A 57,671-nucleotide genomic window follows, 5' to 3' on the forward strand; every position below is an offset into this window, starting at 1 on the left:
CGCACAAGGCCGTGCATACGCAACTGGTAAGCGTAAAGACGCTATCGCTCGTGTATGGATCAAGCCAGGCACCGGTAAAATCGTTGTAAACGGCAAAGAGTACTCTGAGTATTTCGCTCGTCCAGTACTTCAGCTGATCCTGCGTCAGCCAATCATGCTCACCGAGCGTGATGGCCAGTACGACATCAACGTTACTGTTGCTGGTGGTGGTCTTTCCGGCCAGGCTGGTGCTGTTCGTCACGGTATCTCTAAAGCACTTACTTTCTACGAGCCAGCACTGCGTCCGGTTCTGAAGAAAGAAGGCTTCCTTACTCGTGATAGCCGTGTTGTTGAACGTAAGAAGTACGGTAAGCGTAAAGCTCGTCGTTCCTTCCAGTTCTCCAAGCGCTAATACGCGATACTGGAAACAGTTTTACGGAAAGGGCTGCCATTTGGCGGCCCTTTTTGTGTTTGAGCTCTCTGTCTTGCCATGGGTGAAATTGCAGAGTTGTTGCGCCACGGGATACCTGCCACGTTTGTGCGAAATTGTGGTGGGGATGTGCATTGATCCAGTGGTTGCGAAAGTTTTTGTCGGCATTTTTAATGGCGCTTGTTCCGCACAGGCGAAGTGGGACGCTGGCTCGTCTTGCGTTGCGGTTGGATAAGAAAAACTTGGGCGCTTCGAGGGTGCTTTACCTGAAAGAGCATAAGGGCTTTTCTAATATGAGGCGGTTGGAAGAGTTTTTGCGAGTTGGTTTGGTTGATGAGCAGCTTGCGCGATTGAGTGAGCGGTATTTCTATTATTGCCGTGCACAACGTTTTCAGGAGCTGCATTTCCTGAAGCAGTTTCCATTCTACGAGAAGCAAAAGGGCTTTTTTGTAGAAATAGGCGTTGGAGATGGAACGCATCTTTCCAACAGCTTCCTTTTTGAAAAGGCATTGGGCTGGTCTGGTTTGCTTGTGGAGCCGAATCCAGATTGCTGGGAGCAGATTTCCTCGGGGCGTGATGCTGATCTGGATAAGAGGGCGGCTTGGAGTTGGGGTGGTGGGGCGCTTCGTTTCTTTTGTGCTGATACTTTCGAGTACTCTGGAATGCTCTCAGTCGTAGGGCAGGGGACAAAGCCGGGGCGTGAGATTGAGGTTCCGATTGCTCGGACTGAGGATATTCTGGTTCAACACAGCGTTCCTGATCATATTCCCTTCATATCCATTGATACGGAGGGAACTGAGCTGGAGGTCCTCAAAGGAATAGATTTTTCGCGCAGAACCTTTGACTTCTTATGCATTGAGCACAATCATAATTCAAAGCAGCAAGATGCCTTAATCACCTTTATGAAATCGCAGGGGTATGTAATCGTCCAGCCCGAATGCTCCGGAGCAGATTACTGGTTTGTTTCAGAACAGAGGCGTGTTTCGTCTGTTTCTGCAAAGCAAGGCAGTTGTAGTGCGCCCTTGTTGACTGACTAAGACTCAGCTCGCTTTTGCTTTCAGGCTGTTGTCGTTGACTGGAATGTTGCGCCAGCTTTTGTAGAGCGGATGGGCATTTTTCATATGCTCGAAGACTTTCACCATCACAAATAGTGAGGCGAACTTTGCGAGGTAAGCGAGGATGCCACCCGTAAGCATAAGCGGAAGATTGTTGGTGGTTGCTGCCCAGATTGCTGTGCCAACTGCGATTAGTCCGATGACAAGAAGAGCGAGTGCTTTTTGATGATAAGGGGCTGGAACTGGAACAAACATCCGGTTCAGCCACATTCGCTCACCCAATATCGCCTTTTGCAGCCAGGTTTGAGCGCCAATTGCTTTTTTGCCAAAAGGTGGAATGACCCAAACCCATGCAGCAGCTGCAAGTGATAAGGCTAATGCCCAAAACCAACCGAGTACTGGTTGATACCACAAGGGCGCAAGCAGTGCAGGAAGCACAAGGCATCTAACCAAGAGGTTCTTAGGCTTATTCATGCGCGTAAGGGCTGCGCTTTGGGTGTTCAGGTGCCGAACATGTCGAGGATCCCAGCCGCCGATCTTTCGCGGTTGCATTTGTGATAGCTTAGGATCTCCTGCCACGTTGTCCTCCATTCATTCCGTGAGAACAAGCGTGGCGTCGAGCAGACTCACTGCGTGTTCTCTTTATATGCGCACCTTAACATAACTGCCTGGTGCGTCTTCCAAAATTTTTGTGCGGCGTGCGCCCGGTTTGCGTGCTTTTACCTGATTATCATCCTGAGATGTAATCCATTTTTGCCAGTGTGGCCACCATGATCCCGGTGTTTCAGATGCATCTTGCATCCAGTTTTCCAGAGCGCCCTCTGGCTTACTTCCTGTCCAGTACTGGTATTTCTCTTTGGATGGCGGGTTGACGACGCCAGCAATGTGGCCTGAGCCACTCAGAACGTACTCTACGGGACCACCAAAGCATCCGCAGCCTTTAAATACGGATTTTGCAGGTGCAATGTGGTCTTCTTTTGTTGCCAGATTATAGATCGGGATTTGGACATCGCTCAGATCGAGGTTTTGCCCGGCCAGTTCCATTTCGCCTTTCGCAAGTGCATTCTTCTGATAGCAATTGCGCAGGTAGTAGGAGTGGTTGGCTGCCGGCATGCGCGTGCTGTCCGCGTTCCAATAGAGCAGGTCAAACGGGAATGGATCTTTACCGCGCAGGTAATTGTTGACCACATAAGGCCAAATCAAGTCGTTCGAGCGCAGCATGTTAAACGCCGTCGCCATTTTGGAGCCGTCCAGATATCCTTTCTCACCCATGCGATGTTCAAGAATTTCGATCTGCTCTTCGTCCACAAACACCTTCAGGTCGCCTGCATAGGTGAAATCAACCTGAGTGGTCAGGAAGGTCGCAGATGCAATGCGATCTTGCTCTCCGATTTTGGCAAGGTAGGCTAAGGTGGCGGCCAGCAAAGTACCGCCGACGCAGTAGCCAATGGCGTTGACGGTCGTCTGCTGGGTGGTTTTGCGAATTCGTTCCAGAGAGTTGAGAATGCCGTCGCGCATATAGTGCTCAAAGCTTTTTTGAGCTTGTGTTTCATCCGGATTGATCCATGAAACAACAAAGACGGTATGGCCCTGATCGACAGCCCATCTGATGAAGGATTTTTCTTTGTTAAGATCGAGAATGTAGTACTTGTTGATCCAAGGCGGAACAATGAGTAGCGGACGTTTGAGAACTGTTTCTGTCGTTGGTGTGTATTGGATCAGCTGGCAGACATCGTTCTGCTCTACGATCTTCCCGGGAGTGACGGCGACGTTCACGCCAACTTCAAACTTATCGGGGTCAGTCTGGCGGATGCGCAGGTCTCCGTGACCGGCCTTGATGTCTTCAGCGAGTAGCTTCATGCCCTTCACCAGATTGCCGGCGTTGGACGACATGGTCTCGCGCAGTAGCTCCGGGTTGGTGAGGATGAAGTTGGACGGCGACATGGCATTGGAGATTTGCTTTATGTAAAAGCCTGCCTTGTGGCGCGTGTGGTCATCCAGTTCATCGGCGCCTTCTGCAAGCTCTTCAGCCCAGTTGCTCGTCTGCAAGTACATCTGCTTGATGAAGTCGAAGAAGTTATTGTCGTCCCACTGGCTGTCTTTAAAACGCTTGTCAGTGTTGGTGGGGACGACGATTGGATCTCTTTCCTCTCCAGCCATGCGCTGAAGTGTCGAGTTCCAGATATTCATATATCCGGACCAGAGCTTGGTTTGAGCTTCAATGGCGCGGGAAGGGTCCTTCATCCAATAATTGCCGACCTCGGCGAGTGTTTTCACCACTGCGTTGAGTTCTTCGGTACCTCCGGATGCTGCTTCGCCTTTTTCGCGAGGCTCCAGATAGGCTGCCAGAGCCTTGCCGCCGTTTTCGGCGATCTCGGAGAGGTTCTTGGCAAACTCCTCAGGATTATTGAGGATGTACTGCAACATTGGATTGGTGTCTTCACCGGTCATTTGCCTGCTCAGTCCTCGTATCTGGTGTCTGCTTAATACTCGCCAGACCCAATAGTATTTGGTGTGCGTGATTGTTGCTCAAAAATATGCCACATACACTCAAGCGTAATGGGGCAGTGTCGTAGCCTACAAAAACGGCATAATGAGTATATCCCTAAGAATTTTGACAGGCACGTGAAAATCCATGCTGACTGTCTTAGTCCTTAGGTGGATTCTTAGTAGGTATTTAGCAAGTAAAGTGATCTTGCGGAACTGTGAGAAGTTTTGGGTTATTCTTAAGTTTTATGGATGTGTTTAACTCTTGAGGAAAACTCGGAATACTCCGAATTCTAATAGTATTTCTTCTTAATATTTATCGGTTATGGTTTGAGTATATCGTGTTCTGTGTTCAGTAAATAAGATCTGCCCTAGAGTAATAAACTATGTGTTGTTAACAGGGTAATATATGTGGACTACGGATGACGCAACTGCTAAGTGCATTTTTAATAAAGTCATGTGTACTGCTTTTGTGTAGTCGTCAAATCAAACGCGAGGTTCCAGATGTTGCTTAAGTTTCAACGAGTTTGCTGTGCTGTTGTGCTGGCAGGTTTTGTTGGCGGTTGTGCATTTGGCGAATCTTTGACGGTTTACGAGGCAATCGAAAAAGGCAACGGCACAAGGCAGACTGGTGTGGCTGAACTGCCACCAGAAGTTTCCAGCGATTTGCTTTCCCCGGAACAGCGTGCAGCTTCTGAAGCCAATCTGCTGGCGATCTCCTCTGAGAGTAAGCGCAGGGCTGGTCTTGGTGAGAGCTTTGAGTCCAGTACAGAGCAGCTGAAAACGATTGCTGGTGAGCAGGCTGGGCAATCTCAGGATGTGCAGGCGCAATAATCTTTCGCGGCATTTCTCATGTGGCGAGTGCACCTTTAGTTGTGCATTTTGTGTGAAAGCCGTCTAATTTCTCAAGTTGAAATTGTAGATCCCGTTGTTAGCCGCAGAATTCTGCGGCTTTTTCTTTGGATTTAAAGTTTTACATCTTCTTTGAAAACTTTAAAAAAATGTCGGTTTTATCCCTCATGAATGATGCGAAAAATGTTCGCACCTGCTAAAAGGCCGTGGAAACTTGGCTGAAATGAATCGGGACCAAGTTTGAACAGAAATCAAAATATAGCTTGAAACGCTAAACTGAAGAAAGTGAGGCTCGCGTCATGGACGACTTTCACAAGACACGCCGGCTCCCGCCATATGTCTTTGAACAGGTCAATCGTCTGAAAGCCAAAGCGCGAGCGGCAGGCGCCGATATTATCGACATGGGTATGGGCAACCCTGATTTGCCTACTCCGCAACATATTGTCGATAAGCTGGTGGAGACTGTTCAGAACCCGCGCACACATCGCTATTCCGCATCCAAAGGGATTCCGGGATTGCGTAAGGCACAGGCTGGCTATTATGAGCGTCGCTTTGGTGTAAAGCTAAACCCAGATACGCAAGTTGTTGCGACACTGGGGTCCAAGGAAGGGTTTGCCAACATGGCCCAGGCGATTACCGCGCCGGGCGATGTGGTGCTTGTCCCTAATCCATCCTATCCAATTCATGCATTTGGCTTCCTGATGGCAGGTGGTTCACTGCGGTCTATCCCGGCAACTCCGGGTCCTGAGCTGTTTGAAGCTCTGGAGCGGGCCGTTGTTCATTCCATTCCGAAGCCAATTGCAATTATTCTCTGCTTCCCTGCGAACCCAACAGCAAGTGTTGCTGATCTGGACTTCTATCGGGATGTGGTTGCGTTCGCGCGTAAGCACGAAATTTATGTGCTCTCCGATCTGGCGTACTCTGAAATCTACTTTGGTGATGTTCCTCCTCCGAGCATCCTGCAGGTAGAGGGGGCAATGGATATTGCTGTTGAGTTTACCTCTTTGTCCAAAACCTTCTCCATGCCGGGGTGGCGCATGGGCTTTGCAGTTGGTAATGAACGTCTGATTGCGGCTCTTGCTCGCGTGAAGTCCTATCTGGATTATGGTGCGTTCACTCCAATTCAGGTAGCTGCTGCATCTGCGCTGAACGGATCAGACGATTGTATTCGTGAAACACGCGAGATCTATAAGAAGCGCCGTGATGTGTTGATCGATTCTTTTGGACGCGCTGGTTGGGATATTCCTGCACCGGAAGCATCCATGTTTGCCTGGGCTCCAATTCCAGACCAGTTCAAGCATCTAGGGTCTTTGGAGTTCTCCAAGCTGCTTATTGAAAAGGCAGATGTGGCGGTTGCTCCGGGAATCGGCTTTGGTGAACACGGTGAAGGTTTTGTGCGTATCGGTCTGGTTGAAAACGAGCAACGTATCAGGCAGGCCGCACGTGGCATTCGGAAGTTTTTTGAAGACGCGGGCAGCAATTCTGAGGAATTGAGCAAATCGGGCGCTTAGGCGCCCGCCCACCTACAGATACTGGGTATTTATGACTGATATTTTGAAAGTTGGCGTTGCTGGTCTAGGAACCGTCGGTGCTTCGTTGGTGCGTATCCTCGAGGCCAAGGCGAATGTTCTTGCCAATCGATGTGGCCGACCTATCAAAGTAGTGGCTGTGAGTGCTCGCAGCCGCTCTAAAGATCGTGGTGTTAATCTAGATGGATTGACCTGGTTTGAAGATCCCGTTGAACTTGCCAAGTTTGACGGGATTGATGTTTTTGTGGAGTTGATTGGCGGTGAAGACGGTCCTGCTGAGGTGAGTGTTCGCACTGCGCTGGAGACTGGGAAACACGTCGTCACAGCCAACAAAGCGCTCTTGGCGAAACATGCGGTTGCGTTCTCACACCTTGCAGAAGCCAAAGGTGTGAGCCTCAACTATGAGGCCGCTGCTGCTGGTGGTATTCCAATTATCAAGACCATGCGTGAGAGCCTTGCGGGCAATGATGTGTCCCGTGTTTACGGCATCATGAATGGCACTTGTAACTACATCCTCACGCGTATGGAGCAGGAAGGCTTGTCGTTTGCTGAGTGCCTTGCTGATGCGCAGCGCCTTGGTTATGCCGAAGCTGATCCGACCTTTGACATTGAAGGTTTTGATACCGCGCACAAGCTTGCTCTGCTGACCAGCCTTGCGTTTGGCTGTGAAGTGAATGCCGATGCGATCTATGTGGAAGGGATCACTTCCATCACAACAGCTGATATTCGCGCTGCGGATGAGCTGGGTTACCGGATCAAACTGCTGGGTGTTGCTCAGCGTACTGATACAGGGATCGAACAGCGCGTGCATCCAACTATGGTGCCGAAGTCTTCTGCGATTGCCCGTATTGATGGTGTGCTGAACGCTGTTGCTGTTGATGGTGATGCGGTTGGCGAAGTGGTGCTGGTTGGACCGGGTGCAGGTGGTGATGCAACAGCATCCTCTGTGATCTCCGATCTTGTCGATATTGCACGTGATGTTTCTCTGCCGGTGTTTAGTCAGTCTGCGACAACACTTGCAGATTATGTTCCAGCGCGTATGCGAGCGCATGAAGGTGGTTATTACATTCGTCTGGCTGTGTTGGACGTAGCCGGTACTTTCGCCACAATTGCGCGCTGTATGGCGGACAAAGGGATCTCACTTGAGTCTATTGTCCAACGTGGACCGCATTCCAGAAATGATAAGGATGGTGTAAGCGATCCTGCAGCACCGCGAAGTGTTATCCTTATCACGCATGAGACCACTGAACTGGCTGTGCGCGACGCTCTGGATGCGATTGCTGCTGAAAAAGTAACTTCTGGTAAGCCTCAGATGTTACGAATTGAGAACCTGAAATAATACTTCCTCACGTTTAACGTGAAAACAGGACACCCGAGAGGTTTAAATGGCGGATAGTCATCAGGACGCAACTGACGTTCTTGACCGTATTCTGACACTGGAACTTGCACGCGTTACGGAACGTGCTGCTGTATCTGCAGCACGTCTTCGTGGACGGGGCGATGAAAAGGCAGCTGATCAGGCTGCTGTGGACGCAATGCGCCGCGAACTGAACCAGCTGCCAATCGACGGTACTGTCGTGATTGGTGAAGGGGAACGTGATGAAGCGCCAATGCTCTACATTGGCGAAAAGGTCGGCACCAAAGACGGGCCAAAGGTTGATATCGCGCTGGATCCGCTGGAAGGTACCACGATCTGCGCGAAGAACATGCCAAACTCCATCGCTGTTATCGCGCTGGCACCGGAAGGTGGTTTGCTGAACGCACCTGACAGTTACATGGATAAGATCGCGATTGGTCCGGGGTATCCTGAGGGTACTATCGATCTGGATCGTCCAATTCAGGAAAACCTTGCAGCTGTTGCGAAAGCAAAAGGCTGTGACGTTAAAGACGTGACCGTCTGTGTGCTGGACCGTCCGCGTCATGCCAAGCTGATTGACGACATTCGTGCAACCGGTGCTTCCATCTACCTGATTGGTGATGGTGACGTTGCTGGCATCATCTACACCACTGATCCTGAAGAGACCGGTATCGATCTTTATGTTGGTATTGGTGGTGCTCCTGAAGGTGTTCTGGCTGCTGCAGCTCTGCGCTGTATTGGTGGTCAGATGCAGGGCCGTCTTGTGATCACCCGCGAAGAGCAGGTTGAGCGTGCAGGTCGCATGGGTATTGATGATATCAATCGCAAATACACCATGGAAGAAATGGCTGGCGGAGACGTTCTGTTTGCTGCGACCGGTGTGACTACTGGTAACTTCCTGAAGGGTGTGAAGCTAGGCCGTGACAACATCACCACCCACACTGTTGTGATGCGCTCCACGACCGGTACGGTTCGTTTCATTGAAGCGAAGCATACGCAGTTGGAAAAGTTCCATCTGGATTGATTTCGGTCTTTCACCGAGCTAATTGATGAAAGCGGGCGGGTGTAACAAACACTCGTCCGCTTTTGCATTTCTATGAGATATCGGGCAGTTTCTTTCTATGGTTATGACATTGGATGCAACCAGTGCTGAGCGACGTGTCGTTCTTGGTGTCAAAAAGTCCTTGAGCGCACGTGTGTGGCGTGAACGGCTGGATGATCAGGGGCTTTCACAGGCGCTTGCCATTGCACAGAGAACGGAACTGCCTGAAGTGGTGGGACGCGTGCTTGCCGGGCGCAGTGTTCCGCTGGAGGACGCCTCCGGTTTCCTAAACCCTTCCATTAAAGACCTGATGCCTGATCCATCCAAACTGGTGGATATGGACAAAGCCTGCGCGCGCGTTGCCGATGCTTTGCAGGCTGGTGTGAAGATTGCCGTCTTTGGTGACTATGACGTGGATGGGGCCACTTCTTCCGCACTGCTCAAACGTTATCTGATGCTGCTGGGTGTGGAGCCGGACGTCTACATTCCCGATCGTATTATTGATGGTTACGGACCGAACCCGACAGCCATCAATCAGCTGCATGCAGGTGGTGCGCGGCTGCTGATTACCGTGGACTGTGGTTCCACCTCGTTCGAGGCATTTGAAGAAGCCAAGCGGCTTGGGCTTGAGGTGGTGGTTCTGGATCACCACCAGGTGGATGAGAATTTTCCGGAAGTCCATGCGCTGGTGAATGCCAACCGGCAGGATGACTTGTCCGGGCAGGGGCATCTGGCTGCTGTTGGTGTGACTTTCCTGTTTCTGGTCGGGCTCAATCGAGAGCTGCGCCGCCGTGGGGCCTTTGCCCAACGGGCTGAGCCGCGTCTTATGGACCTGCTCGACCTTGTAGCGCTTGGTACCGTCTGTGATGTGGTGCCGTTGAAGGGCCTGAACCGCGCTTATGTGGTGCAGGGGCTTAAAGTGATGGCGCGACGTGAGAACATTGGACTTTCCTGCCTTGCTGACATTTCGCGGTTGAGCGGTAAGCCAACACCGTATCATCTGGGCTACATGCTCGGACCGCGCATCAACGCCGGTGGTCGTATTGGCGATTCTGCTCTTGGCATGAAGCTGCTGTCTTCTGATGACCGGGCTGAAGGGGAGCGTATTGCTGCCACGCTGGAACGGCTCAATCAAGAACGTCAGGCCATGGAAGCTGTGATGCTGGAAGAGGGCGAGGGGCAGGCGTTCCAGAAAATGGAAGGAACTGTTCCTCCTGCCGTGCTTTTGACGGGAGCAGACGGCTGGCATCCGGGTGTTGTTGGGCTCATCGCTTCGCGGTTGAAGGAGCGTTACCGCCGGCCTGCTTTTGCAATGGCGTTTAATGAAAAGGGCTTGGGGACTGGCTCAGGCCGTTCAATCATTGGTGTTGATCTGGGCTCTGCGGTTCGTGCAGCTGTTGAGGCGGGTTTGCTCGTCAAAGGCGGTGGACACGCGATGGCGGCAGGGCTTACCATTGAAAAAGAAAAAGTGCCTGAGTTTGAGGCTTTCCTGACGGAGCAACTGAGTGAAGATGTGGAGCAGGCCTCTGCTGATCATGAACTCACTATTGATGGTGTGCTGACACCTGCTGGCGCGAACCTGAGCCTGCTGGATATACTGGAACAGGCAGGGCCTTATGGGGCCTCGCACGCAGAACCTGTTTTTGCGTTGCCATCTGTGCCGATCAAATTTTCAAAGGTGGTCGGGCAAGGGCATGTGAGTGTGACACTTGGCGGTAATGAGGGAACAAACCTGAAGGCGATTGCTTTTAAAGCGGAAGACCAGCCTCATGGAAAGGCGCTCTTACAAGCACGTGGCAAACCCCTCCATATTGCTGGTAGTTTGAGTGTTGATACGTGGCAGGGGCAGGCGAAACCGTCCTTACGCATTATTGATGTGGCAGACCCAACCAGAGGGCAATACGGCGCATAGGTCCGGGCTTTTTGGATTGCTTCAGCCTGTGTGAGGCGTTTTGTCTTTCCCATCAAAGAGGGCGTGTGCGTGAATATCATCAAGGCGAGTAAACAGCATATTTCGGAAATGAATGAGGTGATCCTCGCAGCGAAAGGCCATTGGGGCTATTCGCAGGAGATGATGGATGTCTGGCTGCCTGATTTGATTGTTGATGAGGTTGTTCTGGTAAGCAGGCATTTCTGGGTCTTGGAAGCTGAAGGCCGGATTGTTGGTGTGTTTTCTATTTCCGTTGATGCAGAGCAACGCTGTGAGCTTGAAGACTTCTGGGTCTCGCCGCAACTGATGGGTAGGGGCGCAGGGCGGATTATGTTTGGCTTCATTCAAAACTGGCTGCAAGATCAGCAGCTTCCAGAGCTGGTGATTGTCTCTGATCCTCATGCCAAAGGGTTTTATGAGCGTATGGGAGCGGAGGAAATTGGGTTTCAGCCTTCCCTTCCAGCAGGGCGGAAATTGCCGGTGATGCGATACGTTTTGGAACCAAGGCCACTAAGGAATGTATGATGGATTTTCGTAGGTATCAAACCGCTGACTATGACGCATGCCTTGAGATCTTTAAGGGAAACGTCCCTAAGTTTTTCATGGAGGCTGAACAGGCGGAATATAGTTTGGACCTGAAAAATCTGGATGATCCGTACTATGTGGCCGAGCAAGATGGGTTGATTGTTGCTGCTGGTGGGTATTGCCTGAATGCCAAAGGAGTGGGGCTTACTTGGGGTATGGTGCGCCGTGAACTACACGGTCAGGGGATTGGCAGGGCACTTGTGCAGTTCAGGCTTGCGCGTATTGCAGAAGACTATCCAGATCAGGCGGTTTACATCGATACCTCGCAGCACACGCGTCCCTTCTATGAGAGAATGGGATTTACCGCTGAATCTGTTGAGACCGATGGTTACGGTCCGGGACTGCACAAGGTGCTGATGAAACGGCCACCTGTTTCACCTTAGCTGTTTGCGGATAATGTCTACTCCGCTGACATTATCTTCGATGCATGAATGGTTTTGAACGTTCTTTGTTGCGGCTATAAGTGGTTTAAAATTCAGAGTTTAAGCTCTTGCTAAGCCTCGCTTCAATCTGAGATAGGCGTTATATATTTTTTGGAAAACACTGGTGACGATGCACATGCAAAAGCAAAAAAAGGAGCTTAGCATGCCCTCGTTATTTTCAAGACTACAGCGCGTTGTGCTGACTGGATTGTGTTCGACTGCCCTTTTCATTTCACCTGTTGTCAGTTCATCTGCTTGCACCAGTTTTGTCGTGACGGCCAAAGATGATGGCCGTGTGTATGGGCGGACGATGGAGTTCGGTTTTGAAACTGAATCGACCGTTTCTCTCATCCCACGTAACTACAAAATCACTAGTGCCGGTACTCTGGAGGATGGCAAAGAGTGGGAAGGGACGAGTTGGACAAGCAAGTATGCCGTAATCGGTATGGATATAAGAGGAGAGCAGACTGCGATTGTTGATGGTGTAAATGAAGCCGGACTTGCAGCTGGCGCTCTCTATTTTCCAGGTTTTGCGAAGTACTCTGAGGCAACGTCAGGTGGAGCAGATGGAGAGCTTGCGCCGATTAACTTCCTGGTTTGGGTGCTATCGCAGTTTGAGACTGTTGAAGAGGTGAAAGAGGCCGTCAAATCAGTCAAGCTGGTCGACATTGAGTTTAAGGCTCTGGGACAGATACCCCCACTCCATTTCACTATTCATGACCGTTCAGGGAAATCTATCGTGATTGAGCCAGTTGATGATGGCTTGAAGATCTATGACAATGAACTGGGTGTCATGACCAACTCACCGCAGTTTGATTGGCACATGACTAACCTGCGCAATTATGTGAACTTAACACCCATCAATACGGCCGCGAAAAAGTTCCCTGAAGGGGAGCTGTCTCCATTGGGTCAAGGTTCGGGGATGCTGGGTGTGCCGGGTGATGTAACTCCGCCATCACGTTTTGTGAGAGTGACCACTTATGTCAACAGTGCCGAGGTCAAAGACACCTCAAAAGAAAACCTGAATGTTGCAGGTCATATTCTGAATAACTTCGATATCCCTAAGGGCTTTGCACGGAACAGCGATAGTGATGCGGACGCAGGAGCTGATGATGGTCCAGACTATACTCAGTGGTCCGTTATGGCTGATCTGAATGAAGCCACATATTACGTGCGTGCATTGAATGCTATGAACTTCAACTCCGTGAGCTTTGATGACTTTGATGTGAATGGCACAGAGGCAACCAGTTTGAAGCCGATGGTGTCAGATCCATTTAGCAATCTGGCAGACTTAGCGAAGTAACCTACGGAGGCTGTTGAGGCAGGTCCTCTGCAGCCTTCTTTCATATTGTGACTTACTTCTGTTTGCTGAAGGTTTTGCAATTTTTGATGGTTATCTTATATGCAGTTGATGCGTGTTTGTGTTTCGCGCAGAATGTGATTTGGAATTGAGATTTAAGGAGCAGCTATGCCGGACAGTGCAAGTGAAGCAGCGCCCGTTGACCAGCCTCGGATTAGACTTGGTCAAGGGCTTGGTCTTGGATTAGCGCTTGGCGGGTTTTGCGGTGTTATCGCCATTTTGACTTCAGCGGCAAGCTCGCATGCGGTCGATAACCAGTATCTTGGTATTATCTCTCAAATCACGATGATGCATGCAGCGGCTTTCGTCGGCTTGGGGGTTGCTCACGGGATTACAGGCTCAAAGGGCATTGCATTTGCCATGCTGTTACTGTTTGCCGGTGTTGGTTTGTTCTGTGGTGATTTGGCTCAGCGCTTGTTTGTCGGTGAGAAGCTGTTTGACTTTGCTGCGCCTACGGGCGGCATGCTGATGATCCTTGGCTGGCTGTTTGTTTTCTTAAGTGGTCTCAATCGGATGATGAGAGGCTAACCTTCTCCTTTTGAGTTCTCATAATAAAGGGCGAACCAACTGGTCCGCCCTTTTTGGTATCTGACTTGGATCTCTGATATTTAATTGACCAGTCCGCGGCCCTTAAGAAGCGGCTCAATGGATGGCAGTTTACCGCGGAAATCCATGTAAGCTTTTGCCGGGTCCTGAGACCCGCCTGCCGCGTAGATGAATTTCTCCAGTTTGGCTGCTGTGTCAGTGTCAAACGCATCGCCTGTTTCTTCAAAAGCTTCAAACGCGTCGGCATCCATCACTTCTGACCAAAGGTAGCTGTAGTAACCCGCAGAGTATCCGTCTCCCGCGAAAGCGTGGAGGAGATGCGGAATGCGGTGACGCATGATGATCTCTTTTGGCATACCTATGCCATTGAGGATCTTCTTTTCCATCTGAGCGGGATCGAGATCGTCAAGCTTATCTTCTTTATGGATCGCCATATCGACAAGGGCAGTGGCGAGGTACTCGACTGTCGCAAAGCCCTGGTTGAAGTTTGCAGCAGCCAGCAGACGTTCCAGCAGTTCTTCCGGAATGACTTCACCGCTCTGGTAGTGGCGGGCATACTTTTTCAAGATTTCCGGTTGATCCAGCCAATGTTCAAAAAGCTGGGATGGCAGCTCCACAAAGTCCCGCGCCACGCTGGTGCCGGAGACAAGTGGGTGCGTTACGTTGGACATGAGGCCGTGCAGGCCGTGGCCAAATTCGTGGAATAGAGTGCGGGCATCATCAAAGGTAAGCAGGGTTGGCTCACCCTCAGGTGCTTTTGAGAAGTTCATCACATTGACGATGATTGGGCGGACGTCACCTTTCAGCTTCTGCTGTGAGCGGAAGGCGCTCATCCATGCGCCGGAGCGTTTTGACGCGCGGGCAAAGTAATCGCCAATGAAGATGCCGAGATGGTTGCCGGTTTTGTCAAAGACTTCAAATACACGCACATCTGGATGATATACGTCTTGCCCCTTCAGCTCTTTGAAGGTGAGGCCGAACAAACGGGTTGCGGTATAAAAGGCCGCTTCGATCATCTGATCCAGCTGGAAGTACGGCTTGATCTCAGCTTCATCAAGATCATGCTTGGCGCTGCGGACCTTCTCTGAGTAATAACGCCAGTCCCACGGAGCAATCTCGATGTTGTCGCCCTCAGATTGCGCCATATCCTGCAGGTCAGCAGCTTCTTCCAGTGCGCGTGCTTTGGCTGGTCCCCAGACATTGGAGAGCAGGTCATCCACTGCACCAGTGTTTTTTGCCATGACATCATCCAGCTTGAATGCTGCAAAGCTCTCGAAGCCAAGGAGTTTGGCTTTCTCATTGCGGAGCTGCACTGTCTCACGGACGATGGCTGAGTTGTTTGTTTCACCGGGATTATCACCGCGGCTTGCCCAGGCATTGAAGGCTTCCTCACGCAAATCGCGGCGTTTGGAGAACTGCAGGAACGGTTCAATAGAAGAGCGGGAGAGGGTGATGGCGTATTTGCCCGGTTCTCCGCGTTCGTCAGCGGCAGCACTTGCGGCTTTTACAAGGAACTCTGGCAAACCTTCCAGATCGCTTTCGTTTTCCAATACAAGTTTGTAGGAGGCTTCATCGGCCAGAACGTTCTGCGCGAAGTTGGTGCCCAGAGTTGCGAGGCGCTCATTGATTTCTGCGATACGGGTTTTGCCATTGGCGTCCAGACCGGCACCAGCACGATGGAAAATTGCGTAATAACGCTCCAGCACACGGTCCTGTTCAGATGTCAGGTTCAGCGTGTCTTTCTTCGCCATCAGCGTTTCAATACGCTTGAAGAGGGTAGGGTTCAAATACTTCTTAGTGCTGTAGGCCGCTAGTTTTGGCGAAACATTGCGCTCAACTTGCTGCAGGGTCTCATTGGTATCTGCAGAGGAAAGGTTAAAGAATACGCTTGCAACCTGCTCCAGAGCGTCTTCGGCCAGCTCCAATGCTGCGATGGTGTTTTTAAAAGTTGGTTCTTCAGAATTTTGAGCAATGCGATTGATGTTGTCTTCGCCTGCCTTAAAGGCCTCTTCAAATGCGCCCTCAAAGTCTTCCGGCTTGATCTGTGCGAACGGGGGAAGTCCAAACGGGGTTTTCCAGTCTTGCAGAAGAACCTTTGCGGTCTCGCTCATATTAAATCTCCGATGAAATTCAAAACACAGGCTGGGCTCGGGTCTGTTTAGGAGGAGAGCCAGACTGCTTTCAATCAAATTGTGGACGCGTATTCCCTCAAGGAGGCAATGCCTCTTCATGGGAATGCGCGCTGGAGATTTGAATATGGGTGTTAATTGCAACTGCGTAAAGGAAGCGGGTTGAAAATTCCCCTAATCAATTATCGACGCAAGGGAAGTTACTGGACTGGGAAGGGCAGCGAGACAGTTGTGAAACCTGTTGCTGTCACTGGTTTTTGAGGGGCAGCGAGTGTCATGACCCAGAAATTCCGGTAGGTGCCGTCTGCTCGGTTTGTGCGCGCTATGCCCATATGGGTGACGTTTTTGTTGAGCAGATTTTTGTTGTGATCGGGAGAGTCTTTCCAGCCTGTCATTGCCGCAGAAATGTTTGCGTAGCCTGCGCCTAGATTTTCTGCGCCTGCAAAGGACTTGTAGCCGTCTGTCTGAGTGCGACTAATGAGGCTGGAGGAGGAATGGCGTCTGGTTTTGAGCGAATCCAGGCGGGCAATGTGATTGGCCATGTCCTGGGAGACTTCGCTGAGGTGCGGGTCCAGTTTGATCGGCGGCAGGGAATGCTTCGCACGCCATGCATTGGTCTGGCGCAATGCTTCGTTTTTGTTGATCGCAATCTGAGACAACTCAACCTTTGAAGTCTCCATACCCAAGCCAGCGCAGCCAGCAAGTGTTCCTGCTAGCAGCAAGGCTGCCGTCGCCTTTAATTCCAAACGCACGTGTGTAATCCCGAAATGCCCGATTAGTTCCTCTCATCTTAAGCGTGAAATTGGGCCGAAACTGTACCGCTCACGAATAATCCACGTAATTCCCAAGCTGATCTTTGATTTTGATTGTTCTTAGAAGGTGCGGTCTTGGTGCTTCAGGTGCTCTTCAGCTTTCCGACCAAGGGTACAGTTTATGGATTTAGGCCCACCGTGCATTTGAGTGGGGAGTTTTGGGGAATGTGTTCCAGATGGTCAGCTGCGTATTGTTCTCAGGGAGCAACAGGCTCTTAGTCTGTGTTTTTTCGGGAGTTTGGAGGGCCTTAGGGCGGTTATGTCTGCGCAAATGAATCTTGCAATGTTTGTGAGTGGCGACGAGGTTGAGAGGTCTGAGCAACAGGCTCTCTGGCTTCGTATGGCAGGGCGCGACTGGTTGGCTCCGATTATTCTTCCGCTTTTATGTTTGTGCTTGTACCTGCCCGGGTTGATGACTGTTCCTCCGCTTGATCGTGATGAACCGAGATTTGCTCAGGCCTCCAAACAAATGATGGAAACAGGCAACTATGTTTCCATTCACTATCAAGAGCTGGCGCGGAATAAAAAGCCGATCGGAATTTACTGGGCGCAAGTGGGTGTTGCCAAGCTATTGGGATATAGAGAGCGAGCGCCGATCTGGGTTTATCGGCTCCCTTCTGTCATTGGCGCAATTGCAGCTGTGTTGCTGACGTATTGGGCTGGGAGAGCATTTTTCCGGGAGCAAGAGGCCTTTTTAGGTGCACTGCTTGTTGGGTTAGCTCTCATTTTAAATGTTGAAGCGCATTTGGCAAAAACGGATGCGGTGCTTTTGGCTTGTGTGATGTTGTCTCAAGGAGCGCTGGCTCGTGTCTGGATGGCACAACAGAGTAAAGCGCTCTGGACATATGCCATGTTTTTTTGGTTTGGGTTGGCGCTGGGCACTCTTATCAAAGGGCCGATTATTCTAATGGTATGCGGCCTAACCATCCTGTCTTTATCGGTTTGGGAAAGGCGTGTTTCGTGGTTGGGGGGATTAGCTCCAATCTCCGGTTTTCTGCTGTTTCTTGCATTGATTACACCATGGCTGGTTGCTATTTACATTGAGACAAATGGTGCCTTCTTCCGGGACGCTCTGGGTGCAGATCTTTGGGGTAAAGTGGGAACAGGGCGAGAGTCCCACGGTGCTCCACCACTCACACACCTCTTAATCAGTTTCGTAATTTTCTGGCCAATCCCATCTTTTCTCCTTGTGATTTTTAAGGGTATTAGGCAAGAATTGAATCAAATTTGTTATAGATTCTTGTTGTGTTGGCTGATCCCGTCGTGGATCATATTTGAATTGGTTTCAACGAAACTGCCTCACTACACATTGCCGATGATGCCAGCACTGGCGTTGCTGGCGGCGGGTGTGTTGACGACTGACAGGGCAAAACAGGCCGGCATTTACTGGCGATACGCCTCTGCGTTTTTATTCCTGTTGGTTCCGCTGGGCATTTTTATTGCTGTTGTTGTTGGACCTTTACTGCTTGATCTCTGGCCGTCTCCTCCCGGTGTTGTGCTGTGTGGGTTGGCTGTCATTGCTGCGTTATCAGCCACTCGTAAACTGATTGCGGGAGAACTCGTCGGGGCATTGCCGACGGTGGGGGCTTCCGCATTGCTGATGTTTGTCGGCTTCTGGGCTTTTTCTGGCCCAGCCCTGTCGACCATCTGGATTTCCAGCCGTCTCGCCGAAGCTGTTGAGCAGCTGCCGGGATGTGAGCGGAAAGAAGTTGCAACAGCAGGTTTTTATGAGCCCAGCTTCGTATTTTTGCAGGGCACGCAAACAAAACTACTTGGCGCAGAAGCTGCAGCGCGTTTTCTGGCGGACGGAAGCCAGAGAACCGGAGTGTCTAAAGGGACCTGCAGAATTGTGCTGGTGGAAGGACGGCAGCTGGATCGGTTTGATGCGGAAGCTCTTCGGTTGGGGATGAAGACTTCGGAAGTATCAACTGTATCTGGCCTGAATATCAATGGCGGTAAAGCATTGCTGATACATATTTTTTCTGCGGGCGGGGCGACGCAATGACTGATAATGGCTCCATAGATACCTTAGAACGTCCAGCTCAGGACGAGGATCAAACAAAAGATAAATTCCGCGAAGCTCAGCCTTTCAAACAGGAAGCGGGTCGTGCAACGCCTTATGGGAAAAGCGATAAGGAAGATGCTCCGCGGGAAGAAGGTTTCACTCCATCAATTGGAGAGCGTCTGATTGAGGCCTTACGAGTTGCTGGCAACAATGCGAGACAGCATATTGGACAAACCTCAGCAATTTTGAAAAACCGAAGAGCGCGGAGCTCTGTTGCAGCCGCTGCTCTCCCTCCACTTTTGAAGCCACAAAATATTGCGGCCTTATTGATTGGGCTATGCGGTCTGGCAATGGTCTTTCTGGACCATAGTAGCCCGATTTGGGCCCGGAAACTGCCTGTTGCCTATCACGATATTTTCGAGGTCATTACAGATGTCGGCAAGTCCGACTGGATCCTGTTCCCGACTGGACTATGGATTCTAGCAATGATTTTTGGCGGCTGGCAGCGCCTCCCGTTTCGTAGAAAGATGGCAGTGTCGTATCTGACGATATACGGGAGTTATCTGTTCTTTGTTGTCGCTGTCAGCGGGTTGCTGGCCATTGTTCTGAAATGGAATATCGGGCGTGCCCGACCAACCTTATTTGATGAAATGGGGCCAATGTACTTCGATTTTTTCGCGTGGGAGGCAAAGCTTTCAAGCCTTCCAAGTGGGCATTCGACAACAGCTGGTGCTCTGATCGTTGCTTTAGCATTGATTGCCCCCAGACTTCGGTGGCTGCTTGCTGTTGTTGGGCTTTGGATTGCTGCCAGTAGAGTGATTGTAGGAGCGCATTATCCTAGTGATGTTGTCGCTGGCATTATCATAGGTGGGGCATTTTCTTATTGCTGTGCCCGTTGGATGGCTCGTCGGCGGATCGGGTTTTCATTTGATAATAAAGGCGGCGTGCAACCGATTATGAACAGTGTCTCTATGGCCTTGTGCTTGAGGTCATGGCGGGCAGCGCGATCTGACAGCTTTTCTCCCGTACAAAAACAATCGGAGACACTCCGGGCTGATTGAGGTTGTTGTCCCTTAGCCTGAACGGAGTTCCGTCTCAGGGTAGGGGTAGCTGGAATGACCAAGAGTGCCGGTGGGAACGAGATCGACGTCAGCGTTGTTATCCCTGCGAAGAATGAGAGAGATAATCTTCCTCCCTTGCTGGATGAGATTGCGGAAGCTCTGAAGGACTACAGATTTGAAGCCATTGTGGTTGATGATGGCTCTACTGACGATAGTCTTGAGGTGTTGCGGCGCTATGCGTTGGAGCACGGCTTTTTGCGGCTGATCCATCACAAACGGTCTGCTGGGCAGAGCTGTTCTGTGCGTACAGGATTATTGCATGCGCGGGGCACGTATGTCGCCACGATCGATGGCGATGGGCAGAATAATCCGATCTATTATCGTGAAATGCTTGAGGCGATGGAGAAGGGTGGTGCGCGTGTTGGTCTTGCTGCCGGGCAAAGACTGGGGCGAAAAGCCAGCCTCTTCAAACGTTATGCTTCTAAAGCGGCTAACAAGCTGCGTGGAGCAATTCTCAAAGACAATACGCGGGACAGCGGGTGTGGGCTCAAATTGTTACGGCGTGATGTGTTTTTGAAGCTGCCGTACTTTGACAGCTGGCATCGTTTTTTGCCGGCCCTTGTGATCCGTGAAGGATATGAGGTGGTCCACGTGGATGTGGTTGACCGTGAGCGTGAGCACGGTGTCTCGAAATATGGGATCTTTGACCGAGCGCTTGTCGGAGTTCTTGATCTGTTTGGTGTGTGGTGGTTGCGCCGACGTCGAAAAGTCATTCCCGAAGTGGTGATGGTGACAGATTCGGATGTGTCTCCTGCGAAGGAGGACCATTGATGTTCTCGGGTTTGTATGACTGGCTTTATGATGTTTTCGTCGCTCAATGGGACTTCTGGGTTCTTTGGGGATTTGTCGCGCAATTCATGTTCATGATGCGTTTTATGATCCAATGGATTGCCTCTGAGCGGGTGGGGCGATCCATTGTCCCAGTGGCTTTCTGGTTCTTCTCAATAGGGGGCGGATCGCTCCTTTTGACTTACGCTATCGTCAAGAAGGATCCGGTTTTTATTGCGGGACAGGGCCTCGGATTGATCATTTATTTCCGAAATCTATGGCTTATCTACAAGGAAAAACGCAAGGACCCGAATTTCTAGGCGATTTATCCGCAATAAATGCAATCTGAATACACGAGTATAGCTGAACGCTATTTGCCCATAGGGAAGATAGACTTCCTTGTGGGATTTTCGTAAAATTGCGTATTATTTGTGCAGTGGGATTGTAAAGGTTAGTGTGAAATACGTATTTTTGAAGAAAATTGCTCAGATTTTGCGGTCAGTTTTTAAGGTTAGTTTTTTCATTGCGCTTGTAGTCTAAGTAATATTTCCTCTCTATTTCAGTATTGTTTGGATTAATTTGTTTGCTGGTGTATAAAGAACTATATTTTGCGATTTTGATTAATGGTTAAAGCGCGTGCAACTGAGATATAAATTGCATAGAAACTTTGCAATCGTTGATGAATAGCACCTCGTAGACTAACTTATTAATAAAAACCTCTTGACGTTTTTAGAGAAATATCATCGAATGCTTAGCGAGGAGTGGTTGAAGCCAATAGGGGGGCTTTAAGGACATGCGCTGACATGTCTGTCTTGGGTGTTTTTCTTAGAGGAGGAAAATAGCCTGCTACTTCCGGTGATGAATTTTAAAATTGGACAAGAAAAAGAGGCTCCAATTCTATGAAAAAAATGATCCTTCCAGTTGCGCTGGGTGCAGCGTTCGCAGCGACTGCTCTGTCTGCAGCATCTGCCGGCACTCTCGAAGACGTGAAAGAGCGCGGTAAGCTGCGCTGCGCGGTTTCCACTGGTCTTGCAGGCTTTTCTTACACCGACGAAAACGGCAAATGGCAGGGCTTTGACGTTGACTATTGCCGTGCAGTAGCTGCTGCTGTTCTTGGTGACCCGGATGCAGTTGATTTCTCACCAACCACTGGTAAGACCCGCTTTACTGCGCTGGCTTCCGGTGAAGTAGACATCCTGTCCCGTAACACCACATGGACATTCTCCCGTGATGCAGACCTGAAGTTCACCTTCCTTGGTGTGAGCTACTACGATGGTCAGGGCTTCATGGTGAAGAAGTCTCTTGGCGTTGCTTCTGCTAAGGAACTGGACGGTGCAACCGTTTGTATCCAGACTGGTACAACGACTGAGCTGAACCTGTCTGACTACTTCTCAGCAAACAACATGTCTTACGAGCCGCTGTCCATTGAGACAAACACTGAAGGTCGTGCAAACTACCTTGCAGACGCTTGTGACGTGTACACCACCGATGCTTCCGGTCTGGCAGCTTCTCGCGCAACTTTCGAGAATGCAGACGACCACATCGTTCTTCCTGAAATCATCTCCAAAGAGCCTCTCGGTCCGCTCGTACGTCATGGCGACGATCAGTGGGCAGACATTGGCCGCTGGGTTCTGAATGCAATGAAGATTGCGGAAGAAAAAGGCATCACAGCTGCAAATGCTGACGATCAGGCTGCAAACTCCAAAGATCCAGAAGTTAAGCGTCTGCTTGGTTCTTCCGGTGAAATGGGTGCATCCCTTGGACTGGGCAATGACTTCGCTCTCGTAGCTATCAAAGCCGTTGGCAACTATGGCGAAATGTTTGAGCGTCACCTCGGCACACAGACCAAAGTTAACCTGGCTCGTGGTTTGAATGCGACATGGACCGAAGGTGGTCTGCAGTACGCACCTCCATTCCGTTGATCTGACCTTGATCTGACAAAAGGGGCGCTGTTGCACGATGACAGCGCCCTTTTTTCTAAGCATAATAAATAAGGCGGGCTACTTATGAGCACTTCAACCGTACCAGCCGATAATAGCTTCCAGTTGTCGCAACTGTGGCGAGATGCTCGATACAGGTCTTATACGATCCAGATTATCGCGCTTATCGTTGCTCTGTCAGTTGTGATGATGCTCATCGGCAATGCTGTCGAGAACCTCGAAGCACTTGGCAAAGATTTCAATTTCGGATTCCTATATGAGCCAGCAGGCTATGACATTGGTCAGATGCTGGTGGAGTATTCCTCCGCTTCAGGACACTGGAAAGCGGCGCTTGTTGGCTTGCTCAACACACTGCTGGTTGCTTTTCTGGCGTGTGTGACTGCAACAATCATCGGCGTTTTTGTCGGTGTTCTGCGTCTCTCCAATAACTGGGTCGTCTCCCGCTTGATGGCGGTTTACATTGAAGGCGTTCGTAACGTACCGCTGCTGCTGCAGATTCTGGCATGGTACGCTGTCTTCATTCATGTGTTTCCAACCCCCAAGCAGGCTGTTAAAGCACCAGTTATTGAAGGGGCGGTTTATGCAACGAACCGTGGTTTCTATGTTCCTGGACTGACCTTTGATGGTGGTTACCAGATTGTTGTTGCAGTTTTGCTCGCTTCCATCGGCGGCATTTTTGTATTCCGTCGTTGGGCGCGTCAGCGTCAGGAAGCAACTGGTCAGATTCTGCCTGTGGGCTACATCAGTCTTGGTATTTTGATTGTGCCAGCCGTTTTGGCTTACTTCGCTTCTGGTATGCCGATTGGTCTTGATTATCCTGTTGCCGGTCGCTTCAATCTGAAGGGCGGCCTCAAAGTTGGTACTCCACTTATCGCTCTGTGGTTTGCGCTTTCCATCTACTCTGCAGCTTTTGTTGCGGAAATTGTCCGCGCAGGCATCATGGCGATCAGTAAAGGGCAGACTGAAGCTGCATATGCTCTTGGCCTTCGTCCGCAACGGACTATGAGCCTTGTTGTTCTGCCGCAGTCTCTGCGCATTATCATTCCACCAATGATCTCCAACTACCTGAACATCACCAAGAACTCATCCTTGGCGATTGCAGTTGGTTACATGGATCTGACTGGCACACTGGGCGGTATTACGCTGAACCAGACGGGCCGTGAGATGGAATGCATGTTGCTTTTGATGGCGACATATTTGTTGATCTCGCTGTCTATTTCAGCCGTCATGAACTTTTATAATGAATCCGTAAAGCTGAAGGGGCGCTAACATGAGTGAAAATAATTTCGCCTTTGTCTCGACCTCTGAAAAGCCTCAGTTGCCACCTCCCCAGGGTACAACTGGTGCAATCGGCTGGGTTCGTGAAAATCTGTTCTCGTCTCCGCTCAACACTATTTTGACACTGCTTTCTATCTTTGCGGTGTATTCAACAGTGCCGGGTGTGGTCAACTGGGCGTTCGTGGACTCTGTCTGGAATGCGAACTCTCTGGATGAATGCCGGGCACTGACAGAAAATGGTGCTTGTTGGGCTGTTATTCGTGAGCGCTATCACCAGTTCCTGTTTGGTTTTTACCCGAGCGAGCTTTACTGGCGCCCTATTTTAGCTTTCGTACTGCTGTTCTTAGCTCTTGTGCCAGCCCTTTGGGATGGTATGCCAAAGCGCGGCACTGCGTTGATGGCTTCAATGGCATACCCATTTGTGGCGTTTTGGCTGATTTGGGGTGGTTTTGGTCTTGAGCCGGTTTCCTCCACCAAACTGGGTGGTTTGCTGCTGACCATGATTATCGGTGTCTCCGGTATTTCGTTCTCGCTTCCTATTGGTATCGTTCTTGCGCTGTCTCGCAGTTCTAACCTGCCTATTGTGAAGTCTCTGGCGGTTATCTTCATCGAGTTCATTCGCGGCGTGCCGTTGATCACCTTGTTGTTTGTTGCGCACGTTCTGCTCAACTACTTCCTGCCAAAGGGTGTGAACTTCGACATCGTGCTGCGTGTTGTCATCATGGTGACCTTCTTTGCCAGTGCTTATATGGCTGAGGTTATCCGTGGTGGTTTGGCTGCGTTGCCAAAGGGGCAGTATGAAGCTGCGGATGCACTGGGCTTGAGTTATTGGCAGAGCATGCGTCTGATTATTCTGCCGCAAGCGCTCAAGATTTCCATCCCAGGTATCGTGAACACCTTTATTGGTTTGTTCAAAGACACCACACTGGTTTTGATTATTGGCCTTATGGATCCTCTCGGATTGGTTGCGCCAACGCTCGCTGACCAACGTTGGAATGGTATTTTTGTGGAACTTTATGCGTTTATCGCGTTCATGTTCTTTATCTTCTGCTTTGCAATGTCCCGATATTCGATGTATTTGGAACGCAAACTGCATACCGGCCATCGCTAGTCGCCTGGCGCAAGCCAAGAGAAACTCGGAGAAATAAAAATGAGTGACGCAAATCTCGCTGATGTTCAGGCGGACCGCTCAAAAATGCAGATTTCGGATACCGATGTGGCTATCGAAATCACAGGCATGAATAAATGGTATGGTGACTTTCATGTTCTGCGCGACATTAACCTGAAGGTTATGCGCGGCGAGCGTATCGTTATCTGTGGTCCATCAGGTTCTGGTAAATCCACGATGATCCGCTGCATCAACCGTCTTGAAGAGCATCAGAAGGGCCAAATCGTCGTTGACGGTATTGAGCTGACGTCTGACCTCAAGAAGATTGATGAGATCCGCCGTGAAGTTGGTATGTGCTTCCAGCACTTCAATCTGTTTCCGCATCTGACCATTTTGGAGAACTGTACGCTGGCTCCAATCTGGGTTCGCAAGATGCCTAAGAAGCAGGCTGAAGAAATTGCGATGCACTACCTTGAGCGCGTGAAGATCCCTGAGCAGGCCAACAAATACCCAGGCCAGCTTTCCGGTGGTCAGCAGCAGCGTGTGGCAATTGCTCGTTCGCTCTGCATGAACCCGAAGGTTATGCTGTTTGATGAGCCGACATCTGCGCTTGACCCTGAGATGATCAAGGAAGTGCTGGACGTAATGATCGGTCTGGCGGAAGAGGGCATGACCATGCTCTGCGTGACCCACGAAATGGGCTTTGCCCGTAAAGTGGCTAACCGCGTGATCTTTATGGATCAGGGCCAGATTGTTGAGCAGAATGAGCCAGAGCCATTCTTCACCAATCCGCAGCATGAACGTACTCAGCTGTTCCTCTCCCAGATCCTCAATCACTGATCTGGACAGAGTTCCCAATTCAAAGCCTCGCTGTTTCAGCGGGGCTTTTTTCTTGTCTGCTATCTGACGTTTTCACAGTTTGACCGCTGCAACGTCTTTCCTTGCAGAGCATGGCTCTCAACAAGGAAAAACAAAATGGCAGACTTTGATCTTTATGCCGGTATCGTCCAGCATTCCCCCAAATCCTGTGGTGCTTATTGTGTGAATGCGGCTCTTGCGCAACTTGGCTTTATGCCCAAGGCAACCGACGTCAATACGCTGAATGCGGCTGATCTCACCAAAGGCTATGATGTCACAACCGATCCTGGACGCATCAATTTATGGCGGCTGAGTCACTTGATTTATCATCGCTTGCAGATTGCTGAGGTGGTGACGACGCAGACTTACAAAGTTTCAGGAAATCTGGAACTTGATCTTACAGCCTCACCAAACCCAACTGCACTTTATAAAGAGAATGATGGGACGCTTGATTTGGAGAACAGTCCCTCGGGCATGGTTGCTGTTGCTAAAACGATTGCCCCGGGTCTGGCAAAGAACATTACTTATTACACTGCATTCGGCAAAGCTCTGTTCAATAACTTCAAGGTTCTGAATGCAGCTGGTGGTTATCTTTTCAATCGTGAAGAAGACTTGATTCAGAACAAGCTTGGCCAGACTGTCACTCAGTCTACAGTGACCAGTATTCCGTTCCAGACCAATCAGGTGAACCTCATCCTGGTGCAGTATGCAGGTACTCATACGATGCACTGGGTTGCTGGTACGCGTCATCTGACGGACACGGACAAGGCCATGATTTATGATCCGGCGACAGGTGATGTTCTTGAAATTGCGACTACTGGCAACTTCAAGCCGCAGACCAGCTCTTCTGCAAAGCCTGCCACAAAGATTGGGCCAAACTCCTATGAGTTCCCCGGTATCTGGATTCGGCTGGGTGCGTAGTATGGTGAATTGACGACTTGGACATTGAGAGGCAAGGCTATTCTAGCCTCTCAATGTCCAAGAAGGTGTGCCTTGGTCTTTTCTCCAGAGACTTCAAGCCGACCGTAGTCTCGCAACAACTTCAGGTTTCTTAGGGTAACGATCCCACGACATTCTGATAAAACGCCCGGCGATATTGCTGGCCAGTTGATTGGCCAGCCGCCGTCATCTTGTTGTTGATTGATGAGAGCCTCCAGATGAAGCTGGAGTTCATCCTTTGTGAAGAATGAGGATGCGGGGCCATTGGGACTTGTGGCAAACCGCAGTGGGGAGAAGACATAGTCCTGTGCATTTGGATCAAAGCAGGTGACTTGTCTCACTAGCTCCCGAAATTCTCGCAAAGGACGTTCCGTCCGTTGAGTATCTGGATGAGCAGCAAGAAAAAACAGAGCATTTTGAATGGAATGAGGGCGTGTTGCGTCGAGTTTGTTCAGCGCATCCCAGCAGAAGCCTTCTGCATGTTTCATCCATTCATGAGAAATGCCATTTCTCCAAAGATAGGAAAGGATCACGGCAGTCGGGTTGATTGAGCTGGGTTGCGGCTCTTTGCACGACCACCAAGGCGCATGTGGAGCAGTTTCAACCGTTGGGTGCGAAAATGGTAAGCCGCCATCAGGGTTTGTGAGTTCAGGAAGCGCGTTGCATATGGACAGGAACTTGCTAGGGGCTGCCCTGACGGTATCTAAGAGTTCCATCGCAATAGCCTGATCAATGGGCTGTGGGTCAGATGTACGTTTGTCTGGTTCCAAACCATAGCCATAAAGGCCATTTTCATGCTGGTAGGCGGTTAATGCTTGCTCAGTCGGTTTTGTTGGCCCTGCTTCAAAGTGAAATGAAAATAGGTGCCTTTCGAGGAGTCTCGCACTGGAGAAAATATAGTCTCGGGCGCGTGCGAAATTTGGAGAAGCCATTATCATTCCAAGTCATTGGTAGGGACGCAGTTCAATATTGCCAAGTATCGTAGGCTATGGTTTGAGAGCACTCAAGACGTCAACAAGGAAGCATTTACAAAGCCTGTGCGCTTCTAACTGCGGCGCGCAGGCCTCTGCGTTGGGCGCCGGGGCTACTCCAGGATTTTAGGAGGAAGTCGCGGATGTCAGCGTGGTGGGCTTTGGTGAATTGGGCTGCTTCCAATGCATCTACGATACGAGAGGTACGGATGCCTTCGTTGGCGGAGTAGGCGATCTGGTCTGGGTGTCTGCGTGCGGTTGCCCGGGTGATGGGCTCGCCGTCCTTGCCCAGAATATCACCTGCTGTGTTGGTTTGCGGAATTGCCATGTGGTGCACGGCGACAACTTCCCAGCGGCTGTTAAAGACGGGGGAGCCAGAACTTCCTTTTTGCGTATCGCCGGAGTACCAGCAAAACATGTGTGCATCAGTTCCATTTTCAATATGCAGAAGGTGGTTGTTATGGACGACCACGGCTTTGTTGCGTCCAAGGGGATGCTGAATGATATTAATCGGATCTCCCTTCTTGATTTTGCCTTGCTTGCGGATGAGGGCGTGCCAGCCATAATGGTCCAGTGGAATGAAGCTTGGGTCTTCGTCCACGACAGCAACGATTGCGATGTCCAGTTCTTCACTTGCCCAGAAAAAGCGGTCTGGTTCTATGGAACAGATTTTTGAGGGCGTCTGGTTGCCGATGCGGTTTGCTTCTGCTCCCAGCTCAAAGAAGTGTTGGCGGGCTTCGTGCTCACTTGGCAAAACATGATGGTTTGTCATGATGAGACCATGGCCGACCAAAAAGCCGGTGCCGAACCTAAGCCCTTCAACATGCTCAATTCTGCCAACTGAACGAGCGGCATAAAGGCCGTATTCAAAGAACTCGATCGGGAGAAGATCGTTGCGCGTGCCGATCAAAGCTTCATTGCCCAGCCTCGAAAGATCTTGCGTATCATCCTCAAAGATTGAGGGCTGTGCGGAGATGGCATGGCCTTCTGACAAGGCAAGTGTTGCCTGTCGTTTTTGGTAGAGCTTCAGACGTTCCCGGCTATCTGTTTCTGCTTGCGTGCCTGCAAGAATTGCGCTGCGCGTCTTATTTAATTCCCCCAGGCGGGATTGCACTCGCTGTGTCGCTTTTTCAAGTAATACGTTGTTTAAACTTTGTAATTTAAGGGTCATGAAAAGTACCTTTAAATTGCTATCTGCATATGGCAAGCTTAATCATAAACTCACCTCTTGTGTAAAGTTTATCTGTAAATCTAGGAGGGGGAATACTATGAAAATTACATATGATGAGTTTTTGAAGCTTGCAAGGGATCCAAACGTTCCTGAGGAACAACTTCTGAAGTACTGTGATGTAGTTGAGCACTCTGGTGCGTTTGACATACAGTTTCGAATAAAGCCTGACATGGTGCAGATGACTGAGGCTGATCAGGAGTTTGAGAATGCTCTTCAGATCGGTAATTGGGCCTCTCGCATACGTCGGTACTGGCGGTTCAAGGATGCGCTCAGGGATCATCCGGAGCGGCCAATGCTGATTTCTGAGGGAGACAGCTGGTTCCAGTTTCCGATCCTGATTGATGACGTCATTGATCATCTCAGCGCACACTTCAACATTTACTCGCTAGACGCTGCTGGGGATACGGCGCAGAACATGGTGTATGGCGCGAACCGGGCGCGGCGGCGTGAGTATCTCTCCGCGCTGCTTGAATACAAAGATCAAGTGTCCGGGTTTCTGTTTTCTGCTGCCGGAAATGATGTCATTGGCGAGGATCCAGATACCGGTGTTGCGGTGCTCTTTGATGTCCTGAAGGACTTTAACGGTGATATCACTGATGTGGAGGGCCACATTGACCGTGCGGTGTTTGATGAGAAACTTGCTTTCCTCAAAGGAGCTTATGAGCGGGTGATCAGCGACATTCGCGGTGTTGCGGAACTGCAGGAGATGCCTGTCTTCGTGCATGGCTACGATTACGTGTTCCCTTACAGATGGGAGGGGGATACGCGCGACCCGCTGCATGCTGCGCAAGATGAGTGGCTGGGTGAACCGCTGTCAGATCGCAATATTCCAAGCGTGCTTGGCCGTAAGATCATCAGTGCAATGCTGGATGAGCTCTATAATATGCTTGATGGGTTGGCTGCGACGGATGAAAACGTCATCGTGGTTGACTGCCGCGGGGCTATGCCAAACCTGACGGACTGGGTGGATGAGATCCACGGCACGTCTGATGGATTTGCGAAGGTGGCGAGCCGGTTTAAGGCCGCTATTGATCAGGCCCTTGTTGCACAAGGTGCTATGACCTGATCAGTCTGGGTGAGTTGAAGCAAGAGCATCGGTTTAGAAGACCGGTGCTCTCTTTGTTTGCTGATGTGCGGTGTGGGTTGTTATGCTTGCGTGTAGGCATCATGCAAGGATTTGCTCGATACCTGCCTTTGCTGTGAGTTCCAGTTCGTCTCGTGAGGTGCCGGAGCGGGCGCGCAGGGACAGGCCGTTCAGCAGGCAACCCAGAAGGTTGCCGGTGATTTCAGCGGTTTGTTTTGGTTGGACTTTCTGATCTTTGATCGCTGTCTCTACGGTTTCGCGCATAGTCTGGTCGATCTTGTCGAGGACCATTTTCAGGACTTCTTTGATTTCTTCATCTGCGCCTGCTTCGGATGGGGCTGTGCAGGTGACGAAGCAGCCCATTGGGCCGCCATCACTCTTTGATGCTTTGGGTCGGTAGATCTCCATGGCCTGCATAAAGACCTTCTCCAGCCCACGTGAGATGTCTGTTTCCGACAGGATGGCTGCTTCGGTGCGTTTGCCCATCATCTCGGCAAAGTGCTCCAGGCACTTGATGTACATGTCTTTCTTGGAGCCGAAAGTTGCGTAGAGGCTCGGGCGATTGATTTTGGTCTCTGCGGAGATCTGATCCAGACTGGTGGCGGAGTAACCGTTTTCCCAGAAAATTCGCTGAATTGTGGTTAGTGCATCGTCTTTGTCAAAGAGGCGCGGGCGCCCTCGTGGTCGTGATGTACTCATTTATGTACTGCTTCGCATAAAAATATTGAGCTCAGAATATTGATGCAATACGGTACATAATTATTTTTGTCTTTGGAAGAGAGAGTGATGTCTGGAACAGCAAAGCAGTGCGGGGCCTCTGCGCAGGTGATGGGGAGCCTGAACTGGGGGATGCGTGAGGGAGCATACAGCAAGGGGCGATTGACGCCTTTGGAGCATCTCAAACTGGTTGGTAATCTGGTACGCACGCAGCTGGTTGAGCTGGGGGATGGCGTGAAAGACCGGATGGGCTTGTTAGCGCCGGTTTCTTCTGAGCTGGAGGCTTTGCTGCCTGCTAATACAGCATTGGTGCGTGATAGCCTGGATTTTGCTGTTGAGACGCATGATACGAGATTGTTGCACCACAGCTGGCGGACTTATCTGTTTGGTGTGTTGCTGGGAGAGTATGCGGGTGTGCCGTTTGATCGGGACCTCTTGTTCTCAGCAGCTATTTTGCATGACAGTGGGCTGATCAACAATCGTGAGATCCATGTGCATGAGTGCTGCTTTGCTATCTCCGGGGCGGAGGTAGCCTGCCATCATTTATCAGCTTGCGGACATGACAGTGATACGGTGCATAAGGTGGGGGATGCGATTGCGCTGCACCTGAATGCCTATGTGTCGGCGCGGGCGCATGGGGGCGAAGCGTATCTGGTCAATCGCGGGGCGATGTGTGATCTGTTTGGGGCAGGGCATCGCCGTCTTGCGAAGTCCAGCGTGGATGAAATCATGCAAAAGCATCCGCGAGAGGGTGTGATTGAGGCGCTGGAGTTTGAAACTGCGGACCATATGAAAGGCACCCGGCCTTATGTGCTGACCAAGCTGACAGGTGGCAAGACGCCGAAGACTGCGTTTGATATCTACGGCGTATAGCGCTGTTCAGAGCACCAGTGAGAGCAGCTTTTGAACTTCAGCGTGCTGCTCTTGCGTGTCTTTATACTCACCGCAGACGCGGCCAATGGCGACGTGGATCATGAACGCACGAACAGAAACTGCTCCCAGTTTTGGATCTATAGGCCGAATAGATTTGTCCTGCTGGCCTCTTTCCACAATACTTTGAAAGAGCGTATCAATGCTGATTGCGACATTGACGAAATTTTCTGCTCTGGTGCCCTTTTCCCAGCCTGCAACGTCAATAAAGATGCGCAGGAATTCTGGTTGATTTTCAAAGTATTCCAGAATTTCCATGAGAGATTGATTCAATAAATCGCGCCCGTTCAAAGGGCTGCTTTTTGCTGCTTCTTGGCACCTATCCACGCAGGTTTTCAGCTCTTTCAAACCGATCTCGGCAAACAGCCCAAGCTTGTCGCCGAAGTGGGCGAATAGTGTGCCCTTGGAAACGTTGGCTTGCTCCGCAATGCTCTCTGTGCTGACCGCATTGAAGTTGCCTTCATTGAACAGGTTCGTTGCTGCCACCAAAATGCGCTGGCGGGTTTCCTGTGCTCGTTTTTGTTTGCCCTGAAGCATGGTTCCCTCAATCTGAATAATATGACTATGGTCAAAAAATAAATTGACTCCAGTCATATTTTGAAAATAAGTTGACCGCAGTCAAATAAATGGAGTTCCCATGACAAACAGGATATTTGTGTTTAGCGGTCATCTCGGAGAGGATCGCTTTGGGCATGCACTTGCTGAAGCTTATGCCGAAGCTGCGCGTCAAGCGGGTGCGGAGGTTCGTGTGATGCACCTGAGCGCCATGACCTTTGAAAGTGCGTTGCTCTCAGGTGATTTCAAAGGAGATCAGGAGCTGGAGCCGGATGTGGCTGCTTTTCAGGAGAACCTGAAATGGTGCAGTCATTGGACGCCTGTTTATCCGTTGTGGTGGGGTGGTATGCCGGGCCAGATGAAAAGTCTGCTGGACCGTGCCTTGCTGCCGGGTGTTGCCTTCAAAATGGTGGAAGGGGAAGAGCTGCCCGTGAAGCTTTTCAAAGGCCGTAGCGCACGTGTGATTATCACCAGTGATACAGCAGCGCATTACTATGACGAGCTTTATGACTGTGCTCATGACAAGGTGATGGGGCGTCAGATACTGGACTTTATCGGGTTTGAAGAGCACAGCTTCAAGATGTTCTCGCCGACGTATCTGGCAAGTGAAGAGGAGCGCGCTGTTTGGATTAAGGAAGCTGCTGAACTTGGTAAGCAAGATGCGCTTGCTTTGCAAAGTGAGCTGGCAGTAGCCTAAAGAAAAGCCCTGTAAGTCAGTGACTTGCAGGGCTTTGTTGCGAATATGATTCTGGTTTAACTCAGGCCGGTTCGCTGATGACTTCAGTCTTAGAGCTTGAGCCCCATTCGGTCCATGAGCCATCGTAAAGCGCGTTTTTGGTGAAGCCCACTTGTTCCAGAGCCAAGGTGATGACAGCTGCTGTCACGCCTGAACCGCAAGAGGTGATCACCGGAGTGGAGGCGTCCACACCAACCTGCGCGAAGATGTTCTGCAGGTCTTCTTTGGAGCGCAGCTTGCCGTCGTTCAACAGCAGGCCAAATGGCAGGTTCAGGGCGCCTGGCATGTGGCCGGCACGTACGCCTTCGCGTGGCTCTGGTGCCAGTCCTTTGAAGCGCTCTGGTGCGCGTGCGTCGAGCACAAGGTGGCTGCTCGTGTCCAGGGCGTCCTGCACCTCATCGAGGTTGCGGACCATGTCGTTGTTCAACATGGCTGTGAAGTGGCGTTCCATGCGGGCAGGCACTTCGTCGGAGACTGGATATCCTTCTTCCTTCCACGCAGGCAAGCCACCGTCCAGCACGAAGACGCTCTTCACCCCAAAGGCACGGAACATCCACCAGACGCGTGCGGCGGAGAAAATGCCCATGCCATCGTAGACAACGATGGTCTGGCCGTCGCCAATGCCCATCTTACGCATTTTGGAAGAGAAAATGTGCGGTTCCGGCATCATGTGCGGAAGCGGGGAATTCTGGTCGGAGACCTCGTCGATGTCCATGAACAGTGCGCCGGGAATATGCTCTTGCTCGTATTCCTTTTTGGCGTCGCGATCCATGGCAGGCAGATACCAGGAAGCATCAATGATCACTACATCAGGAGCATCAAGGTGATCCTTGAGCCAGCTTGTCGAAACAATCGGGTCCTGAGCCATGTTTTAGTCCTCCAACTGGATACGGACGCGTCTGTTCTGACGGCCTTTTTTCTCAATCTTAGTGATTACAGCTTTGCCAATCTGTGCGGTTTGTGACACGTGCGTTCCGCCGCATGGCTGCAAATCAACGTCTTCCCCAATTCTTATCAGTCTTACCCGTCCGCTGCCCATAGGTGGTTTTACACTCATGGTTTTTACAAGGCCAGGATTGGCGGTTAATTCATCGTCAGTGATCCATTCCTGCGTCACGGCATGATCACCAGCAATGAGGTCCTGAAGCTTGCCGGACAGCTCTTCCTTGTCCAGTGCAGCTTCGGGAATATCAAAGTCCAGACGGCCTGTACCATCACTGATCTGGCCACCGGTGACCGGGAAAGGCAGAACAACGGAGAGCAAGTGCAACGCTGTGTGGACACGCATGCGCTTGTAGCGGGTCTCCCAGTCAATGTGGGCGGTGATTTTTGCACCGCTGGTCAGTCCTGCTGGAAGCTCGGTGCCCTCAGTTGGTACATGCACAATCTGGCTGCGGTCTTTAGAATAGACAGCTGTTGCGACCGGAATGCGGGTGCCGTCTTCCAGCTCAAGAGAGCCGCAATCACCCGGCTGGCCACCGCCATTGGGGTAGAAGCAGGTCCGGTCCAGAATGATGCCACCTTCCGGTGTGATTTCACTTACAACCGCTTCGCTGCTGCGCAGGTAAGCCTCTTCTCGGTACAAATGTTCGGTCATGGAATAATCTCAAATGGATTGGAACAGGTGCGCCATGAAATGAATTGGCGCACCTTTTAACTGGTGATCTTAAGCGGTGGAGCGGGCGCTGAGCAGCTTCACAGCGAAAGCTGCCATGATGCCGGCGAAAGAATAGTCAAGGATGCGCATCACCCGTGGTGAGCTGCGCAGGAACTTGGAGACAGCAGAGGCCCCAAACACCATTACCAGACTGCTTGGCACGTTCAGCAGAATGAAGAAGAAACCAAGGAACAGCAGTTTGGAGGTTGCATATGGATCAGACGCGGACACAAACTGTGGGAGGAAGGTTACGAAGAACAGCACAACTTTAGGGTTGAGCAGGTTGATCGTGACAGCCTTAGCCCAGATGGCTCTTGGTGTTTCGCGGGATGCTTCGCCTTCTTCCAATGAAAGGGCTGAGCCGTTGCGCAGGATCTGGAAGGCCAGGTACACCAGATAGAGCGCGCCCACTGTTTTGAGGATCTGGAAGGCGAACTCAGATGCAGCGAGCAGTGCGGAGATGCCAACGGCTGCCAGAAACGCATGGATCATGATGCCGTTTGTTGCGCCGATGATCGCAACCAGTCCCGCTTTGCGACCTTGTGTGAGCGTTTTGCTCATGAAGAAGGTCATGTCCGGTCCAGGAGTAATGGACAGGATGAAGGCAGCAAGGGTAAAGCCCGCCATCACACTTAGTTCAGGCACAAAATACATGTGAAAGGCCCTCTGGGTTATTATTCTCAATTGGCCCTAACGTATTTTACTGCCCCCGCGCAAGTCTACTGAACTGTCCTCATTAAAAACTAAAGTATTGGTGAGAAGAGGCGGGCGGCCTGGGCCAGGACGCGGAAGGCGTAGCGGCGGTTGTTGAGTTCGAGGCGATCTGTTTGTCGGGCGCCTTTGAAATCTTGTTGCAGCATCTCTTCGGTTTTCCTGATCATATTCTGGCCCGTGAACCAGAGGGTGATCTCGAAGTTGATGTTGAAGGAGCGGTTGTCGAAGTTGACTGTGCCGATGCCTGCCAGTTCCTCATCGATGAGGATGACTTTTTCGTGCAGGAAGCCTTCCAGATAACGATAGACCTTGATGCCATGGCTGGCGAGGTTATCTGCATGGGCGTAGCTGGCGAGCCAGACGAGCCAGTGGTCAGCTTTCTCTGGCAGGAGGATGCGCACGTCCACACCGCGCAAAGCGGCTGCGTAGAGGGCTGTGAGGACCTCGATGCCCGGTACAAAGTATGGGCTGACGATCCAGATGCGGTCCTTAGCTCTTGAAATGCTCTCCACGAACGTGATGGCGCAGTCTTCCTGAATGTCCGCCGGGCCTGTTGGCATGACCATGACGCTTTCCCCACCCGTTTGGGAGAAGGTGGAGGGCAGCTCCAGCTGTAATGTCTTGCCCGTTGCAAATTGCCAGTCTTCGCTGAAGGACAGTGTGGCCGCCAGTGCTGCAGGGCCGGTGACTTTGACGTGGGTGTCTCGCCAGTGGCCGAACTCCTTGGACAGCCCCAGATACTCCTCACCGATGTTGTGGCCGCCGATCCAGCAGTGTTTGCTGTCTGTGACCACGACTTTGCGGTGATTGCGATAGTTGAGGCGCATGGGGCCGAGCATGCGCATAAGGCGATGGCGTTTGTTGAAGGCGCTGACACGGACGCCGGCGTCTTGCAGGCGCGTCAGGTACTGGGTGGAAAGAGAGCGGGAGCCGATGTCGTCGTAAAGCAGGCAGACGCGCAGGCCTGCTTTGGCGCGTTCTATCAGGGCGTCGGCCAGCTCCAGTCCAATACTGTCTTCGCGGATGATGAAGAACTGGACGAGGACATGTCTTTCGGCGGTGCGGATGCCTTCAATGATGGAGGCAAACATCTCAGGGCCATCAATGAGCAGATCGCACTGATTGTTTTCTAAGAAAGGCACGGAAGCGACGCGGGTGTGCACGCGCCACTTGTTGCTGGCCGTGTCGTCTACATACGGTGTGTGGCGGTTGAGGACGTCCGCTTCAATTTGGGAGATATCGTCCCGCACCTCGATGTAATCATCCAGCCGTTTCCACGCGAAGATGAAGTAGAGAGGGACCGTTGGCATGGGGATGAAAAACAGGGAGAGCAGCCAGGCAATGCTGCCTTGTGAGGTGCGCGAGTACATGATCTCGCGAATGGCACAAATGACTGCCAATGCGTAGAAAAGTACACTGAAAATTGCGATCAGGGGAAGAAGGCTAAATGAAGATTCCAAGCGTTACAACTCCTGTAAGGCGAGGACCTACTTATAGCTGCGCCAAGAGGATTGGTCAAAACCTCTTGGCGCATTTTGCAAAGACTTCCGTTAACGGCAGTTTACCGTTGTTTGGCGGTGTATAAACTGCCTTGGTAATCGCTTTTTCCCTATCCTTGTCGCGGATTATTCACCCGGTTCAAGGATAGGCACAAGCCTCAGGCAGCTTCAAATGGAATGGCGATTTCGGATTTGCGTTCCATCCACTCAGGGACTGGCAGGCCTTTTTCGCGTAGGAAGGTCGGGTTGAACATCTTGCCCTGATAGCGGGTGCCATAGTCACACAGTATGGTCACGATGGTGTGGCCTGGACCAAGTTCTTTTGCCAGGCGGATTGCACCAGCGACGTTGATGCCGGAGGAGCCGCCAAGGCAGAGGCCTTCGTGTTCCAGAAGTTCGAAGTTGATCAGCAGGCCTTCTTCATCAGAGATGCGATAAGGGATGTCGATCGGTGCATCTTCCAGATTGGCAGTGATGCGGCCCTGACCGATGCCCTCTGAGATAGAGGAGCCTTCAGACTTCAGCTCGCCGTGGGCGTAATAGTTGTACAGCGCTGCGCCGTGTGGGTCTGCAAGGCCGATCTTGATGTTCGGGTTCTTTTCCTTCAGGCCGATGCCGGTGCCTGCAAGCGTGCCGCCGGTGCCGACTGCGCAGATGAAGCCGTCTACCTTGCCGTCGGTCTGCTGCCAGATCTCCTGAGCAGTGGTTTCAATATGGCCCTGACGGTTGGCGGTGTTGTCGAACTGATTGGCCCAGATAGCGCCTTGCGGATGGGTTCTGTTCAGCTCTTCAGCAACGCGCTGCGAGACCTTGATGTAGTTGTTCGGGTTTTTATAGGGAACAGCCGGAACTTCGATCAGCTCAGCGCCTGCAATGCGCAGCATGTCTTTCTTTTCCTGAGACTGGGTCTCCGGAATGACGATCACGGAGCGATAGCCCAGAGCGTTGCCGACCAGCGCAAGGCCGATACCGGTGTTGCCCGCAGTGCCTTCCACAATGATGCCGCCCGGCTTGAGCGTGCCGCGTTTGACAGCGTCGTTGATGATGAAGAGAGCGGCGCGGTCCTTGACAGACTGGCCCGGGTTCATGAACTCGGCTTTGCCGAGGATCTCACAGCCGGTTCGCTCGGAAGGGCCTTTGAGGCGAATAAGTGGAGTGTTGCCGATGGCTTCGATGGCAGAGGCGCGCGTATCCATAGTTTCTCTCAAATAATTCGTATGACCAAAAAATCAGAATGCGGGTGTTTACCCCTTTTGAGACCACGCTACTGCGCTGACCTCACGAGAACAAGAAATGGGCTGCCAAAGGGTGCGTCAGACTAGGATATTATTCTCTTTGCGATTGCGCGTGAGAACAAAATTGCTCACGGGGTGCGTGGCTTTCGAATGAGTACGCTAAATGCGATTTGAGAGAGTATCGATTTGCGCGCAGTCCCGTCTCTGTCAGGACCTGCTTTCCAGCCAGGTGATGGCATCTTTGGTGGCTTTCCAGAGAATCTCACCGTTCTCACCTGCGCGCAGCATGAAGGAGTTATGGACTTCCTTCGGGACAGGCTGCACTTCCAACAGATTTACCTGCGTATCCAGTGCCGGAGCAAAAGCTTCTTTGCGGGTGACCACAAAGCGCTCATCTGTTGGGACGCGGGACTGGTCTTTCTTCAGGCTGGCAGACTGCAGTGCCTTGTTGTGCGTGGCAGGTTGCATCACGGTAACGGCGATGGCCCGGCCATCTGGCAGCAGATGCGTCTCGTTTTGCTGGACCTCGGAATTATAGATGACCTCGCCGTGGTTATCGATCAGTTCGACCCATAGGGTTTTGCGGCCCTCAATTTCCACTTCACCCACCCAGATAGACAGATCGCTCTCTAGCGGATCAGCATAGGGTGTCTTTGAAGGTGGGGCGACGGTGACGGCCAGATAATCTTCTGGCATGGCGTAGGTGTTGCCGTTGTCGGACTTTTCGATGAGCTGGGGCCCTGAGGTTGTCGCAGGAGCGGAGGCGGGTGGTGTTTCTGCGTGCGAAGGCGCGGCCAAGACGAGTGGCGCAGCGATGCAGGCAGCAAGAAACCCTGACCTTGTGAGATGAAACTTCAAGATGTGCGGCAGACCGCACGTCGGCAACAGACTACTCATTGATGGCTCCCTGACTTTCACGCAGCAACTTTCCCAGAGGGGGCGCCTTATTATGTGCACATCAACAGTCATCACTTAGTAGTGACTATGATATTATGCACTAGATATATTAAAGGTATACGCATTTACTTAGAGTATCTATGCCATAATAATTGTATATAAATTATGTTTCGCGTATTTATACTTTCAGGTTATTTAAATGCTATTATGTAAAATTTTCATTGTGTTGATTTGCTATGCGAATTGGATAGATCTGTGATGTAGATCTCAGTTTGTGCATATGGCAAAAAAATCTAGTAATTTTCCGTAGAAGCTAAGCTTTTGAAAGAACAGCGCTTCATTTCGGCCAATTTTGTGTGGGTGCTAAAGATGGTTGGACGTCATTTGGGCTTGTGATTGATATGCACAGCTCTCCCGACTTACGAACTCCCTGAAAATTGAAGGAGCCAATGCTGCGTCAGTGAGTGGCCATGTGCAGGATCAGGGTCAGTTTTAACGCAAAATGGAAGGCATCCGCTTTTGTGCGGAAGAGAGTTCTACCCAAATGGACTTTATGTCTTCGGCCAGCAGCACTTGATAGTGCTCCCAGTTCGCTTCGCGTGAACATGGTTTTCTATCCATTATTTTTCTTGTTTTCTGGATAGACGCGCGCGCACGTTTATTGTGAAGAGAAAGACTGCTTAAGAAGAAGGGGAGGATAAAGAAAAGAGTATGGCTCCCCGGGCCGGATTCGAACCAGCGACCAAGCGGTTAACAGCCGCTTGCTCTACCACTGAGCTACCGGGGATCATACTATGCTTGCCATTGGCGTCGATCGATAAAAGAAGTGGCTCCCCGGGCCGGATTCGAACCAGCGACCAAGCGGTTAACAGCCGCTTGCTCTACCACTGAGCTACCGGGGATCATGACACCCTTGCGAGTTTGCCTCGCCGTTTGCGTGAGGAGGCTTTTACATAGGCATGTTGTGTTTGCCAAGTCGTTTTTTGCGTATTTTTCGATTTGTGGACAGTTTCTCTATTTTTTTATTGAGATATCCAAGGGGGTTAGCCAGAAATCTCCAAAAACCGCGGATTTTGCGGGTTTGATTTTCTGGTGATGTTGGAATCCTCACAAAGACAATTGACAGGGGAGCTGATTGCGCCGCACATTGAAGGCCAGAACTCCAGTTTCTTTTTGTTCCGGCTCAGGCTTTGGAATGACAAGATTAAACGGGAATGCGGTTCCATAAATTATGGAGATAAGCCGCAGCTGCCCCCGCAACTGTGAGCGGTGAGACTATAGCGAAGATCCCACTGGCCTTTAAGGGGCTGGGAAGGGGCTATAGTCGGTTGAGCCGCAAGCCAGGAGACCGGCTGGAGATATGATTTGACATAGGACTGCTGTCGGGTGGACGGCGAGAGGTGCTCATGACGCATATTTTCCTGTCTCCGTGCGAGACAGTTGCTGTACTTTCGTATTCTTTGACTGAAGCCCCGGCTTCTATGCTCTTGCTGGCCAGCTAACAAAGATGGCTGAACAGAGAGGCGACCTTCGTGTTCGCCATTGTCTTGTAACGGGCGGTGCCCGTTCCGGGAAAAGCGCATATGCGGAAAAGCTGGTTATAAGCTGCGGGCGACGCCCGACTTATATTGCGACAGGCCAGGCCTTTGACGGTGAAATGGAGGAACGCATCGCGCATCATAAGGTGCAGCGCGGCGACCTTTGGGACACTGTTGAGGAGCCGTTGGAGCTTGTGCGCGTGCTGAAAACGCACGCCACTGCTGATCGTGCCATCCTCGTTGATTGTCTGACCCTTTGGCTTTCCAACCTCATGCATGCGGAGCGGGACTGGACCGCGGAGCTTGAACAGCTTCGTGAGGTCCTTAGTTCTGCGTCATGCCCCATTGTGTTTGTGGGCAATGAGGTGGGCATGGGTATTGTACCCGAAAACGCCATGGCCCGTGCTTTTAGAGATGAGGCTGGGCGCCTGAACCAGCGTATCGCTGAACTCTGCCATTTTGTGATGTTTGTTGCTGCTGGTCAGCCTTTGCAGCTGAAGCCTGCTGTTTTTCCGGAGATTTCCCTATGACTGTTTCTTTTGCTGCCCCTTCTAAAAAAATCCCTGCTGTCATCATCACTGGTTTTCTGGGTGCTGGAAAAACAACGCTGGTGCGCAACTTGCTGATGAAGGCACAGGACAAGCGCATTGCGCTCATCGTCAACGAGTTTGGCGAGATGGGGTTTGATGGCTCACTGGTCAATGGCTGTGCTGATCCGGATTGCTCTGCTGATGAGGTGGTGGAGCTGGCCAATGGCTGCATCTGCTGCACGGTGGCTGATGATTTTCTGCCAACTATGGAAATGTTGCTGGAGCGCGAGCAGGTGCCAGATGTGGTTGTGATTGAGACCTCTGGTCTTGCCTTGCCGCAGCCGTTGGTGCGTGCGTTCAACTGGCCCTCTGTCAAACCACGTGTGACCGTTGACAGTGTGGTGACTGTGGTGGATGCGCCGGCTGTTGCTGCTGGCAAGGTAGCTTCTGATGAAGAGGCGGTTGCTGCGCAGCGCGCTGCTGATGATGCGCTGGACCATGAAAGCCCGGTGGAAGAGTTGTTTGCTGATCAGCTGACCTGTGCTGACCTTGTTGTGCTTTCCAAAGCTGATCTTTTGACTGAAGCAGAATTGGCGGCTGTCAAGCAGACGATCCGTGGCCGTGTTCGCGATGGGGTTGAGATTGTTTCTGCCTCTCATGGTGAGCTGGCGCTGGATGTTCTGCTTGGGCGGGATGCTGGTGCAGAAGATGATATGGACTTGCGCCTTTCTCACCATGAAGCGCAGCATGCTCACGACCACGACCACGACCACGACCATCATCACGAACATTCTCATGATGATTTTGAGAGCTTTGTTTTGCCGGTTCGCCGCTTTGCCTCCTTAGAAGAGGTTAAGGCTCAGGTGGAAACGGCCATGAAGGTTTCTGGTGTGCTGCGCATTAAGGGCAGTGTGGTGGTGGATGGTAAAACTGCGCCTGTGCTGGTGCAGGCGGTTGGGCCGCGTGTGGAGGCATGGTTTGCGGCTGGCAGTGAAAGCCATTCCAAACTGGTTGTGATTGGCCTTGCGGGACTGGACAAGCACAGTGTGCAGGCTGCGCTCAGTGAATTTGAACTGGTTAAGCGCTGATGCACGTACTTGTCGGACAGTCACGCCGATTGGATGATGGGGAAGAGGCCGTCGATCTTGAGCAAGCGCCTGCGGATGTTGTGTTTTTAAGCGCGGCAGACACGGAGCTTGCCGGGCTTGCGGCGGCACATGCTCAGCATGAGGGATACTCTCTTCGCCTTGCCAGTTTTCTTGCATTGTCACATCCGTATTCTGTTGACCTTTATGTTGAGCAGACCATCCAGGCCTCCAAGCTTGTTGTGGTGCGCCTTTTAGGCGGGGTGGAATATTGGCGTTACGGCGTTGAGCGGCTGGAAGCAGCTGCCCGCGCTGACGGGGTGAAGCTGGCTCTGCTGCCAGGTGACGACAAGTGGGATGAAGAGCTGGCACAACGTTCCACTGTGCCTGTGTCCGTTGCGCAAATGTTGTGGCGGTACCTGATTGAGGGCGGTGCAGAAAACCTCTCAGGCGCTTTGCTTTATGCGGCGCAGATTGCTGAGCTTCCTGCCCAGACCCCAGCGGAGCCGATGGCGTTGCCGCGGGCCGGTTTGATGTTGCAGGGGCATGCACTTCCTACTCTGGAGGATGTGCGGGCCAGTTGGAAAGATCCGAGCCGCCCCGTTGCTGCTGTTGTGTTTTATCGAGCGCTTTACCAAAGCGGCGCAATCGAGCCAGTACAAGCATTATGCCATCAGCTTGAGGCGCAGGGGATAAACCCGCTGGTGCTTTATGTGGCGAGCCTGAAGCAGGCGGAATGCGCTGCCGTTGTTTCCAGTGTGTTTGAGGCATGCCCGCCAGACGTGGTTTTGAACGCCACAGCCTTTGCTTTGTCGACGGCTGGCACTGTTCATTCCAGCACAGTGCTCGACAAGCAAGGTGCATGTGTTCTGCAGATTGTACTGTCGTCCTCCTCGGAAGAAGGCTGGGCAGAGAGTGATCAGGGCTTATCCCCGCGCGATCTTGCCATGCATGTGGTGCTTCCTGAAATTGATGGCCGGCTTTTGACGCGGGCGATCTCGTTTAAGGAAGAGGGGGACCGTGATGTCAGGACACAATGTTCACTTGTTCGGTTTGTACCAAAACGTGACCGTGTTGAGTTTGTGGCAGCCTTGGCAGCCAATTGGGCGCGTTTGAGACATAAAAACGCAATTGAACGCAAAGTTGGCATAGTGCTCGCAAACTATCCCAACAAGGATGGGCGTATAGCAAACGGGGTTGGGCTGGATACGCCTGCCTCTTGCACGCACCTTCTTTCTACTATGAAAACAGCAGGTTATGGGATTGCTGAGAATGCGCCGGAAGCTTCCGAGGCGTTGATAGACGACCTGCTGGCTGGGCCAACCAACGCACTTAGCAACGCAAACCAACGCAAAGGCGGGGAAGTGTTTGCGCTTGCTCGCTATAAGCAGTTGTTTTCTCAGCTTCCTCTCGCTGTGCGCGAGGGGATTGAGGAACGTTGGGGTGCGCCGGAGGAGGATCCGCATATTGTGGATGGCTCTTTCCAGCTGGCGCTGAAGACCTATGGCAATGTCACTGTCGGTATTCAGCCCGCACGCGGCTATAACATTGATCCTAAAGAAACTTATCACGATCCTGCTCTTGTTCCACCGCATCATTACCTTGCCTGGTACATGTGGCTGCGCGACAGCTTTGAGGCGGACGCACTTATCCACCTTGGCAAACACGGCAATCTGGAATGGCTTCCGGGAAAAGCATTAGCCTTATCAGAGGCTTGCTATCCAGAGGCTGTGATAGGGCCTGTGCCTAATATCTATCCTTTCATCGTCAACGACCCGGGAGAAGGATCGCAGGCGAAACGGCGGTTATCCTCGGTGATCATTGATCATCTTACCCCTCCGCTGGCCCGCGCCGAGAGCCACGGCTCCGCGCTGGAACTGGAGGCATTGCTGGATGAATATTACATTGCTGCCGGTGTGGATCATCGTCGCCTGAAAGCGCTTGGAAAAGAGATACTTGGCGTTGCTGCACGAGAAGGCATGGACAAGGATATCGGCCTGACATCCGAGATGGACGAGGATACGCGTCTGGCGCGGCTTGATGCTTATTTATGCGATCTGAAAGAGCTGCAAATTCGCGATGGGTTGCACATTCTGGGGCAGTCGCCAACAGGAGAGCAGCGGGCCGAGCTGCTGGTGGCTTTGCTGCGCGTGCCTCGTGGCGAAAAGCCTCACGAGAACAGCTTGTTACGCGCACTTGCTGAGGATTTGAATCTGGTGGAGTTTGACCCGCTGGACTGTGCCTTTGAGCTGGCGTGGGTTGGAGAACGGCCTGAGCTTTTGCAAGAGCTTGTTGACGCGCCGTGGCGGAGCTGCGGGGATACGGTTGAGCGGTTGGAAGCGCTCGCGCTGGCGTATGTTTCTGGTGAACTGACGGTTCCGGCTGTGTTTACAGCGACTTCTGCCGTGTTGGAGGCACTGGAGCAAGACATCGCGCAGTCAGTGGATGCCTCTGGAGTGGCTGAAGTTGAGGGGGTGTTATCCTCCTTGGCCGGGCAGTTTGTCCCCGCTGGACCATCGGGTGCGCCGTCTCGTGGTCGCCCTGATGTGCTTCCAACCGGGCGTAACTTTTATTCTGTTGACGTTCGTTCCGTTCCGACAAAGGTCGCTTGGAAGCTGGGTGAGAGAAGCGCTAGCGCGTTGATTATGCGGCATTTTCAGGAGCACGGTGAGTGGCTGCAAAGCATCGCCATGAGCTGCTGGGGAACCGCAAATATGCGCACTGGTGGTGATGATATCGCACAAGCGCTGGCCCTGATTGGAGCTCGTCCGGTTTGGGAAGACACCTCTGGCCGCGTTACCGGATTTGAGATCGTTCCACTTTCCGAGCTCCAACGCCCCCGCGTTGACGTAACCCTCAGAATTTCTGGCTTTTTTCGCGATGCATTCCCACAACTCATACATTTGTTCGACGCCGCTGTTGCTGCTATCTGCGACCTTGATGAGCCAGATGATGCCAACCCACTGGCGGCGCAGTACCAAACTGAGCTTGGGGAATTACTGGCCAAGGGTGTTGAAGAAGGACAGGCGCGAAAACGGTCCTCCAGCCGGATTTTCGGCAGTAAGCCAGGAGCTTACGGCGCTGGCCTGCAGGCTTTAATCGACGAGAAGCTGTGGGATAAGCGCGCCGACTTTGCGGAGAGTTTTCTTGAATGGGGCAGTTACGCCTATGGCCGTTCGCAAGAGGGCGAGCAAGCCAAGGACGATCTGGTAACCCGTCTCACTCAAGCAGATGCTGTTGTGCACAATCAGGACAATAGAGAACACGATCTCCTTGATTCTGATGACTATTATCAGTTCGAGGGCGGTCTTGCTGCCACTATTGAAACGCTCAAGGGGGATGCGCCGCACATCTACCATAACGACCACTCTCGCCCCGAACGCCCTGTCATTCGCAGTCTTTCTGAGGAAATCGGGCGGGTTGTCAGGGGTAGAGCTGCCAATCCAAAATGGATCGCAGGTGTCATGCGCCACGGGTATAAAGGTGCTTTTGAGATGGCAGCGACAGTTGACTATCTCTTTGCTTTTGGGGCGACGACCAATGCTGTTTCGCACCATCATTTTGATCAGCTCTATGATGCATATCTTTATGATGATGAGGTGCGAGACTTTATTGCAGAAAAGAATTCTGCGGCGCTTTTGGAAATGACTGAGCGATTTTTAGAGATCATTCAACGAGATATGTGGGTACCGAAACGAAACAGTGCCTATGATGACTTAATGGAGCTGCGACGCGCGCTCATGGATGGAGGGGAATAAGAATGGTAACCAAGGCTGACATGAGTGAAGAAGATCTGGACGCACGCCACGCTGAAAAAATGCGCAAAAAGAAGGCTGCTCGCGATAAGATCATGGCGACTAAGACCATTGAGAAGGGGTTGCTGATTGTCCACACGGGCAAGGGGAAAGGCAAATCCACCGCTGGTTTCGGCATGATCTTCCGCAGTCTTGGTCATGGTCACAAGGTAGCTGTTGTTCAGTTCGTGAAAGGTCGCCTGGAGACCGGCGAACGCATGGCATTGGATCGTTTCTCTGATCTCGTCACAATCAAACGCATGGGCGAGGGCTTTACCTGGGAAACGCAGGATCGCCAGCGGGATATTACAGCTGCGCACGCCGCCTGGGATGCAGCAAAGGAGTTGATCAGCTCTCGAGAACATAAGATGATTTTGCTGGATGAGCTGAACATCGTGCTGCGTTATGAATACATTCCGCTTGAGGATGTCGTGTCCTTCCTACGGGATGAAAAACCTGATGATGTTCATGTGGTTATCACGGGCCGCAATGCAAAAGACGAGCTGATTGAGATTGCGGATCTTGTGACTGAGATGGGGCAGATCAAGCATCCGTTCCGCTCTGGTGTGAAGCCTCAGGAAGGCATTGAGTTTTAAGTTGTGACGTCCTCCGTTTCGCAGAAAAGAAAACCAGCTCTGATGATACAGGGCACAGGTTCCAACGTTGGCAAGAGCGTGCTGGTCGCCGGACTGGCACGCGCTTTCACGCGCCGTGGTCTTTCCGTTCAGCCATTCAAGCCGCAGAACATGTCCAACAATGCTGCTGTTACCGCTGATGGTGGCGAGATCGGGCGAGCTCAGGCCTTGCAGGCACGCGGTGCAAAAGTTGCGTTGAGTGTGCATATGAACCCTGTTCTGTTGAAGCCTGAAAGCGATAGCGGGTCTCAGGTGATTGTGCAGGGTAAGCGGTTTGGTACGTTGCGCGGGGCGGAGTTTGGTCGGCAAAAAGGCACGCTTATCCAGTATGTTATGGAGAGTTTTGCCGAAGTTGAGTCAAATGCTGATCTGGTTCTCGTTGAGGGAGCTGGCTCGCCGGCTGAGATCAACCTGCGCTCTGGTGACATTGCCAATATGGGCTTTGCCGAGGCTGCGGATGTTCCGGTTGTGTTGTGTGGTGATATTGATCGCGGCGGTGTCATTGCCTCGCTGGTTGGTACTCATGCAGTGCTGGAGAGCGAAGAAGTCAAACGCATAAAGTCGTTTTTAATCAATAAGTTTAGGGGTGAACCCTCACTGTTTGATTCAGGTGTAACGGCTATTGAAGAAAAGACCGGTTGGCCGTGTAACGGTGTGGTGCCGTGGTTTGCGCAGGTGATGGACCTGCCTGCAGAAGACGCGCTGGACCTATCTGAGAGTACCTGTCGCGGTAAGTTGAAGGTTGTGGTTCCAGTCATCAGCCGGATTGCGAATTTTGATGATCTTGATCCGCTGCGTATGGAAGCCGATGTTTCGCTGGAGTTCGTTCTGCCAGGAGAGGTGCTGCCAGCTGATGCGGATGTGGTTTTGCTGCCGGGTACCAAGTCCACCATCGCAGATCTCGCGTTCTTCCGCGCACAAGGTTGGGACGTTGATCTGTACGGGCACGTTCGCCGAGGTGGGCAGGTGCTTGGTATTTGTGGTGGCTATCAAATGCTTGGCAAAACCATTGCTGATCCTGAAGGCGTTGAAGGCGAGACTGGCATTGTTGAAGGGCTTGGCTTGCTGGATGTTGAAACCGTGCTGACGCCTCATAAGGAAACCACTGAAAAGACTGGGCTGCATGTTCCCAGCAGTGAGAGCGTGACGGGCTATGAGATCCATGTAGGGCGAACCTCTGGCCCGGATTGTGATCGTCCATTTGTTGATCTTGGAGATCATGTCGATGGGGCGATCTCCCGAGACGGCCAGATTTCAGGATGTTACATGCATGGCATCTTTGGCTCAGATGCGTTTCGTGCGGCATTCCTAAAAGGGTTTGGAGCTGTTTCTCAATTGGGATACGAGCATCGCGTGGAACGGGCGCTGGATGCGCTGGCTGATCATCTGGAGCAGCATCTGGATTTGGACGCGCTTTGGGAAATTGCTCAGTCGCGAGTATCAGATAACTAATATTGCTGTGATCAGGAGTGCTAGGAGCGCGCTGGAAATTGCCATCAGTTTCAGTGCACCGTCAATGTCGTCTGCATCAGCGATTTTGCGTCCTTCTGCGTTCATGAAAGGATCTTCAACGCGGTACTCAGCATACTGGCGTGGGCCTGCAAGGGCTATTCCGAGTGCGCCTGCCATAGCTGCCTCGGGCCAGCCTGCATTGGGGGAGCGGTGGTTTTTTGCTTCTCTGAGGATGGTGCTGAGTGCTGTTTTATAGGCTCGGCCGGAAACGAGTGCGGCAAGTACGATCAATAGACCGGACAAGCGAGAGGCTGGTAAATTGATCAGGTCGTCAAATCGTGCGGAGGCCCAACCAAAGTCTTCATAGGCTTCGTTTTTGTGGCCAATCATGCTGTCAGCGGTGTTAACGGCTTTGTAGATGAACAGCCCAGGCAAGCCCAATATGACAAACCAGAAGATGGGTGCAACTACACCGTCTGAGAAATTCTCTGAGCACGATTCAATGGCTGCTCTACTGACGCCTGCTTCATCCAAATACTCCGGATTGCGGCCAACGATCATGGAGACTTGCTTGCGGGCCTCAGTAAGGCCGCAGTTTCTCAGGGCATCGCGTACTCTTGCGACATGCTGGTAGAGGCTTTTTTGTGCAATCAAGGTCATGCCGATCAGTGCGACCAGAATGCCACCAAATGGCAGGAAATCGAGCAGATACTGGAGTGCCAGTCCAGCAAAGCCAGTGCTGCTGATCAATAAGACAAGCGTTAGAATGCCATTGGTTTTGCGAGCTGAACGCTGGTACTCGGCTTTGTTGTAGTTGTGATCCATGTAGGAGATCAGCTTGCCAATCAAAGTGACTGGATGCGGCAGTCTGGACCACAGCCAGTTTGGGTCGCCAATGATGGCATCCAGAATAATGGCAAGTAGTACGACCCAGAGTGTGTTTTCAAAGAGCAGCATGATTTTCAACCGATCGCACTACACTTTCGAAAGTTTGCGTAAATCGCTTTCGGGCGGCTTGAGATGCAGGCAATCCAAGGCGCAACCAGGTTTTGCGGTAATCGAACACACGTGTCCAAATTTTCTCTTTCGCCAGCGCTGTATGGAGCTGGTGAGCAGAAGGGTGGTCAATCAACAGATAGAGATTGGTGTGGCCTATGACTGATATACCTCGCTCCTGAAATGTAGCCCTGAAGATGTCCATCTCCGTCTTCAAAAACGCCCGCATTTCGTCTTGCCAGTTCATATCCGACAGAGCGGCGCAGCCAATATCCAGTGCAGGGCCGGAGACCGCCCAGCTGCCCAACTGGTTCTGTAGTTTCGTTGTGATCGCTTTGGGACCAACAAGGAAGCCGAGGCGCAAGCCTGCAAGGCCGTAGAACTTGCCAAAGCTGCGCAAAACCAGAATTGGGAAGTCATCAAGATCTGGGATGATTGAGGCTTCTGGATATAAATCCATGTAAGCTTCGTCGATGATAAGATAGCCGCCGATTTCTTTTCTTTTAGCTGCCAGATCCAGCAGTTCTGTTTTTGAAAAGAGATAGCCATCCGGATTGTTTGGGTTCACGAGCAAGAGGTGATCTGTCGTGGCGGTAAAGGCTTCTTGAGCGGAAACACACTGGACGGCCGCACCTGCGGTCCTCCAGCTTTCTTCGTGGGAAGCATAAGTTGGGCTGACGATTGCGATTGAGGAGCTGGGGCTCAGTAAATGCGGTAGTGCGGTGATGATTGCCTGTGTGCCGGGTGTCGCGGTGATGCCTGAGTGCGGCGCGACTTGGTAAGCTTTTCGCGCAGCTGTAATCAGCGCGGTTTCTGCTCTTTCGCTTGGCAGCTCGGCTAGTCCGCGGAATGTGATATGTTCTGCGGCCGGGTAGGCAACAGGGTTGATGCCGGTGGAAAGGTCCATCCAGTCACAGACTTCGCCGCCAAATTCAGCAATTGCCTTTGAAAGATCGCCACCATGTTGCATTGGTCTAACCCCGCTTTAAAACTTGATCCTGTTTTAGCGGGGCGGCCCTGTGATTACCATGTAATGCAGCGGTATTCTGTGTGTTTCAACAGATGTTCGGGGCAGTATATGCGACCGGTTCATACCCTTTGACGCGATTGACCTTGTCAATGTCTCCGCCAGCCCATTCCAGCACCTTAGGGTCCATTGTTTTGAACCACAGTGAAGGGATAGCCGCCAGAGCAAAACAACCGGGATATCCGCTCGGAAGGCAGGGTAAGTCTGGGAAGTTTCGCAAGGTTTGATAAGGGCGTAGAGGATTGGCGTGATGGTCTGAATGGCGCTGCAGGTGGAACGTGCTCAGGTTTGAGAAGATGTGATTGGTGTTCCATGAATGGCGCGGCTGACAGCGCTCGTATTTACCATTCTTGTCCTTCTGGCGCAGCAGGCCATAATGCTCCACATAGTTTGCCTGCGTCAGGCCATACCATGCGACCACGCTTTGAATAGCCAGCAACAACAGAACCTTCCAGCCGAACAGAGCAGTGCAAATGGCAAATACAATCAATGTGATGGCATAGCCTTGTAAAATATCGTTCTTCACCGAGAAAGTGTTGAGGCCTTTCTTGCGCAAACGCTCTTTTTCGTTTTGCCAGCCTCTGACGAAGGCACCGGGGATTTCGCGCCAAGCGAAGGCGTAGATGCTTTCTCCCATGCGGGAGCTGGCTGGATCGTCTGGGGTCGCCACATGCACGTGATGACCGCGATTGTGCTCAATGCAAAAGTGACCGTAACCGACAACTGCGAGCGCAAATTTAGCCAGCAACTGATCTGTCTTGTTGGTTTTGTGGCCGAGTTCATGGGCAAGCATGATGGTGCCAGAGCCAAACAGGCCCTTGCCAAAGGCAAACAAAGCAATCAGCCAGAGAGGCAGGTCATAGGTGCCAACAAGCCAGACACCGGCAAAGAGGTTGATCCAGGCATATGGTACGAGCCAGCGCACGAGCCGACTGTAATAGGGGTCTTCTGCCATTTGAACCAGCACATCATCGGGCGGATTATACGGGTCTTCGCCAATCAGAGCGTCCAGGCCGGGAATGACGATGAAGAAGTAAACGAGGGGAATGAACAGAGTTGCTGTGACGTGCGTGTAGGCATAAAGCGCGACTGTGATGAGTGTGACGCTGCTGCTGGCATAAGCAATCAGCCAGTAATATCGCTTTGCGTCCCTGAACGTTTTGAAGGTGCCCGTCTCATCTTGCGTTTTGAAAACCATTGCTCCCTCCCAGATGCTTGGTTTACCTAAGGGTAATCTAGCAGCTATTTAGGTCAAGTGAAACTCTGTTGTTTCGGGGTGTTTGTTCTGCATGCAACAACAAAGGGCAGCTCATTAGGCGGGTTCTTTTTCGGTTTCGGGTGCGAGGATGCCTTCCATCGGTAAGGTCTTGACCCATGTTTTGTAGCGTTTTTCCAGCTCGTCGTAGTTCTCTTCACACCCAGTTCTGAAATCGGGGAAACTGGGACCGCGTGTCCATGCGCCTCGTTCTGATCCCTTCAGCATCCAGCCGTTGCCGGAATGAAGGAAAAGCGTTGTGCTGAGGTTGAGGGCCTTGAACAGTTTGCGCGTAACCACGCCATGCTTTTGCAGTAGAATGTCAAGCTTGATGGCTTTGATTTTCCACGGTGTCAGCTTGATGGGAGAGGGCTTGCCGGCTTCAACAACTGGAATGATTTCAGGAAGTTCCAACCGTTCGATGGGATAAAACTCTTTAAAATTTCCTGCTGGAGACGCGCGATCTGGATTGGGGAGTTTAGGCCGGTACCAGCTGACCGTGCTTGGGCTTTTGGAGGTTTCGCTCTCAACCTCGATGATCTGTAGAGACAGGATGTTGCAAACCGGTTGAAAATCGAGATTGGAGCCCTTTGGGATCAGGATTGCTCGGCAATCTGGTCCCGGTTTGTCACTCTGATAGGCGGTTTCTGCTGATTGAGAGATGACTTTTGCATTGAGGCGCAACTTGGCCTCGATGCCAACCTGAAAGCCATCTTTTGTTCTGACAAGCAGAATATCCCAGTTGCCCCACTCAGGATAAGCGACCCACTCTTTTGGAAGCTTATTGATGAAATGAGTGCACATGTGGCTTTCGGAGGCAAACTCTGCTTTGCGGCGTCTCTTCTTACGGCGTGTAGGAGGTGAGCGTTTGGTCGGTTGATCAAGTGTATCGCTCATGGAAAGTTGCCCTTTAAATCCTCAGTGCTGCAATAGCCTGCCCAATGAGTTTAATTGGCAAATGACTACAGGAATACGTAGAGTGTCTGTTACTGCACAGGTTCTGGCGATTTTTGCCAGAAGAGTAGGGGCTGGTGTGTTGCGAATTTTTAAAAGCCCTATTTGGGCTCTTGATGCCTTGATGGGGCAAAAGTCATTTAAGAAGAATCCGATTATTGGAAGTCGTTGGTTAAATGAGCGTGGGTTTTATCTGAAGCGTGTGGCGTGGGCCGAGAAGATGGCTGATCTGCGTCGTCGTCAGATGGTTCACTTTCTGCCAGATGAAGATAAAGCGTTTTTTCATCGCAATGGATATGTGGTGAAAGAGAATTTTCTCTCCAAGGACGTTTTTGCGCAAATTCAGGATGAGATTGCAACGAAATCGTTTGCAGCAAGCGAAATGCGGCAAGGGAAAACGGTGACACGTTTCATCGGTTTGCCACCTTCAGTGCTGAAAGACTTGCCCGGCCTGAGCAGGGCGGTGCATGATCCGTTTTTGCAAAATGCCATGCGCTATGTGGGGTCATACAATGCGGATCCCATTATGTTTTTGCATGCTGTTTTGTGGGATTTGGACAAGAAGAAGAAAGACCCGCAGACTGATTTTCACATCGATACGTTCCATGCCACATCTAAAGCTTGGCTGTTTTTGCGTGATGTGGATGTTGCCGATGGGCCTTTTCATTATGTGCCGGGGTCTCATCGTTATACACCGGAACGGACTGCCTGGGAGTTTGAGCAGAGTTTGAATGCAGTTCAACATCCCGATGGTATGCATGCAGCGGGCTCATTTCGTGCAAGCGAGGATGATATCTTAAAGTTGGGGTATGGTGAGCCTATCAGTTTTGATGTGCCTGCAAACTCACTGGTGATTGCTGATACGCATGGGTTCCATCGCCGTGGGATTGCAACGCGTCCGGGTGTTCGTATTGGACTGTTCGCAGATTTGCGCCGTTCGCCTTACTTTCCGTGGTCTGGGTTAGACCTGCGCTCGTTGCCGGGCGTGAAGGGGCGGCAGTCAGAGATTTATACTGGCTATCTGAATTTCAGGAGTAAGCTGACAGGCAAACCGAGCCATCATCGGGAGGTTGGCCGCGTAAAAGTAGACGCGCCTCCGGTGTTGTAAAAGGTGAGGCATGACTGATCGCAAGACGCAATTCTTCTGCGCCTGAGATAGGCAATAACTAATAATATCAATGGGGGAGAAGAAAAATGGAGGCCTCTGCCGGAATCGAACCGGCGTACACGGATTTGCAATCCGCTGCGTCACCACTCCGCCAAGAGGCCCCGCTGTGGTGTGAGGGGCTTTTCTGATATTTGGGGCGGATAGTCAAGCGGGCAAATTCACTTTCCACGATCACTCTTGTGTAAAACACCGAAATCTATGGGGTTTACCTAAGTGAGTACGTTTCTGGGGGGGGAGCCCCATCTTGTCTCGAGCTTGGTGAAAAAGCTCATATTTGTACCGCAAAGTTCAAAAATAGAAAAACAACAGAGGGTACTGTTTATTTTTACGGATCTGGCAGCTTGTGTTTGTGGTGCATGAGCGATATTTCTCAGCCAAAGAATCTTGCGAGACAGTGAGGACAGGATGGTCAACTTCGCGGAACAAAGAACACTGATGGTCGACAATCAGCTGCGGACCAATGATATTACAGACCTGCGCATTATTGGTGCTATGGGCAAGGTGCCTCGCGAAAAGTTCGTTCCGGAAAACCTGCAGGAGCTGGCCTATATTGATGAAGATGTAGCCGTTGATGAAAAAGGCGAGCGTAAAATGCTCAAGCCGCACATCTTCGGCCGTCTTGTTCAGCTGGCTGATATCACTGCCAAGGATGTCGTTCTGGTGGTTGGTGCTGCCTCTGGTTATGGCGTGGCGATCGTTTCCTATCTTGCTGAGGCTGTTGTTGGTCTGGAAGTTGATGTGGCGCTGTCCGAGGCGGCTTCAGCGAATCTTGAACAGCTGGGCATTGAAAATGCTGCTGTGATCGATGGCGATCTGGCCAAGGGTTATGCGGCTGACGCGCCTTATGATGTTATTCTGGTGAACGGTTCCGTTGAAGAGCTGCCAGAAGCGTTGACCGCTCAGCTAAAAGACGAAGGTCGTCTTGTTGTGGTTGAGGGGGAGAGCAATGCAGGTGTTGCGCGGCTTTACACCAAGTCCGGCGGTAATGTGAGTTCTGTGTTTGCGTTTAATGCGCATGCATGTGCGCTTCCAGGATTTGAAAAACCGGAAGTCTTTGAATTCTAAGAGCTTGCAACGCAGGCGTTGAGCCGTGAGGCGAGGGGAAACCTTCGCCTTTTTTTGTTTTTCTGTGAAGTGTTGTGATGAACTTCTATTTTCGTGATGTGAATTACAGTTTTGTCTCAATGCTGGTTTAAAGCACTTCAAACTCTGGTGGGGTAAAATGAGAACTGGTTGCTGCTGCTGTCTTTTCTATCAATAATGTAGAGATATCCACGTTTCAATCATTGGGTGAAAAAACGGTAGTAAAAACTTAATGGTTCTATTAGTGTGCCTCCGGGGAATGATATTCTGTGATTGGTCTAGGTAATTGTATCGATAAGATGTTGCCTGTTCGTCGCAGTATTTATTTTTTTCCAAAATCGGCTTGATCGCCGGTTTCGGAAAACGCCGAATAAGATATACATTTCGGCGAGTGTGTTGGGTTTGCGGTTCGTAAGATTGACCCTGTTTGAGGCATATAAAGTGGTTTCTCGGAAAACGTTAGCGGGTGCAGTTGCAGTAGTCGGCTTGCTTGTAAGTGCTCAAGGCGCGAATGCTCTTTCAATTAAAGAGGCATTGGCTGCTACCTATCAAAATAACCCGACATTGAACGCATCACGCGCGCAGCTTCGTGCGACGGATGAAGGTGTGCCACAGGCTTTGGCTGGATGGCGCCCAAGCATTATTGGTAGTGGTAACTATGGCTATCAGTGGCAGGAAGCCAGTGGGACTAACCGAAACCGCAATGAGTATACAGCTTCCTTGCAGGTTACTCAGCCGCTGTTTCGTGGCTTCCGGACTGTAAACTCTACCCGTCAGGCTGAAGCTATTGTTCGTTCTCAGCGTGAAGATTTGCGGACAGCAGAACAGACTGCGCTTTTCCAGGCTGCGACGGCTTATATGGACGTCATTCGCGATACCGCGCTGGTGTCTTTGCGTCGGAGTGACTTGAAGTTCCAGGAAGAGCAGGTTCGTGCCTCCAAAGATCGCTTCAATGTGGGCGAAGGGACGCGGACGGATGTTTCTCAGGCTGAATCAGGTCGTGCACGTGCGCAGTCCACACTGAACACCGCGCTGGCAAATCTGAATACAAGTCGTGCGATTTTCCGTCAGGTGATTGGCATTGATCCAAAAAACCTGAGCGCTCGCACCAATGTAACAAGCTTGCTGCCAAAGACAGTTTCTTCCGCGATCTCTATTGGTCAGGAAGAGCATCCTGCTATTCAATCTTCTCAGTTCCTGGTTGATGCCGCTCAGTTCGCAGTGAAAACTGCCGAGGGTGTTTTGCTTCCGACTGCTGATGTTCAGGGAACGTTGTCTTATAGCGACAACAACCTTCCTGGCGTTTCCGGAAAGCCGACTAGAACTGCTTCAATCTTTGGTCGTGTGACTGTTCCTATCTACCAGAATGGTAGCGAATACTCTGTTGTTCGCCAGTCTAAAGAAGACCTGGGCCGTACCGAAATTCTGGTTGATGTGTCCCGTGATAGCATTCGTGCGCAGGCGATCTCCTCCTGGGGACAGCTGAATGCATCGATCGCTTCCATCACGGCGGCCGAAGCGCAGGTTGCGGCAGCGCGCCTTGCTTTGGAAGGTGTGATTGAAGAGCAGCGTGTTGGTCAGCGGACCACGCTTGATGTTCTGGATACACAGAGTGATCTGGTGGATGCGCGCGTAACATTGGTGACTGCGCAGCGTGACCGTGTGGTTGCTGCTTATGCGGTTCTTTCCTCTGTTGGTCGTCTGGATTATGATAATCTGGCATTGACCGGTGCACGTTATGACCCAACTGAACACTACCGTCTGGTACGTGATAAGTGGATTGGTCTGCGGACCCCGGATGGGCGTTAAGCTCCTCTGATATAATGAAATTTTGGAGAAGGGAGCCTCACGGGCTCCCTTTTTTGTTGCCGCATTTTCAAAATTGCTAGTTTTCCTTGTGGGAATTGGCATTTTGCAGAATATGCGGGTGTCAGGCGGGGCCGCTTTTCTCTTATATTTAAGTAAGTATTTATTAATGAACTGAGTCGGAAAGCCGGCGGATTAGACGCGATTAGAAGTGGAGCACATACATGGGAGCTGTCTCACAGGGTAACGAGCCTTCCATGGAGGATATCCTGAGCTCGATCCGCAAGATTATTTCGGATGACGAAGCGAGTGGCGCAGAACAGATGACAGATGCTGCATTGAGTGACGCGGACGCAGGTCGCGAATTATCACAGGACGATCTAGATAAACTCTTTGATGATGCGCCAGCGGAAATGGAATCTGCTCCAGCACCTGAGCCTGAAGTGGTGAAGGACGCGGAGCCAGACGTTCTGGAGCTGACGCAAAAAGAGCAGATCGACGAGCAATCCTCCTCATTGAAAATTATCGAAGGCCTTGCTGAGGAAGACAAGGAAGAGGATGGAGACATCGCTTTTCTTGATCAGCCAGGTCCTGAAGCGTTTGGGCTGAGCAGCATGGGGCAAGATGATATTCTTGAGCCTTCTGCTGCAAAAAGCCCGGCGGAAACACTTATCTCAAGCGCGACGGATGAAGTTGTGTCCAGCGCCTTTAATGGTCTTGCCAACACGGTGCTGTCCAAGAACGCCCGTACGCTGGAAGACCTTGTGGCTGAGATGCTGCGCCCAATGCTGAAAGGCTGGCTCGACCAGCATCTGCCAAGTGTGGTGGAGCGGCTTGTGCGCCAAGAGATCGATCGCATCTCACGCAAATAATCCTTTGGATGTGAGGGGAGAAGCGCTCCCCTTCACACATCCGCTCTCTGCTACTCTTTCTAAGAAAACCGTGTCAAAACTGATCTGTGGTGTGGGCTGTTTGGGTATTTGTCGCTCAAATCTGCTCTGTAACCGCATGAAAGGTTGACTTAGGCGAGTGCATCCGATTTACACCAGACAAACTCCATAAGTGGAAGAGCTTTTAGGTATGCTGGATAAAACATATGAGGCGGCCTCTGTTGAGCCGCGGATTTACGACGCTTGGGAACAGGCAGGGGCCTTTAAGGCAGGGGCGGGCGCAGAAGATGGAGCTGCGACCTACTCAATCGTGATTCCGCCGCCGAATGTGACAGGCTCTCTACATATGGGCCACGCACTCAACAACACTCTGCAGGACATTATGGTTCGTTACCAGCGTATGCGCGGTCGCGACGTTCTGTGGCAGCCGGGTATGGACCACGCAGGTATTGCGACACAGATGGTCGTTGAACGCCAGATGGCTGCTGACGGCGGCAATATCACGCGTCGCGACCTTGGCCGTGAAGCGTTTATTGAGCGCGTCTGGAAATGGAAAGATGAGTCCGGCGGGATGATCTTTAACCAGCTTAAGCGCCTTGGTGCGTCTTGTGACTGGTCCCGTGAGCGTTTCACCATGGACGAAGGCTTGTCCAAAGCCGTTCTGGAAGTGTTTGTTTCTCTTTACAAAGAAGACCTGATT

At 51.5% G+C, this 57,671-nt stretch carries 51 protein-coding genes, 3 tRNA genes and 1 riboswitch (2 of these 55 cut by a window edge); of the genes, 33 read left to right on the forward strand and 21 right to left on the reverse strand.

Going from position 1 to position 57,671, the window contains the following annotated elements; translation table 11 throughout:
* On the forward strand, positions 1-391 hold the 3' portion of the coding sequence (gene rpsI / locus BM231_RS16005; RefSeq protein ID WP_063311595.1) for a 30S ribosomal protein S9. Its footprint begins 86 nt before the window's first position; 391 of the gene's 477 nt are visible here — the last part of the coding sequence; its start codon lies off the left edge, out of view; the stop codon is at positions 389-391.
* A gap of 191 nt (positions 392-582) precedes the next feature.
* Positions 583-1,446: an FkbM family methyltransferase gene (locus tag BM231_RS16010; RefSeq protein WP_093521172.1), complete on the forward strand. Its 864-nt coding sequence runs from the start codon at positions 583-585 to the stop codon at positions 1,444-1,446.
* Positions 1,447-1,449: 3 nt separating this feature from the next.
* On the opposite strand, the gene BM231_RS16015 is transcribed toward BM231_RS16010, so the two are convergent.
* Complete coding sequence (locus tag BM231_RS16015) at positions 1,450-2,043, reverse strand: DUF6653 family protein (protein WP_208860426.1); 594 nt, start codon at positions 2,041-2,043, stop codon at positions 1,450-1,452.
* 63 nt (positions 2,044-2,106) lie between these two features.
* Positions 2,107-3,915, reverse strand: coding sequence for a PHA/PHB synthase family protein (locus tag BM231_RS16020; protein WP_093520904.1), 1,809 nt, complete (start codon positions 3,913-3,915; stop codon positions 2,107-2,109).
* Positions 3,916-4,455: 540 nt separating this feature from the next.
* Between BM231_RS16020 and BM231_RS16025 the strand changes: the two genes are divergently transcribed.
* The 9 genes from BM231_RS16025 (at position 4,456) to BM231_RS16065 (ending at position 13,556) form a co-directional block, all read left to right on the forward strand.
* Complete coding sequence (locus tag BM231_RS16025; protein WP_208860427.1) at positions 4,456-4,785, forward strand: hypothetical protein; 330 nt, start codon at positions 4,456-4,458, stop codon at positions 4,783-4,785.
* A gap of 317 nt (positions 4,786-5,102) precedes the next feature.
* Complete coding sequence (locus tag BM231_RS16030) at positions 5,103-6,314, forward strand: LL-diaminopimelate aminotransferase (protein WP_057464398.1); 1,212 nt, start codon at positions 5,103-5,105, stop codon at positions 6,312-6,314.
* A gap of 31 nt (positions 6,315-6,345) precedes the next feature.
* Complete coding sequence (locus BM231_RS16035) at positions 6,346-7,671, forward strand: homoserine dehydrogenase (protein ID WP_093520906.1); 1,326 nt, start codon at positions 6,346-6,348, stop codon at positions 7,669-7,671.
* A gap of 46 nt (positions 7,672-7,717) precedes the next feature.
* Positions 7,718-8,713 (forward strand): class II fructose-bisphosphatase, encoded by a 996-nt coding sequence (gene glpX / locus BM231_RS16040; RefSeq protein ID WP_008547053.1) that lies wholly within the window; start codon positions 7,718-7,720, stop codon positions 8,711-8,713.
* Between the two features lie 97 nt (positions 8,714-8,810).
* Positions 8,811-10,643, forward strand: coding sequence for a single-stranded-DNA-specific exonuclease RecJ (recJ, locus tag BM231_RS16045; RefSeq protein ID WP_093520908.1), 1,833 nt, complete (start codon positions 8,811-8,813; stop codon positions 10,641-10,643).
* 69 nt (positions 10,644-10,712) lie between these two features.
* Positions 10,713-11,186 (forward strand): GNAT family N-acetyltransferase, encoded by a 474-nt coding sequence (locus tag BM231_RS16050; protein WP_093520910.1) that lies wholly within the window; start codon positions 10,713-10,715, stop codon positions 11,184-11,186.
* Positions 11,186-11,629 (forward strand): GNAT family N-acetyltransferase, encoded by a 444-nt coding sequence (locus BM231_RS16055; protein ID WP_093520912.1) that lies wholly within the window; start codon positions 11,186-11,188, stop codon positions 11,627-11,629. The genes BM231_RS16050 and BM231_RS16055 overlap by 1 nt, the downstream gene beginning before the upstream one ends.
* Positions 11,630-11,831: 202 nt before the next feature.
* Positions 11,832-12,971 (forward strand): choloylglycine hydrolase family protein, encoded by a 1,140-nt coding sequence (locus BM231_RS16060; RefSeq protein ID WP_093521176.1) that lies wholly within the window; start codon positions 11,832-11,834, stop codon positions 12,969-12,971.
* Between the two features lie 165 nt (positions 12,972-13,136).
* Positions 13,137-13,556: a DUF423 domain-containing protein gene (locus BM231_RS16065; RefSeq protein ID WP_093520914.1), complete on the forward strand. Its 420-nt coding sequence runs from the start codon at positions 13,137-13,139 to the stop codon at positions 13,554-13,556.
* An 80-nt stretch (positions 13,557-13,636) separates the two neighbouring features.
* Here BM231_RS16065 and BM231_RS16070 read toward each other — a convergent pair whose 3' ends face one another.
* Together BM231_RS16070 and BM231_RS16075 are read right to left on the reverse strand one after the other, a co-directional pair.
* Entirely contained in the window at positions 13,637-15,685 is a 2,049-nt protein-coding gene (locus BM231_RS16070; RefSeq protein WP_093520916.1) for a M3 family metallopeptidase, read from the reverse strand.
* A gap of 218 nt (positions 15,686-15,903) precedes the next feature.
* Complete coding sequence (locus BM231_RS16075) at positions 15,904-16,455, reverse strand: CAP domain-containing protein (RefSeq protein WP_208860428.1); 552 nt, start codon at positions 16,453-16,455, stop codon at positions 15,904-15,906.
* 319 nt (positions 16,456-16,774) lie between these two features.
* Between BM231_RS16075 and BM231_RS16080 the strand changes: the two genes are divergently transcribed.
* From BM231_RS16080 to BM231_RS16120, 9 genes are all read left to right on the forward strand, one after another.
* Positions 16,775-18,520: an ArnT family glycosyltransferase gene (locus BM231_RS16080; protein WP_208860429.1), complete on the forward strand. Its 1,746-nt coding sequence runs from the start codon at positions 16,775-16,777 to the stop codon at positions 18,518-18,520.
* Positions 18,517-19,581, forward strand: coding sequence for a phosphatase PAP2 family protein (locus BM231_RS16085; RefSeq protein ID WP_093520918.1), 1,065 nt, complete (start codon positions 18,517-18,519; stop codon positions 19,579-19,581). Before BM231_RS16080 ends, BM231_RS16085 begins: the two co-directional genes overlap by 4 nt.
* A 54-nt stretch (positions 19,582-19,635) precedes the next feature.
* On the forward strand, positions 19,636-20,412 hold the full coding sequence (locus BM231_RS16090; RefSeq protein ID WP_093520920.1) for a glycosyltransferase family 2 protein: 777 nt from the start codon (positions 19,636-19,638) through the stop codon (positions 20,410-20,412).
* The gene (locus BM231_RS16095) at positions 20,412-20,729 is read left to right on the forward strand and encodes a lipid-A-disaccharide synthase N-terminal domain-containing protein (protein ID WP_057464408.1); all 318 of its coding nucleotides are present in this window, start codon (positions 20,412-20,414) and stop codon (positions 20,727-20,729) included. Before BM231_RS16090 ends, BM231_RS16095 begins: the two co-directional genes overlap by 1 nt.
* A 579-nt stretch (positions 20,730-21,308) precedes the next feature.
* Positions 21,309-22,331, forward strand: a complete 1,023-nt coding sequence (locus tag BM231_RS16100) for an amino acid ABC transporter substrate-binding protein (RefSeq protein WP_093520923.1) — start codon at positions 21,309-21,311, stop codon at positions 22,329-22,331.
* 84 nt (positions 22,332-22,415) lie between these two features.
* A complete protein-coding gene (locus BM231_RS16105) occupies positions 22,416-23,618 on the forward strand; it encodes an amino acid ABC transporter permease (RefSeq protein WP_093520925.1) in 1,203 nt (400 codons plus the stop codon).
* Between the two features lies 1 nt (position 23,619).
* Positions 23,620-24,738, forward strand: coding sequence for an amino acid ABC transporter permease (locus tag BM231_RS16110; protein ID WP_093520927.1), 1,119 nt, complete (start codon positions 23,620-23,622; stop codon positions 24,736-24,738).
* Between the two features lie 39 nt (positions 24,739-24,777).
* On the forward strand, positions 24,778-25,575 hold the full coding sequence (locus BM231_RS16115; protein WP_093520930.1) for an amino acid ABC transporter ATP-binding protein: 798 nt from the start codon (positions 24,778-24,780) through the stop codon (positions 25,573-25,575).
* Between the two features lie 135 nt (positions 25,576-25,710).
* Positions 25,711-26,514, forward strand: coding sequence for a hypothetical protein (locus BM231_RS16120; RefSeq protein WP_093520932.1), 804 nt, complete (start codon positions 25,711-25,713; stop codon positions 26,512-26,514).
* A gap of 50 nt (positions 26,515-26,564) precedes the next feature.
* Here BM231_RS16120 and BM231_RS16125 read toward each other — a convergent pair whose 3' ends face one another.
* The gene (locus BM231_RS16125) at positions 26,565-27,464 is read right to left on the reverse strand and encodes a hypothetical protein (RefSeq protein ID WP_093520934.1); all 900 of its coding nucleotides are present in this window, start codon (positions 27,462-27,464) and stop codon (positions 26,565-26,567) included.
* Positions 27,465-27,558: 94 nt separating this feature from the next.
* Complete coding sequence (locus BM231_RS16130; RefSeq protein WP_093520936.1) at positions 27,559-28,674, reverse strand: trypsin-like serine peptidase; 1,116 nt, start codon at positions 28,672-28,674, stop codon at positions 27,559-27,561.
* A gap of 97 nt (positions 28,675-28,771) precedes the next feature.
* Here BM231_RS16130 and BM231_RS16135 point away from each other — a divergent pair, with 97 nt between their 5' ends.
* Positions 28,772-29,800, forward strand: a complete 1,029-nt coding sequence (locus BM231_RS16135) for a hypothetical protein (protein ID WP_093520938.1) — start codon at positions 28,772-28,774, stop codon at positions 29,798-29,800.
* Positions 29,801-29,899: 99 nt separating this feature from the next.
* Here the strand turns inward: BM231_RS16135 and BM231_RS16140 are convergent, their stop codons facing one another.
* Complete coding sequence (locus BM231_RS16140; RefSeq protein ID WP_093520940.1) at positions 29,900-30,517, reverse strand: TetR/AcrR family transcriptional regulator; 618 nt, start codon at positions 30,515-30,517, stop codon at positions 29,900-29,902.
* An 87-nt stretch (positions 30,518-30,604) separates the two neighbouring features.
* On the opposite strand from BM231_RS16140, the gene BM231_RS16145 reads away from it, so the two are divergent.
* Positions 30,605-31,408: an HD domain-containing protein gene (locus BM231_RS16145; RefSeq protein WP_093520942.1), complete on the forward strand. Its 804-nt coding sequence runs from the start codon at positions 30,605-30,607 to the stop codon at positions 31,406-31,408.
* A gap of 6 nt (positions 31,409-31,414) precedes the next feature.
* Here the strand turns inward: BM231_RS16145 and BM231_RS16150 are convergent, their stop codons facing one another.
* Positions 31,415-32,002, reverse strand: coding sequence for a TetR/AcrR family transcriptional regulator (locus BM231_RS16150; protein ID WP_093520944.1), 588 nt, complete (start codon positions 32,000-32,002; stop codon positions 31,415-31,417).
* Between the two features lie 100 nt (positions 32,003-32,102).
* Here BM231_RS16150 and BM231_RS16155 point away from each other — a divergent pair, with 100 nt between their 5' ends.
* Positions 32,103-32,717, forward strand: a complete 615-nt coding sequence (locus BM231_RS16155; RefSeq protein WP_093520946.1) for an NAD(P)H-dependent oxidoreductase — start codon at positions 32,103-32,105, stop codon at positions 32,715-32,717.
* A 61-nt stretch (positions 32,718-32,778) separates the two neighbouring features.
* On the opposite strand, the gene sseA is transcribed toward BM231_RS16155, so the two are convergent.
* The 8 genes from sseA to BM231_RS16195 form a co-directional block, all read right to left on the reverse strand.
* Positions 32,779-33,624, reverse strand: coding sequence for a 3-mercaptopyruvate sulfurtransferase (sseA, locus tag BM231_RS16160; protein WP_093520948.1), 846 nt, complete (start codon positions 33,622-33,624; stop codon positions 32,779-32,781).
* A gap of 3 nt (positions 33,625-33,627) precedes the next feature.
* Positions 33,628-34,353 carry an alanyl-tRNA editing protein gene (locus tag BM231_RS16165; protein WP_093520950.1) on the reverse strand — a complete coding sequence of 242 codons (726 nt, stop codon included), beginning with the start codon at positions 34,351-34,353 and terminating at the stop codon, positions 33,628-33,630.
* Between the two features lie 69 nt (positions 34,354-34,422).
* The gene (locus tag BM231_RS16170; protein WP_093520952.1) at positions 34,423-35,067 is read right to left on the reverse strand and encodes a LysE family translocator; all 645 of its coding nucleotides are present in this window, start codon (positions 35,065-35,067) and stop codon (positions 34,423-34,425) included.
* 89 nt (positions 35,068-35,156) lie between these two features.
* Entirely contained in the window at positions 35,157-36,587 is a 1,431-nt protein-coding gene (gene cls / locus BM231_RS16175; protein ID WP_093520954.1) for a cardiolipin synthase, read from the reverse strand.
* Positions 36,588-36,784: 197 nt separating this feature from the next.
* The gene (locus tag BM231_RS16180) at positions 36,785-37,822 is read right to left on the reverse strand and encodes a cysteine synthase A (protein ID WP_063297508.1); all 1,038 of its coding nucleotides are present in this window, start codon (positions 37,820-37,822) and stop codon (positions 36,785-36,787) included.
* Between the two features lie 246 nt (positions 37,823-38,068).
* Complete coding sequence (locus BM231_RS16185; protein ID WP_093520956.1) at positions 38,069-38,758, reverse strand: hypothetical protein; 690 nt, start codon at positions 38,756-38,758, stop codon at positions 38,069-38,071.
* Positions 38,759-39,470: 712 nt separating this feature from the next.
* Positions 39,471-39,545: transfer RNA gene (locus BM231_RS16190), tRNA-Asn, on the reverse strand.
* Positions 39,546-39,585: 40 nt separating this feature from the next.
* Positions 39,586-39,660: transfer RNA gene (locus BM231_RS16195), tRNA-Asn, on the reverse strand.
* A gap of 260 nt (positions 39,661-39,920) precedes the next feature.
* Positions 39,921-40,129: riboswitch (cobalamin riboswitch) on the forward strand.
* A gap of 136 nt (positions 40,130-40,265) precedes the next feature.
* Here BM231_RS16195 and cobU point away from each other — a divergent pair.
* From cobU to BM231_RS16220, 5 genes are read left to right on the forward strand one after another with little or no spacing between them, the layout of a single operon-like run.
* On the forward strand, positions 40,266-40,826 hold the full coding sequence (gene cobU, locus BM231_RS16200) for a bifunctional adenosylcobinamide kinase/adenosylcobinamide-phosphate guanylyltransferase (protein WP_093520958.1): 561 nt from the start codon (positions 40,266-40,268) through the stop codon (positions 40,824-40,826).
* Positions 40,823-41,914 (forward strand): cobalamin biosynthesis protein CobW, encoded by a 1,092-nt coding sequence (gene cobW / locus BM231_RS16205; RefSeq protein ID WP_093520960.1) that lies wholly within the window; start codon positions 40,823-40,825, stop codon positions 41,912-41,914. Before cobU ends, cobW begins: the two co-directional genes overlap by 4 nt.
* Complete coding sequence (cobN, locus tag BM231_RS16210) at positions 41,914-45,669, forward strand: cobaltochelatase subunit CobN (protein WP_093520962.1); 3,756 nt, start codon at positions 41,914-41,916, stop codon at positions 45,667-45,669. The genes cobW and cobN overlap by 1 nt, the downstream gene beginning before the upstream one ends.
* Before the next feature lie 2 nt (positions 45,670-45,671).
* Positions 45,672-46,301: a cob(I)yrinic acid a,c-diamide adenosyltransferase gene (gene cobO, locus BM231_RS16215; protein ID WP_063297505.1), complete on the forward strand. Its 630-nt coding sequence runs from the start codon at positions 45,672-45,674 to the stop codon at positions 46,299-46,301.
* A gap of 42 nt (positions 46,302-46,343) precedes the next feature.
* Positions 46,344-47,792 carry a cobyric acid synthase gene (locus tag BM231_RS16220; RefSeq protein WP_093520964.1) on the forward strand — a complete coding sequence of 483 codons (1,449 nt, stop codon included), beginning with the start codon at positions 46,344-46,346 and terminating at the stop codon, positions 47,790-47,792.
* On the opposite strand, the gene cbiB is transcribed toward BM231_RS16220, so the two are convergent.
* From cbiB to BM231_RS16240, 4 genes are all read right to left on the reverse strand, one after another.
* Positions 47,781-48,749, reverse strand: a complete 969-nt coding sequence (cbiB, locus tag BM231_RS16225) for an adenosylcobinamide-phosphate synthase CbiB (protein ID WP_093520966.1) — start codon at positions 48,747-48,749, stop codon at positions 47,781-47,783. The genes BM231_RS16220 and cbiB overlap by 12 nt on opposite strands.
* Entirely contained in the window at positions 48,736-49,758 is a 1,023-nt protein-coding gene (gene cobD, locus BM231_RS16230) for a threonine-phosphate decarboxylase CobD (RefSeq protein WP_093520968.1), read from the reverse strand. Before cobD ends, cbiB begins: the two co-directional genes overlap by 14 nt.
* Positions 49,759-49,843: 85 nt before the next feature.
* A complete protein-coding gene (locus tag BM231_RS16235) occupies positions 49,844-51,013 on the reverse strand; it encodes an alkane 1-monooxygenase (RefSeq protein ID WP_093520970.1) in 1,170 nt (389 codons plus the stop codon).
* Between the two features lie 114 nt (positions 51,014-51,127).
* Positions 51,128-51,967, reverse strand: coding sequence for a hypothetical protein (locus BM231_RS16240; RefSeq protein WP_093520972.1), 840 nt, complete (start codon positions 51,965-51,967; stop codon positions 51,128-51,130).
* A gap of 82 nt (positions 51,968-52,049) precedes the next feature.
* Here BM231_RS16240 and BM231_RS16245 point away from each other — a divergent pair, with 82 nt between their 5' ends.
* Positions 52,050-53,132, forward strand: a complete 1,083-nt coding sequence (locus BM231_RS16245) for a phytanoyl-CoA dioxygenase family protein (RefSeq protein ID WP_208860430.1) — start codon at positions 52,050-52,052, stop codon at positions 53,130-53,132.
* 87 nt (positions 53,133-53,219) lie between these two features.
* Here the strand turns inward: BM231_RS16245 and BM231_RS16250 are convergent.
* Positions 53,220-53,293: transfer RNA gene (locus BM231_RS16250), tRNA-Cys, on the reverse strand.
* 304 nt (positions 53,294-53,597) lie between these two features.
* Here BM231_RS16250 and BM231_RS16255 point away from each other — a divergent pair.
* The 4 genes from BM231_RS16255 to BM231_RS16270 all read left to right on the forward strand — a co-directional run.
* On the forward strand, positions 53,598-54,257 hold the full coding sequence (locus tag BM231_RS16255; protein WP_057464431.1) for a protein-L-isoaspartate O-methyltransferase family protein: 660 nt from the start codon (positions 53,598-53,600) through the stop codon (positions 54,255-54,257).
* Positions 54,258-54,716: 459 nt separating this feature from the next.
* Positions 54,717-56,084, forward strand: coding sequence for a TolC family outer membrane protein (locus tag BM231_RS16260; RefSeq protein ID WP_093520976.1), 1,368 nt, complete (start codon positions 54,717-54,719; stop codon positions 56,082-56,084).
* Positions 56,085-56,305: 221 nt separating this feature from the next.
* Positions 56,306-56,953, forward strand: coding sequence for a PopZ family protein (locus tag BM231_RS16265; protein WP_093520978.1), 648 nt, complete (start codon positions 56,306-56,308; stop codon positions 56,951-56,953).
* Positions 56,954-57,161: 208 nt separating this feature from the next.
* Positions 57,162-57,671: the start of a valine--tRNA ligase gene (locus BM231_RS16270; protein WP_093520980.1), read on the forward strand. The gene runs 2,328 nt beyond the window's last position; only the first 510 of its 2,838 coding nucleotides appear in the window; the start codon lies at positions 57,162-57,164; its stop codon lies beyond the right edge, outside the window.

It is taken from the genome of Pseudovibrio ascidiaceicola, assembly GCF_900114245.1.
In the GTDB taxonomy this organism is placed as follows: domain Bacteria; phylum Pseudomonadota; class Alphaproteobacteria; order Rhizobiales; family Stappiaceae; genus Pseudovibrio; species Pseudovibrio ascidiaceicola.

Coding starts and splice junctions, on each gene's coding strand:
- BM231_RS16010 (WP_093521172.1), top strand. CDS start 583: ATGGCGCTTGTTCCGCACAGGCGAAGTGGGACGCTGGCTCGTCTTGCG.
- BM231_RS16020 (WP_093520904.1), bottom strand. CDS start 3,915: ATGACCGGTGAAGACACCAATCCAATGTTGCAGTACATCCTCAATAAT.
- BM231_RS16025 (WP_208860427.1), top strand. CDS start 4,456: ATGTTGCTTAAGTTTCAACGAGTTTGCTGTGCTGTTGTGCTGGCAGGT.
- BM231_RS16030 (WP_057464398.1), top strand. CDS start 5,103: ATGGACGACTTTCACAAGACACGCCGGCTCCCGCCATATGTCTTTGAA.
- BM231_RS16035 (WP_093520906.1), top strand. CDS start 6,346: ATGACTGATATTTTGAAAGTTGGCGTTGCTGGTCTAGGAACCGTCGGT.
- glpX (WP_008547053.1), top strand. CDS start 7,718: ATGGCGGATAGTCATCAGGACGCAACTGACGTTCTTGACCGTATTCTG.
- recJ (WP_093520908.1), top strand. CDS start 8,811: ATGGTTATGACATTGGATGCAACCAGTGCTGAGCGACGTGTCGTTCTT.
- BM231_RS16055 (WP_093520912.1), top strand. CDS start 11,186: ATGGATTTTCGTAGGTATCAAACCGCTGACTATGACGCATGCCTTGAG.
- BM231_RS16060 (WP_093521176.1), top strand. CDS start 11,832: ATGCCCTCGTTATTTTCAAGACTACAGCGCGTTGTGCTGACTGGATTG.
- BM231_RS16065 (WP_093520914.1), top strand. CDS start 13,137: ATGCCGGACAGTGCAAGTGAAGCAGCGCCCGTTGACCAGCCTCGGATT.
- BM231_RS16070 (WP_093520916.1), bottom strand. CDS start 15,685: ATGAGCGAGACCGCAAAGGTTCTTCTGCAAGACTGGAAAACCCCGTTT.
- BM231_RS16080 (WP_208860429.1), top strand. CDS start 16,775: ATGTCTGCGCAAATGAATCTTGCAATGTTTGTGAGTGGCGACGAGGTT.
- BM231_RS16085 (WP_093520918.1), top strand. CDS start 18,517: ATGACTGATAATGGCTCCATAGATACCTTAGAACGTCCAGCTCAGGAC.
- BM231_RS16090 (WP_093520920.1), top strand. CDS start 19,636: ATGACCAAGAGTGCCGGTGGGAACGAGATCGACGTCAGCGTTGTTATC.
- BM231_RS16095 (WP_057464408.1), top strand. CDS start 20,412: ATGTTCTCGGGTTTGTATGACTGGCTTTATGATGTTTTCGTCGCTCAA.
- BM231_RS16100 (WP_093520923.1), top strand. CDS start 21,309: ATGAAAAAAATGATCCTTCCAGTTGCGCTGGGTGCAGCGTTCGCAGCG.
- BM231_RS16105 (WP_093520925.1), top strand. CDS start 22,416: ATGAGCACTTCAACCGTACCAGCCGATAATAGCTTCCAGTTGTCGCAA.
- BM231_RS16110 (WP_093520927.1), top strand. CDS start 23,620: ATGAGTGAAAATAATTTCGCCTTTGTCTCGACCTCTGAAAAGCCTCAG.
- BM231_RS16115 (WP_093520930.1), top strand. CDS start 24,778: ATGAGTGACGCAAATCTCGCTGATGTTCAGGCGGACCGCTCAAAAATG.
- BM231_RS16120 (WP_093520932.1), top strand. CDS start 25,711: ATGGCAGACTTTGATCTTTATGCCGGTATCGTCCAGCATTCCCCCAAA.
- BM231_RS16125 (WP_093520934.1), bottom strand. CDS start 27,464: ATGGCTTCTCCAAATTTCGCACGCGCCCGAGACTATATTTTCTCCAGT.
- BM231_RS16130 (WP_093520936.1), bottom strand. CDS start 28,674: ATGACCCTTAAATTACAAAGTTTAAACAACGTATTACTTGAAAAAGCG.
- BM231_RS16135 (WP_093520938.1), top strand. CDS start 28,772: ATGAAAATTACATATGATGAGTTTTTGAAGCTTGCAAGGGATCCAAAC.
- BM231_RS16140 (WP_093520940.1), bottom strand. CDS start 30,517: ATGAGTACATCACGACCACGAGGGCGCCCGCGCCTCTTTGACAAAGAC.
- BM231_RS16145 (WP_093520942.1), top strand. CDS start 30,605: ATGTCTGGAACAGCAAAGCAGTGCGGGGCCTCTGCGCAGGTGATGGGG.
- BM231_RS16150 (WP_093520944.1), bottom strand. CDS start 32,002: ATGCTTCAGGGCAAACAAAAACGAGCACAGGAAACCCGCCAGCGCATT.
- BM231_RS16155 (WP_093520946.1), top strand. CDS start 32,103: ATGACAAACAGGATATTTGTGTTTAGCGGTCATCTCGGAGAGGATCGC.
- sseA (WP_093520948.1), bottom strand. CDS start 33,624: ATGGCTCAGGACCCGATTGTTTCGACAAGCTGGCTCAAGGATCACCTT.
- BM231_RS16165 (WP_093520950.1), bottom strand. CDS start 34,353: ATGACCGAACATTTGTACCGAGAAGAGGCTTACCTGCGCAGCAGCGAA.
- BM231_RS16170 (WP_093520952.1), bottom strand. CDS start 35,067: ATGTATTTTGTGCCTGAACTAAGTGTGATGGCGGGCTTTACCCTTGCT.
- BM231_RS16180 (WP_063297508.1), bottom strand. CDS start 37,822: ATGGATACGCGCGCCTCTGCCATCGAAGCCATCGGCAACACTCCACTT.
- BM231_RS16185 (WP_093520956.1), bottom strand. CDS start 38,758: ATGAGTAGTCTGTTGCCGACGTGCGGTCTGCCGCACATCTTGAAGTTT.
- cobU (WP_093520958.1), top strand. CDS start 40,266: ATGGCTGAACAGAGAGGCGACCTTCGTGTTCGCCATTGTCTTGTAACG.
- cobW (WP_093520960.1), top strand. CDS start 40,823: ATGACTGTTTCTTTTGCTGCCCCTTCTAAAAAAATCCCTGCTGTCATC.
- cobN (WP_093520962.1), top strand. CDS start 41,914: ATGCACGTACTTGTCGGACAGTCACGCCGATTGGATGATGGGGAAGAG.
- cobO (WP_063297505.1), top strand. CDS start 45,672: ATGGTAACCAAGGCTGACATGAGTGAAGAAGATCTGGACGCACGCCAC.
- BM231_RS16220 (WP_093520964.1), top strand. CDS start 46,344: ATGATACAGGGCACAGGTTCCAACGTTGGCAAGAGCGTGCTGGTCGCC.
- cbiB (WP_093520966.1), bottom strand. CDS start 48,749: ATGCTGCTCTTTGAAAACACACTCTGGGTCGTACTACTTGCCATTATT.
- cobD (WP_093520968.1), bottom strand. CDS start 49,758: ATGCAACATGGTGGCGATCTTTCAAAGGCAATTGCTGAATTTGGCGGC.
- BM231_RS16235 (WP_093520970.1), bottom strand. CDS start 51,013: ATGGTTTTCAAAACGCAAGATGAGACGGGCACCTTCAAAACGTTCAGG.
- BM231_RS16240 (WP_093520972.1), bottom strand. CDS start 51,967: ATGAGCGATACACTTGATCAACCGACCAAACGCTCACCTCCTACACGC.
- BM231_RS16255 (WP_057464431.1), top strand. CDS start 53,598: ATGGTCAACTTCGCGGAACAAAGAACACTGATGGTCGACAATCAGCTG.
- BM231_RS16265 (WP_093520978.1), top strand. CDS start 56,306: ATGGGAGCTGTCTCACAGGGTAACGAGCCTTCCATGGAGGATATCCTG.